Annotated in this window: 53 protein-coding genes, 2 pseudogenes and 1 riboswitch (2 of these 56 running past the window's edge); of the genes and pseudogenes, 29 read left to right on the top strand and 26 right to left on the bottom strand. The window is 31.6% G+C overall.

Annotated elements, in window-relative coordinates; translation table 11 throughout:
• The 10 genes from HMPREF3241_RS07925 to HMPREF3241_RS07880 form a co-directional block, all read left to right on the top strand.
• A protein-coding gene (locus HMPREF3241_RS07925) for an extracellular solute-binding protein (RefSeq protein ID WP_002446432.1) crosses the window boundary here: on the top strand, nucleotides 1–145 show its final stretch. The gene continues 1,544 nt to the left of window position 1, outside the view; only the last 145 of its 1,689 coding nucleotides appear in the window; its start codon lies off the left edge, out of view; it ends in the stop codon at nucleotides 143–145.
• 15 nt (nucleotides 146–160) lie between these two features.
• Complete coding sequence (locus tag HMPREF3241_RS07920; RefSeq protein WP_002495746.1) at nucleotides 161–1,057, top strand: carbohydrate ABC transporter permease; 897 nt, start codon at nucleotides 161–163, stop codon at nucleotides 1,055–1,057.
• A 13-nt stretch (nucleotides 1,058–1,070) separates the two neighbouring features.
• Entirely contained in the window at nucleotides 1,071–1,925 is an 855-nt protein-coding gene (locus tag HMPREF3241_RS07915) for a metallophosphoesterase family protein (RefSeq protein ID WP_002446430.1), read from the top strand.
• A complete protein-coding gene (locus HMPREF3241_RS07910) occupies nucleotides 1,912–3,237 on the top strand; it encodes an MATE family efflux transporter (protein WP_002446429.1) in 1,326 nt (441 codons plus the stop codon). The genes HMPREF3241_RS07915 and HMPREF3241_RS07910 overlap by 14 nt, the downstream gene beginning before the upstream one ends.
• Nucleotides 3,238–3,243: 6 nt before the next feature.
• Nucleotides 3,244–4,011: a DeoR/GlpR family DNA-binding transcription regulator gene (locus HMPREF3241_RS07905; protein ID WP_002446428.1), complete on the top strand. Its 768-nt coding sequence runs from the start codon at nucleotides 3,244–3,246 to the stop codon at nucleotides 4,009–4,011.
• A gap of 559 nt (nucleotides 4,012–4,570) precedes the next feature.
• The gene (locus tag HMPREF3241_RS07900) at nucleotides 4,571–5,230 is read left to right on the top strand and encodes a response regulator transcription factor (RefSeq protein ID WP_002446427.1); all 660 of its coding nucleotides are present in this window, start codon (nucleotides 4,571–4,573) and stop codon (nucleotides 5,228–5,230) included.
• On the top strand, nucleotides 5,227–6,597 hold the full coding sequence (locus HMPREF3241_RS07895; protein ID WP_002446426.1) for a HAMP domain-containing sensor histidine kinase: 1,371 nt from the start codon (nucleotides 5,227–5,229) through the stop codon (nucleotides 6,595–6,597). Before HMPREF3241_RS07900 ends, HMPREF3241_RS07895 begins: the two co-directional genes overlap by 4 nt.
• Before the next feature lie 411 nt (nucleotides 6,598–7,008).
• Entirely contained in the window at nucleotides 7,009–9,813 is a 2,805-nt protein-coding gene (locus HMPREF3241_RS07890) for a 2-oxoglutarate dehydrogenase E1 component (RefSeq protein WP_002446425.1), read from the top strand.
• 18 nt (nucleotides 9,814–9,831) lie between these two features.
• Nucleotides 9,832–11,094, top strand: coding sequence for a dihydrolipoyllysine-residue succinyltransferase (gene sucB / locus HMPREF3241_RS07885; protein ID WP_002446424.1), 1,263 nt, complete (start codon nucleotides 9,832–9,834; stop codon nucleotides 11,092–11,094).
• 141 nt (nucleotides 11,095–11,235) lie between these two features.
• Nucleotides 11,236–12,066: an ATP-binding cassette domain-containing protein gene (locus HMPREF3241_RS07880; protein WP_002446423.1), complete on the top strand. Its 831-nt coding sequence runs from the start codon at nucleotides 11,236–11,238 to the stop codon at nucleotides 12,064–12,066.
• Between the two features lie 829 nt (nucleotides 12,067–12,895).
• Here HMPREF3241_RS07880 and HMPREF3241_RS07870 read toward each other — a convergent pair.
• Complete coding sequence (locus HMPREF3241_RS07870) at nucleotides 12,896–13,069, bottom strand: hypothetical protein (RefSeq protein ID WP_001831077.1); 174 nt, start codon at nucleotides 13,067–13,069, stop codon at nucleotides 12,896–12,898.
• 199 nt (nucleotides 13,070–13,268) lie between these two features.
• Between HMPREF3241_RS07870 and HMPREF3241_RS07865 the strand changes: the two genes are divergently transcribed.
• From HMPREF3241_RS07865 to brnQ, 5 genes are all read left to right on the top strand, one after another.
• Nucleotides 13,269–14,078: a VOC family protein gene (locus HMPREF3241_RS07865; protein ID WP_002446421.1), complete on the top strand. Its 810-nt coding sequence runs from the start codon at nucleotides 13,269–13,271 to the stop codon at nucleotides 14,076–14,078.
• 24 nt (nucleotides 14,079–14,102) lie between these two features.
• Nucleotides 14,103–14,306 (top strand): DUF6501 family protein, encoded by a 204-nt coding sequence (locus HMPREF3241_RS07860; protein WP_001831030.1) that lies wholly within the window; start codon nucleotides 14,103–14,105, stop codon nucleotides 14,304–14,306.
• Between the two features lie 177 nt (nucleotides 14,307–14,483).
• On the top strand, nucleotides 14,484–15,275 hold the full coding sequence (locus HMPREF3241_RS07855; protein WP_002457650.1) for an ATP-binding protein: 792 nt from the start codon (nucleotides 14,484–14,486) through the stop codon (nucleotides 15,273–15,275).
• Nucleotides 15,276–15,287: 12 nt separating this feature from the next.
• Nucleotides 15,288–17,177 carry a vWA domain-containing protein gene (locus tag HMPREF3241_RS07850; RefSeq protein ID WP_002486102.1) on the top strand — a complete coding sequence of 630 codons (1,890 nt, stop codon included), beginning with the start codon at nucleotides 15,288–15,290 and terminating at the stop codon, nucleotides 17,175–17,177.
• Between the two features lie 186 nt (nucleotides 17,178–17,363).
• Entirely contained in the window at nucleotides 17,364–18,707 is a 1,344-nt protein-coding gene (brnQ, locus tag HMPREF3241_RS07845) for a branched-chain amino acid-like transporter carrier protein BrnQ3 (RefSeq protein ID WP_002446418.1), read from the top strand.
• A 75-nt stretch (nucleotides 18,708–18,782) separates the two neighbouring features.
• On the opposite strand, the gene HMPREF3241_RS07840 is transcribed toward brnQ, so the two are convergent.
• From HMPREF3241_RS07840 to HMPREF3241_RS07830, 3 genes are read right to left on the bottom strand one after another with little or no spacing between them, the layout of a single operon-like run.
• The gene (locus HMPREF3241_RS07840) at nucleotides 18,783–19,913 is read right to left on the bottom strand and encodes a toxic anion resistance protein (RefSeq protein WP_002486096.1); all 1,131 of its coding nucleotides are present in this window, start codon (nucleotides 19,911–19,913) and stop codon (nucleotides 18,783–18,785) included.
• Between the two features lie 22 nt (nucleotides 19,914–19,935).
• Entirely contained in the window at nucleotides 19,936–20,562 is a 627-nt protein-coding gene (locus tag HMPREF3241_RS07835) for a 5-bromo-4-chloroindolyl phosphate hydrolysis family protein (protein WP_002495747.1), read from the bottom strand.
• A gap of 39 nt (nucleotides 20,563–20,601) precedes the next feature.
• Nucleotides 20,602–20,871, bottom strand: coding sequence for an acylphosphatase (locus HMPREF3241_RS07830; protein WP_001831190.1), 270 nt, complete (start codon nucleotides 20,869–20,871; stop codon nucleotides 20,602–20,604).
• A 158-nt stretch (nucleotides 20,872–21,029) separates the two neighbouring features.
• Between HMPREF3241_RS07830 and msaA the strand changes: the two genes are divergently transcribed.
• From msaA to HMPREF3241_RS12310, 3 genes and pseudogenes are all read left to right on the top strand, one after another.
• Nucleotides 21,030–21,338, top strand: a complete 309-nt coding sequence (msaA, locus tag HMPREF3241_RS07825; RefSeq protein WP_002446415.1) for a regulatory protein MsaA — start codon at nucleotides 21,030–21,032, stop codon at nucleotides 21,336–21,338.
• 180 nt (nucleotides 21,339–21,518) lie between these two features.
• Nucleotides 21,519–21,719: a cold shock protein CspA gene (gene cspA / locus HMPREF3241_RS07820; protein ID WP_001831260.1), complete on the top strand. Its 201-nt coding sequence runs from the start codon at nucleotides 21,519–21,521 to the stop codon at nucleotides 21,717–21,719.
• Nucleotides 21,720–22,137: 418 nt separating this feature from the next.
• Nucleotides 22,138–22,338: pseudogene (locus HMPREF3241_RS12310) on the top strand (hypothetical protein); the annotation flags it as partial.
• Nucleotides 22,339–22,469: 131 nt separating this feature from the next.
• On the opposite strand, the gene lysA reads toward HMPREF3241_RS12310, so the two are convergent.
• The 9 genes from lysA to HMPREF3241_RS07775 form a co-directional block, all read right to left on the bottom strand.
• Nucleotides 22,470–23,735: a diaminopimelate decarboxylase gene (gene lysA / locus HMPREF3241_RS07815; protein ID WP_002446411.1), complete on the bottom strand. Its 1,266-nt coding sequence runs from the start codon at nucleotides 23,733–23,735 to the stop codon at nucleotides 22,470–22,472.
• Nucleotides 23,736–24,809, bottom strand: a complete 1,074-nt coding sequence (locus HMPREF3241_RS07810; RefSeq protein ID WP_002446410.1) for an alanine racemase — start codon at nucleotides 24,807–24,809, stop codon at nucleotides 23,736–23,738.
• A gap of 5 nt (nucleotides 24,810–24,814) precedes the next feature.
• Nucleotides 24,815–25,966: an amidohydrolase gene (locus HMPREF3241_RS07805; protein ID WP_002476112.1), complete on the bottom strand. Its 1,152-nt coding sequence runs from the start codon at nucleotides 25,964–25,966 to the stop codon at nucleotides 24,815–24,817.
• A gap of 156 nt (nucleotides 25,967–26,122) precedes the next feature.
• A complete protein-coding gene (gene dapD / locus HMPREF3241_RS07800) occupies nucleotides 26,123–26,845 on the bottom strand; it encodes a 2,3,4,5-tetrahydropyridine-2,6-dicarboxylate N-acetyltransferase (protein ID WP_002446408.1) in 723 nt (240 codons plus the stop codon).
• Nucleotides 26,846–26,866: 21 nt separating this feature from the next.
• Complete coding sequence (gene dapB, locus HMPREF3241_RS07795) at nucleotides 26,867–27,589, bottom strand: 4-hydroxy-tetrahydrodipicolinate reductase (protein WP_002446407.1); 723 nt, start codon at nucleotides 27,587–27,589, stop codon at nucleotides 26,867–26,869.
• Nucleotides 27,589–28,473 (bottom strand): 4-hydroxy-tetrahydrodipicolinate synthase, encoded by an 885-nt coding sequence (gene dapA, locus HMPREF3241_RS07790; RefSeq protein WP_002446406.1) that lies wholly within the window; start codon nucleotides 28,471–28,473, stop codon nucleotides 27,589–27,591. Before dapA ends, dapB begins: the two co-directional genes overlap by 1 nt.
• A 1-nt stretch (nucleotide 28,474) precedes the next feature.
• Nucleotides 28,475–29,464, bottom strand: coding sequence for an aspartate-semialdehyde dehydrogenase (locus tag HMPREF3241_RS07785; RefSeq protein WP_002446405.1), 990 nt, complete (start codon nucleotides 29,462–29,464; stop codon nucleotides 28,475–28,477).
• 70 nt (nucleotides 29,465–29,534) lie between these two features.
• Entirely contained in the window at nucleotides 29,535–30,767 is a 1,233-nt protein-coding gene (locus HMPREF3241_RS07780) for an aspartate kinase (RefSeq protein ID WP_002446404.1), read from the bottom strand.
• A gap of 53 nt (nucleotides 30,768–30,820) precedes the next feature.
• Nucleotides 30,821–31,000: riboswitch (Lysine riboswitch) on the bottom strand.
• Nucleotides 31,001–31,345: 345 nt separating this feature from the next.
• Nucleotides 31,346–32,953, bottom strand: a complete 1,608-nt coding sequence (locus tag HMPREF3241_RS07775) for an ABC-F family ATP-binding cassette domain-containing protein (RefSeq protein ID WP_002446403.1) — start codon at nucleotides 32,951–32,953, stop codon at nucleotides 31,346–31,348.
• Between the two features lie 210 nt (nucleotides 32,954–33,163).
• Here HMPREF3241_RS07775 and cvfB point away from each other — a divergent pair, with 210 nt between their 5' ends.
• From cvfB to phoU, 6 genes are all read left to right on the top strand, one after another.
• Nucleotides 33,164–34,060, top strand: coding sequence for an RNA-binding virulence regulatory protein CvfB (gene cvfB, locus HMPREF3241_RS07770; RefSeq protein ID WP_002446402.1), 897 nt, complete (start codon nucleotides 33,164–33,166; stop codon nucleotides 34,058–34,060).
• 617 nt (nucleotides 34,061–34,677) lie between these two features.
• Nucleotides 34,678–35,655, top strand: coding sequence for a PstS family phosphate ABC transporter substrate-binding protein (locus HMPREF3241_RS07765; RefSeq protein ID WP_002446401.1), 978 nt, complete (start codon nucleotides 34,678–34,680; stop codon nucleotides 35,653–35,655).
• A gap of 206 nt (nucleotides 35,656–35,861) precedes the next feature.
• Nucleotides 35,862–36,788 (top strand): phosphate ABC transporter permease subunit PstC, encoded by a 927-nt coding sequence (pstC, locus tag HMPREF3241_RS07760; RefSeq protein WP_001830936.1) that lies wholly within the window; start codon nucleotides 35,862–35,864, stop codon nucleotides 36,786–36,788.
• Nucleotide 36,789: 1 nt separating this feature from the next.
• Nucleotides 36,790–37,695: a phosphate ABC transporter permease PstA gene (gene pstA / locus HMPREF3241_RS07755; RefSeq protein WP_002446400.1), complete on the top strand. Its 906-nt coding sequence runs from the start codon at nucleotides 36,790–36,792 to the stop codon at nucleotides 37,693–37,695.
• Nucleotides 37,696–37,782: 87 nt separating this feature from the next.
• A complete protein-coding gene (gene pstB, locus HMPREF3241_RS07750; protein WP_002446399.1) occupies nucleotides 37,783–38,658 on the top strand; it encodes a phosphate ABC transporter ATP-binding protein PstB in 876 nt (291 codons plus the stop codon).
• A gap of 6 nt (nucleotides 38,659–38,664) precedes the next feature.
• A complete protein-coding gene (phoU, locus tag HMPREF3241_RS07745) occupies nucleotides 38,665–39,312 on the top strand; it encodes a phosphate signaling complex protein PhoU (RefSeq protein ID WP_002446398.1) in 648 nt (215 codons plus the stop codon).
• A gap of 92 nt (nucleotides 39,313–39,404) precedes the next feature.
• Here the strand turns inward: phoU and pepF are convergent, their stop codons facing one another.
• Nucleotides 39,405–41,216 (bottom strand): oligoendopeptidase F, encoded by a 1,812-nt coding sequence (gene pepF / locus HMPREF3241_RS07740; protein WP_002446397.1) that lies wholly within the window; start codon nucleotides 41,214–41,216, stop codon nucleotides 39,405–39,407.
• Nucleotides 41,217–41,463: 247 nt separating this feature from the next.
• Here pepF and HMPREF3241_RS07735 point away from each other — a divergent pair, with 247 nt between their 5' ends.
• From HMPREF3241_RS07735 to HMPREF3241_RS07715, 5 genes are all read left to right on the top strand, one after another.
• Nucleotides 41,464–41,802 (top strand): hypothetical protein, encoded by a 339-nt coding sequence (locus HMPREF3241_RS07735; RefSeq protein ID WP_002446396.1) that lies wholly within the window; start codon nucleotides 41,464–41,466, stop codon nucleotides 41,800–41,802.
• A gap of 178 nt (nucleotides 41,803–41,980) precedes the next feature.
• Entirely contained in the window at nucleotides 41,981–42,982 is a 1,002-nt protein-coding gene (gene nikB, locus HMPREF3241_RS07730; RefSeq protein ID WP_002446395.1) for a nickel ABC transporter permease, read from the top strand.
• Complete coding sequence (gene nikC, locus HMPREF3241_RS07725) at nucleotides 42,972–43,826, top strand: nickel transporter permease (RefSeq protein WP_002446394.1); 855 nt, start codon at nucleotides 42,972–42,974, stop codon at nucleotides 43,824–43,826. The genes nikB and nikC overlap by 11 nt, the downstream gene beginning before the upstream one ends.
• Nucleotides 43,789–44,565, top strand: coding sequence for an ATP-binding cassette domain-containing protein (locus HMPREF3241_RS07720; RefSeq protein WP_002446393.1), 777 nt, complete (start codon nucleotides 43,789–43,791; stop codon nucleotides 44,563–44,565). The genes nikC and HMPREF3241_RS07720 overlap by 38 nt, the downstream gene beginning before the upstream one ends.
• A 2-nt stretch (nucleotides 44,566–44,567) precedes the next feature.
• Nucleotides 44,568–45,263: an ABC transporter ATP-binding protein gene (locus HMPREF3241_RS07715; protein WP_002446392.1), complete on the top strand. Its 696-nt coding sequence runs from the start codon at nucleotides 44,568–44,570 to the stop codon at nucleotides 45,261–45,263.
• A gap of 129 nt (nucleotides 45,264–45,392) precedes the next feature.
• On the opposite strand, the gene HMPREF3241_RS07710 is transcribed toward HMPREF3241_RS07715, so the two are convergent.
• From HMPREF3241_RS07710 to HMPREF3241_RS07655, 12 genes and pseudogenes are all read right to left on the bottom strand, one after another.
• Nucleotides 45,393–46,403, bottom strand: coding sequence for a siderophore ABC transporter substrate-binding protein (locus tag HMPREF3241_RS07710; protein ID WP_002486103.1), 1,011 nt, complete (start codon nucleotides 46,401–46,403; stop codon nucleotides 45,393–45,395).
• Nucleotides 46,404–46,467: 64 nt separating this feature from the next.
• A complete protein-coding gene (locus HMPREF3241_RS07705; protein WP_002446390.1) occupies nucleotides 46,468–47,232 on the bottom strand; it encodes an HAD-IIB family hydrolase in 765 nt (254 codons plus the stop codon).
• A 1,022-nt stretch (nucleotides 47,233–48,254) separates the two neighbouring features.
• Complete coding sequence (locus tag HMPREF3241_RS07700; RefSeq protein WP_002446389.1) at nucleotides 48,255–49,508, bottom strand: aminoacyltransferase; 1,254 nt, start codon at nucleotides 49,506–49,508, stop codon at nucleotides 48,255–48,257.
• Between the two features lie 25 nt (nucleotides 49,509–49,533).
• Nucleotides 49,534–50,787 carry an aminoacyltransferase gene (locus HMPREF3241_RS07695; protein WP_002490500.1) on the bottom strand — a complete coding sequence of 418 codons (1,254 nt, stop codon included), beginning with the start codon at nucleotides 50,785–50,787 and terminating at the stop codon, nucleotides 49,534–49,536.
• Nucleotides 50,788–51,059: 272 nt separating this feature from the next.
• Complete coding sequence (locus HMPREF3241_RS07690; protein ID WP_002446387.1) at nucleotides 51,060–51,719, bottom strand: type 1 glutamine amidotransferase domain-containing protein; 660 nt, start codon at nucleotides 51,717–51,719, stop codon at nucleotides 51,060–51,062.
• A 190-nt stretch (nucleotides 51,720–51,909) separates the two neighbouring features.
• Entirely contained in the window at nucleotides 51,910–52,641 is a 732-nt protein-coding gene (trpA, locus tag HMPREF3241_RS07685; protein WP_002446386.1) for a tryptophan synthase subunit alpha, read from the bottom strand.
• Nucleotides 52,607–53,842 (bottom strand): tryptophan synthase subunit beta, encoded by a 1,236-nt coding sequence (gene trpB, locus HMPREF3241_RS07680; RefSeq protein WP_002446385.1) that lies wholly within the window; start codon nucleotides 53,840–53,842, stop codon nucleotides 52,607–52,609. The genes trpA and trpB overlap by 35 nt, the downstream gene beginning before the upstream one ends.
• Before the next feature lie 3 nt (nucleotides 53,843–53,845).
• A complete protein-coding gene (locus HMPREF3241_RS07675; protein ID WP_002446384.1) occupies nucleotides 53,846–54,469 on the bottom strand; it encodes a phosphoribosylanthranilate isomerase in 624 nt (207 codons plus the stop codon).
• Entirely contained in the window at nucleotides 54,459–55,247 is a 789-nt protein-coding gene (gene trpC, locus HMPREF3241_RS07670; RefSeq protein ID WP_002446383.1) for an indole-3-glycerol phosphate synthase TrpC, read from the bottom strand. Before trpC ends, HMPREF3241_RS07675 begins: the two co-directional genes overlap by 11 nt.
• Nucleotides 55,248–55,250: 3 nt before the next feature.
• The gene (gene trpD, locus HMPREF3241_RS07665; protein ID WP_002446382.1) at nucleotides 55,251–56,246 is read right to left on the bottom strand and encodes an anthranilate phosphoribosyltransferase; all 996 of its coding nucleotides are present in this window, start codon (nucleotides 56,244–56,246) and stop codon (nucleotides 55,251–55,253) included.
• A gap of 2 nt (nucleotides 56,247–56,248) precedes the next feature.
• Nucleotides 56,249–56,815, bottom strand: coding sequence for an anthranilate synthase component II (locus HMPREF3241_RS07660; RefSeq protein WP_002446381.1), 567 nt, complete (start codon nucleotides 56,813–56,815; stop codon nucleotides 56,249–56,251).
• Nucleotides 56,812–57,671 (bottom strand): annotated as a pseudogene (locus HMPREF3241_RS07655) (anthranilate synthase component I); it runs 547 nt beyond the window's last position. Before HMPREF3241_RS07655 ends, HMPREF3241_RS07660 begins: the two are co-directional and overlap by 4 nt.

Here is a 57,671-nt window from a genome sequence, read left to right as displayed (position 1 = left end):
ACGTGCTTATTATTCTCAATCAGACAAGGAAGCGAAACAAATTATTGATAGTGCTAAGCAACGTTTAGAAGAGGCAGGCTTAAATCAATTTGAAAGATACGTTGAAAATCAAAGAGATAAAAAAGGAACTCAAATTATTTATTAAGAGGTGGCAGAGACAATGAAAGTTTCACAAGATAAAAGTGCACTTGTCATTCGTATTATCTCATTAATCATTATTATTGGCTTAGTAATCACGATTATCCTCCCGATGATTAATATCTTTGCCTTAGCATTTAACTCTGGGGTAGATGCTCAAAAAGGTGGCATCACTTTCTACCCGCGTAAATTTTCACTAGATAATTTTAAGGAGATATTTAAACAAGGCACGTTATTAAATGCATTATTTATTAGTATCGCAAAGACAGTCATAGGAACGATACTAAGCGTCATATTAACAGCTATGGCTGCATACGTTCTAACAATCAAAAGTTTACCGTTTCGAAGAATCATCTCATTCTTCCTAGTCTTTACGATGTTATTCAGTGTCGGTGTTGTACCACTTTATATCCTATTAAATCAACTTCATTTAACTGATACATTCTGGGTATACATTTTACCGTCACTTTATAGCGTTTATAACATTTTAATTATGCGTACATTCTTCAATCAATTACCTAGTAGTGTGATTGAAACCGCTAGAGTAGATGGTTGTAATGACTTTCAAATCTTTTGGAAAATTGTCTTACCCATGAGTAAACCCGTGGTGGCATCAATTACATTATTTAACGCCGTGAGTCAGTGGAATGATTGGTTTACAGGTGCATTCTTCGTACGTAATCCAAACCTCAAACCGTTAGCTACTGTTTTACAAGATATGTTAACGAAACAAGCTGCCATTGCAGATGCTTTAAAACAAAAGTCAGGTTCATATGCGATGTTAGACAAGTTGACAATTACAGGGGACTCAATGCAGATGGCAATGATTGTACTATTAACAATTCCAGTATTATTCCTCTTCCCATTTGTTCAGAAGCATTTTGTAAAAGGTATAACTATCGGTTCGACAAAAGAGTAAAGGAGACGAAACAATGACTACAATTCTACAATTAAGCGATTTACATATTGGGCCACACAATGATGAAAAAGATCAAAAAACTTACGATTTAATTCATCATATGATGACACACTATCAACCTGACATCACAGTATTAACAGGTGACCAAATTTGGTCTGAAGGCGTCATTGATTCAGGTCGCGTTTATAAGAAATTAATGGAGTATTTAAATCGATATGATACGCAAATTGCAACGACATTTGGTAATCACGATACAGAGGGGCATCTCAAACGTTCAGACTTACGCGCTATTGAGGACCAATATTCTACCAACTATGTACAGAAAAATCATAGCCTCATTGTTGATGATAAAGAAGCTTATACAATAGAAGTTGTAAACAACGATACAGTCACACATGTGCTTTATGTTATTGATGGAGGAGATTATAATCCATTTGGCATAGGTGATTATGATTTTATAAGACCTGAACATGTGAATTGGCTTAGGGAAACACATCAAGCATATCAAACTCAATTTCAACACAACTTTCAACATAACTTATTATTTACACATATTCCATTACAAGAATATAGAGAAGTTGAGAATATTGGTGAATATCATGGCATTTTCAATGAACCTATTGCGTGCTCAAAAATTAATTCCGGATTATTTAGTCAGATGTTACTAAACGGTGATATTGAAGGTATGTTCTGCGGTCATGACCATGACAATGATTTTACGATTAATTTATATGGGATTCGCCTTAGCTTTGGTCGTGTTGGTGGTTACAATACTTATGGTGATTTACAACGTGGGGCTAGATTAATTGAGTTGCAACCTGACGCTATATATAAATCGAAAGTGTTAGAATTTGATGATCGTTTCTAAAAGAACGTTTCGGTCATTATACATTCCTATTTTAATAGAACAACTTTTCATACTCATCATGGGTCAAGCTGATACATTGATGTTAAACAGCTATAGCACTGATGCCGTTGCTGCTTCGGGAATGATAAGCCAAATACTCATGCTCATCACGTTTCTGATTACAATCATTCATGTGGGTACAAATATACGTATTGTTCACTTGAAGGAACATCAACCTTCAAGTATTTCACAAGAGATTTATCATAATTTGTTATTCAATAGCATAGTATCTATCGTATTTACGATTGTGATTGGGATCGCATTCGAACTTATCTTACGACTTTTTCAGGTACCTCAAGATATATTCAAACTGACCTATCAATTTGGAATGATTATATTGAGTGTACTCACTTTAACGACCTGTCACATGTATATTGGTACTGTATTACGTGTCATGAATCATGCATCATCAGCTACACGCATTACTATCATTAGTAATGTGACTAATATCATTTTGAACGGTATCGTACTCTTTATTATTCCAGAATATGTAGGTAACCCTGTATTAGGTGTCGCGGTGGTAACAGCGTTCAGTCGTTTATTGGGATGTACTTTAGCTTTAATTGCGCTGATACAAATTTTCCGTCCATTCAAGCATTACTTCAAGCTGAGCTGGAAGAAAATATATCAGGTTTCGACATTAGGTATCCCAACAGCAGGTGAACAAATTTCTTATAATTTTGCACAGACATTTACAACTGCATTTATTGCGATGTTAGGCACTCAAGTCATCGCTGCGAAATCTGTTTCTACTGTTTTAAGCGGCCTGTCTTTTAGTTGTGCTATGGCATTTAGTGCTGCTAGCCAAATTTATTTAGGAAAATTTATATCCCGTCGACGTTACCGTACTTTAAAGAAAGTTGTTATAAAAAGTATTTGGTTTAATATCACACAATCTTTCATGATTATGACGTGTGTATTTATAGGATTTATAGTGTGTGGACGTTGGATAACACACGACTTACAAACCTATCATTTAATCATTTACTATCTTGTTATACTTTTTGGATTAGAACCGATACGTGCAATTAATAATCTAATTGTAGATTTATTAAACGTGACAGGGGATGTACGTTATCCAGTCACCGTGAGTGTTGTGACCACATGGTTGTTATTATTACCTGGAAGTTATCTATTAGGTATTCATTGGAGATTAGGTTATACAGGAATTATTTTAGTGAGTATTGCTGATGAAGCGCTGAGATTTATCATTATGTATCTTAGATGGCGAAATAATCGTTGGCAAGCACGAATGAAGCAGATTGGAGTATAGATAATTATGTATAAAAGAAATGAACGTTTGAATCTTATTCGTAAACGTGTTGATCAGTACGGACAGGTGGCAGTAAAAGATTTAGCTATATTCTTACAAGTTACGCCTGAAACCGTGAGAAAGGATTTAGAAACCTTAGAAAACGATAAACTGATTACACGTACACATGGAGGTGCGATACAATACAATCATATTAATAAAGAGAAATCATATGCGAATAAGTGGCAGAAACAATCACAAGTAAAAGAGCGTATTGCTAAGAAAGCTGCTTTGCAAATACAGTCTGGAGAAATTATTGTCATCGATGGTGGAACCACAACAGGGCGAATTCCTCAATATCTCAATGATATTACTCAGACCACGATTGTGACGAATTCTCTGAAGATTGCGGATGAATTGAATCGTGCTATAGAGGAGCAACGAATTCAAGCAGAAGTGATTATGCTTGCTGGAAAGACGAATACTGAACAAGATGTTGTGCGCGGGCATATGACGAATGAGTTATTACAACGTTTTAAATTTGATAAAGCTTTTATTTCATGTGGTTCGTTTGATACGAGTGATTGTTATGAATTTGATCTGGAAGAAGCGCATGCAAGTCACATTATGATTCAAAAAAGTCAACTGAGTTATCTCTTAGCGGATAGTAGTAAGCGAGATGCGCATGCGTCGTATCGTATTGATGGGTTTAGCGAAATTGATTATATGATTTCTGATTATGCTAAACCTCAGAATATAGAATATTTTAATCAGAAGCATTGGTTACAGATTTAACTTATAGAAAATGAAGCCTGAGACTTCGTCTTTTTTAAATAAAAGAAGACGCCTCAGGCTTTATTTAATTTTACGAATGGTAACACCTGAGGCTTTGCCCAAGTATAAGTGCCACTAGCAATGAATATTTTTTCGTTGCAGTGGCACTAAAAAACAGCAGACCTCAAGTGTCAAAGGTCTACTGCTTTTATTGAAACGTCCTATCTTAACGTTAGTCTTTTACGGGCATATAAAAGGGGATAGTTGAAAATGACCAATCCAAAAGAACAACTTGTATGTGGGGGGAATGTTTTTCAATTGGTATTGATAATCATTTTCAATTAACATTATACATGATTGATAATGATTGTCAATTAGAAATATAGATATTTTTTCCATTTAATTTAAATATATTGATAATGCTAGAGTGACTTTTTCTAAAGACAGTCTACTTATTCGACCATCTATTAAGGTGGTTCATGGTAAAATGATACTAGTTTCATAACAAATCATTTACAATTTTGAATTACATCTTTAGAAATACGAGTTAATTGTTTAAGATGTAGCGTGAGGTGCAAATATGACAAATATTTTAATCGTAGAAGATGAGCAAAATCTTGCTAGATTTATAGAGCTTGAGTTAACTCATGAAAATTATACTGTTGATATAGAGAATGATGGAAAGGCAGGTTTGGACAAAGCATTATCTAAGCCCTATGATTTATATATTTTAGACTTAATGCTTCCAAACATAAATGGTCTAGAAATTTGTAGACAAATTCGTCAAAAAACAACTACTCCAATTATCATCATTACTGCGAAAAGCGAGACATATGATAAAGTAGCTGGGTTGGACTATGGGGCAGATGACTACATTGTAAAACCCTTTGATATAGAAGAATTGCTGGCAAGAATAAGAGCGGTATTGCGCAGACAGCCAGATAAAGATGTTTTAGATATCAATGGTATTATCATTGATAAAGATGCCTTTAAAGTTACTGTTAATGGCCATCAATTAGAATTAACTAAAACAGAATACGATTTACTATATGTTTTAGCTGAAAATCGTAACCACGTCATGCAACGTGAACAAATTCTCGATCACGTATGGGGGTATAATAGTGAAGTAGAAACGAATGTCGTTGATGTTTATATTCGTTATTTACGTAATAAACTCAAACCTTTTAATAAAGAAAAATCCATAGAAACTGTACGTGGCGTAGGGTATGTGATTCGATGATTAAGCGTCAAAAATTAAAATATAAATGGATGCTTATTACGACGCTCATTACCTTCACGACAATATTACTTTTCTGCTTAATTATTATTTTCTTTTTAAAAGATACTTTACGAAGTAGTGAAATTGACGAAGCTGAAAGAAGTTCAAATGATATCGCCAATCTGTTCCATTCAAAATCTTTAAGTGATATATCTGCATTGGATTTAAATGCATCCTTAGAAAATTTTCAAGAAATATTGATTTATGATGATAAGGGTAGAAAGTTAATTCAAACATCAAATGATAATACACTTGCTTATGATAACAAAATTGATTTCAAACATCCTGAACGTATACATATTCATAGAAGCCACGGTATTAATTACTTAGTAATAACTGAACCTATACGTTCGAAGGAATTTTCTGGATACAGTGTATTAGTCCATTCTCTTCAAAATTATGATAATCTCGTTAAATCACTTTATATCGTTGCACTTGCTTTTGGATTAATTGCAACCATTATAACCGCCGGCGTGAGTTATATCTTTTCTTCGCAAATTACTAAACCAATAGTTACAATGTCCAATAAAATGAATCAAATTAGAAGAGATGGTTTTCAAAATAAACTTGAATTAACTACAAATTATGAAGAAACAGACAATTTAATTGATACCTTTAATGAAATGATGTATCAAATAGAAGAATCTTTTAATCAGCAACGTCAATTTGTCGAGGATGCTTCACATGAATTAAGAACGCCACTACAGATTATTCAAGGTCATCTCAATTTAATTCAACGTTGGGGAAAAAAAGATCCAGCAGTTTTGGAGGAATCTTTGAATATTTCAATTGAGGAAGTGAATCGAATAACAAAACTTGTCGAAGAACTACTTTTACTTACCAAAGATAGAGTCAATCATAATGTTTTGGAATGTGAAAATGTAGACATAAATAGCGAGATTCAGTCACGTGTGAAGTCACTGCAACACCTACATCCAGATTATACCTTTGAAACACATCTTGCTACTAAACCTATCCAATTAAAAATTAACCGTCATCAGTTTGAACAACTTTTACTCATATTTATTGATAATGCAATGAAATACGATACTGAACATAAGCACATTAAAATTGTTACTCAACTAAAAAATAAAATGATTATGATTGATATTACTGATCATGGTATGGGTATACCAAAAGCTGACTTAGAATTTATCTTTGATAGATTTTATCGTGTAGATAAATCACGTGCACGTAGTCAGGGAGGCAATGGATTAGGACTATCAATAGCTGAAAAAATTGTACAACTTAACGGTGGTATGATTCAGGTTGAAAGTGAACTACAAAATTACACGACTTTCAAAATCAGTTTTCCAGTACTAAATTAAATAAATAGTATTATTTAAGTAACGAATGATTACGATCAAACAAGGGACAAATAAATTATTACAGGCTTAGATATTAACAATCCTTAAACTAGTACTATAAATGATTAAATCCATTGACACCTATCATTATAAATAAAGATTACGGACATTATACTAAGATGCTGATTAGAATAGCTATATCATGTCATACTAATGAAAGGAACTTCTTCACAAAAGTTCTCTTACTATAGACTTGACAATCTAAACTTGATAGATGGAGATAGCGATCATACGGGAGCGAGACTATGAATTTGGAGTAAATTCTGTCTTGCTCCTATTTTGTATAATAATAGGTAAATGTACTTTAACAATATATGAAATAATGCTATGATAACCATGTAAGCGTTTCATCATTTTTGTGGAGGGTGTTAAATGACTAAGAACAAGAAAGAATTTACAGAGGCTCCTGTAAACTTCGGTGCAAATCTTGGCCTTATGCTAGATTTGTATGATGATTATCTACAAGATCCATCATCCGTACCTGAAGATTTACAAGTCTTGTTCAGTACAATTAAAACAGGTGAAGCTCATATCGAAGCTAAACCTACCACTGATGGGGGTGGTTCACAAGCGGGAGATAGCACAATTAAACGTGTTATGCGCTTAATCGATAATATTCGTCAATACGGACATTTAAAAGCAGATATTTATCCAGTAAATCCTCCAGAGCGTCAAAATGTTCCTAAATTAGAAATCGAAGATTTTGATTTAGATAAAGAAACTTTGGAAAAAATATCATCTGGAATTGTCTCTGAACATTTTAAAGACATTTATGACAATGCCTATGATGCAATTGTTCGTATGGAAAGACGTTACAAAGGACCGATAGCTTTTGAATACACTCACATTAATAATAATAAAGAACGTGTGTGGTTAAAAAGAAGAATTGAAACGCCTTATAAAGCAAGTTTAAACGATAATCAAAAAAAAGAACTTTTCAAAAAACTCGCACACGTAGAAGGTTTTGAAAAATATTTGCACAAAAATTTTGTTGGGGCTAAACGTTTTTCAATTGAAGGTGTCGATACGTTAGTTCCAATGCTTCAACACACAATCACATTAGCAGGTAACGAGGGGATTAAAAACATTCAAATCGGTATGGCTCACCGTGGACGTTTAAATGTATTAACGCATGTCTTGGAAAAACCTTATGAGATGATGATTTCAGAATTTATGCATACAGATCCAATGAAGTTTTTACCAGAAGATGGTAGTTTAGAATTAACTTCAGGTTGGACATCAGATGTGAAGTATCACCTAGGTGGCGTTAAAACGACTAACTCATATGGAATAGAACAACGTATTTCTTTAGCGAATAATCCAAGTCATTTGGAAATCGTTGCACCCGTTGTTGCTGGTAAAACAAGAGCAGCACAAGATAATACACATCAAGTAGGAGGTCCATCTACCGACTTCCATAAAGCAATGCCGATTATTATACATGGTGATGCGGCATATCCAGGTCAAGGTATTAATTTTGAAACGATGAACTTAGGTAGTTTAAAAGGATATTCTACAGGTGGTTCACTTCATATTATTACAAATAATAGAATCGGTTTTACAACTGAACCTTTTGATGGACGTTCAACAACGTACTCTTCCGACGTAGCTAAAGGTTACGATGTTCCAATACTACACGTAAATGCCGATGATGTAGAAGCAACAATTGAAGCTATTGAAATTGCAATGGAGTTCCGTAAAGAATTTCATAAAGATGTAGTTATTGATTTAGTAGGTTATCGTCGTTATGGGCATAATGAAATGGATGAGCCTTCTATTACTAATCCAGTTCCATACCAAAATATTAGAAAACATGATTCAGTTGAAATTTTATATGGTAAAAAGTTAGTTGATGAAGGTATTATTTCTGAAGACGAAATGAATGAAGTCATTGACAGTGTTCAAAAAGAAATGCGAACAGCACATGATAAAATTGATAAAAATGACAAAATGAATAACCCAGATATGGAAAAACCAGAATCACTCCAACTACCTTTACAAAGTGATACGAAAGATTTCTCATTTGATCATTTAAAAGAAATCAATGATGCAATGCTTGATTATCCAAAAGATTTTCATGTACTGAAAAAGCTCAATAAAGTACTTGAAAAACGTAGAGAACCTTTTGAAAAAGAAGGGGGGCTCGTCGATTGGGCTCAAGCAGAGCAACTTGCTTTTGCAACCATATTACAAGATGGAACTTCAATTCGTTTAACAGGTCAAGATAGTGAACGGGGAACATTTAGTCATAGACATGCTGTGCTTCATGATGAAGAAAATGGTAATACATTCACGCCATTGCATCATGTACCTCAACAACAGGCTACTTTTGATATTCATAATTCGCCGCTATCTGAAGCAGCTGTAGTTGGATTTGAGTATGGTTATAACGTCGAAAATAAAGGTAACTTTAACATATGGGAAGCTCAATATGGCGACTTTTCTAATATGTCTCAAATGATGTTTGACAATTTCCTCTCAAGTTCTCGCGCAAAATGGGGTGAGCGTTCAGGTTTAACACTTTTCTTACCACATGCTTTTGAAGGGCAAGGACCAGAGCATTCATCGGCACGCTTAGAAAGATTTCTACAATTAGCCGCTGAAAATAATTCAACTGTAGTTAATCTATCTAGTGCAAGTAATTACTTCCATTTACTACGTGCGCAAGCCGCTAGTTTAGATACATTAGAAATGAGACCATTAATTGTCATGTCACCTAAGAGTCTTTTAAGAAATAAAACAGTAGCTAAACCTATTGATGAGTTTACATCTGGCGGTTTTAAACCTATCATCACAGAAGATATCGATGAACAAAAAGTCAAAAAAGTGATTTTAGCATCAGGAAAGATGTATATTGACCTAAAAGAATATTTAGCTAAAAATCCTAACGATTCTATTCTTCTCATAGCAGTAGAAAGATTATATCCGTTCCCAGAAGAAGAAATTAAAGAAGTATTAAAATCGTTACCTCATCTTGAAAATGTTTCATGGGTTCAAGAAGAACCTAAAAATCAAGGTGCATGGTTATTTGTGTATCCTTATCTAAAAGCACTTGTTGCTAATAAATATGATTTAACTTATCACGGTAGAATACAAAGAGCTGCACCTGCTGAAGGCGATGGAGAAATTCATAAACTTGTACAAACTAAAATTATTGAAAGTAGCATTAACAATTAACTAGGGGGAAAAATAAGTATGGCAGAGGTAAAAGTTCCAGAATTAGCAGAATCAATCACAGAGGGTACCATTGCAGAATGGTTAAAAAATGTAGGCGATAATGTAGATAAAGGTGAAGCTATCTTAGAACTAGAAACAGATAAAGTTAACGTCGAAGTAGTTTCTGAAGAAGCTGGGGTATTATCAGAACAATTAGCCGAGGAAGGCGATACAGTTGAAGTAGGTCAAGCTGTAGCTGTAGTAGGAGAAGGACAAGTAAACACATCTAACGATAGTTCTAACGAATCTTCACAAAAAGATGAAGCTAAAGAGAAAGAAACGCCAAAACAATCTAACCCGAATTCTAGTGAAAGTGAAAATACACAAGATAATAGCCAGCAACGTATCAATGCAACACCATCTGCACGTCGACATGCGCGTAAAAATGGCGTTGATTTAAGCGAAGTATCCGGAAAAGGCAATGATGTTCTAAGAAAAGATGATGTTGAAAATAGTCAAAAATCTTCAAGTCAAACAGCTAAAAGTGAAAGCAAATCACAAAACAGTGGTTCTAAACAAACCAATAACAATCCATCAAAACCTGTTATTCGTGAAAAAATGTCTCGACGCAAAAAAACTGCTGCAAAAAAATTATTAGAAGTATCAAATCAAACAGCTATGCTTACTACATTTAATGAAGTTGATATGACAAACGTTATGGATTTACGTAAACGTAAAAAAGAACAATTTATCAAAGATCATGATGGTACTAAATTAGGATTTATGTCCTTCTTTACTAAAGCTGCCGTTGCAGCTCTCAAAAAATATCCTGAAGTAAATGCTGAGATAGATGGCGATGATATGATTACTAAACAATTTTACGATATCGGCATTGCAGTATCCACTGACGATGGATTACTCGTACCATTTGTTAGAGATTGTGATAAGAAAAATTTTGCAGAAATTGAACAAGAAATCGCTAATTTAGCCGTAAAAGCTCGTGATAAAAAATTAGGCCTTGATGACATGGTTAACGGTTCGTTTACCATCACTAATGGCGGTATCTTTGGCTCAATGATGAGTACACCGATTATAAATGGTAATCAAGCAGCTATCTTAGGTATGCATTCAATTATTACACGCCCAATTGCAGTTGATAAAGATACAATTGAAAATCGTCCAATGATGTATATCGCATTAAGCTATGATCATAGAATCATCGATGGGAAAGAGGCTGTAGGATTCTTAAAAACCATTAAAGAACTCATTGAAAATCCTGAAGATTTATTACTTGAATCATAATTTGGAACCTAACATACTTAAAAAACAACGACGTAAATCGTCGTTGTTTTTTTGTTTAATATGCACTAGGTATTAGGAAAATTGAACTATTTATTGATAGAATATATATTAAACGTATACTATATTTATTAGGAGTAAAAAATGTCACTTAGTGCTATTGAAGGAGTTCACATTACAAAACAATTTAATAAGCAAAACATACTTAATGATTTAAATTTTAGAGTACCGAAACATTCAATAACGTTAGTAAATGGTAAAAATGGTTCAGGTAAAAGTATAACTTTAAAAATTATTGCTGGTTTAATTACTCAATTTGATGGATCATTATTAATAAATGGCAAAATTAGTTATGCTGTAGATATCTTTCCTAATAATTTAAGTTTAACGATTAACGAATATTTTGAATTTCTATTAAAAGTTCATTCTAATAATCAAACTAAAGTCAAACTTAATTACCTTATAAATCATCTTAAATTATCGTCATTTTTGAACCAAAAATTAAAAGACTGTTCAAAAGGTACAAAGCAGAAAGTCAATGTTATTCAATGTTTAATTAAAAACGCTGACATATATATTTTAGATGAACCATTTTCTGGATTAGATCAGAATGCTACAAAATTTCTGATAAATTATCTAGAGTGGTTAAAATTATCATCAACAATTATTTTAACATCTCATGAATTGAATCAACTTATAAATATTACTACGCATATCTTAAATATTGAAACAGGTATTTTTTATATTAACGATATAAATAAAAATCATTTAGTAGTTACTTCAAAACTAATTGTAGTTAAAAATGATTCTGTTACAATTAACTTACTAAAAGAAATACAAAATCAAAAAATTACATATACTGACAATAACAAAATATCCATCCAAACTAATCAAAACGATTTGAATTTAGTACTGAAACAATTAATCGTGCATAACTGTGAAATTCTTGAGATTAAGGATGTGAAAAACTTTTGATTGCATTTACACAATATCAGTTTAGAAATTATTTTAAATCTTATCAATTTATACCACCTATACTCTTCTTTGTGATATGGATCATCATTCAATATTTATACAAAGGTCAACCTATTCTTTCTAGTTATGCATCTAGCAGTATAGGCTTATTGATTATCTCGTGTTGGTTAACTATTAGCATTTGGAATTTAGAATCTTTGAACGAAAAATATTTGCTCTTTACCCAATTAGAATCTAAATTACTTTTTCTCATTAGTAAGTGGTTTTTCATATCTTTAATTCATTTAATGTTAATTTTACTATCTTTATTCTACCCATTAATACTAAATAGGTTTTCCGAAGATATTACTCTCAATCAATATATAATCGCACTAACGTTACATATTGTTGTAAGCATTATTGGGATGCTCATTTCTACTTTAATTCATAATATTAATTTCTTATCTTATAAGTACACTTTCCTATTTATAGCGCTTATAATAATTGTTAGTCTCAGTCGTCCTTCTTTAGTACAATCATATTCATTACTGAATTATATATTATGGGCTGTTCCTCCAATTGGAGATTTAATTACACTTTTTAAATCTGATACCCCTGATAATGCTATGTTGCTAATAAAAACTTTTACTATCTTTATTTATATTATAATCTTAATTGGTTTAAATATTATGATTTTCACTAAATCAGATCAAAAGTAATTTTAAATATAAGAATCGTTCATTCTAATAAAAAACTAAAAATAGTATCGAATGCAAATAAAAATACCTGTGAAGAAATTAAATAGCACCGATTTCTTTACAGGTAAACTATAACTTTTTAAATTCATCCATCATTGAGCAAGAAATATAACTTCTATAATCGCTAAGATAATAAACACAACAAATGCGATAGTAAAATATTTAAATCTTGGTTGTTGTTTATGATTTAAATTTGTAAATACCTCAATTGCGGAATAAACTGCTATTAGTACAGTAACTGCAAATATAATCCATAAATTAGACATACTCATGCCTCCTTGATTACTTCTTTAATTACATTTTAATACATACAAAATATTTAGCCAATCTGTATGTTTATTTTTCTAATAAATAATAAATCAACAACAAATAAATATCTATCTTTATATGAGTGTTCATCATATTCAAGTGTTACAAAATACGTTATAATGTTATCTGTAAAGATAAATAGAGGAGTGTCAGTTAATGAGTGGACTTAGAAGTGTCACTTTAGGAACAAACGATTTATCTAAAACGAAAGAATTATTTAACCACATCATTGGTTTACAACATTCAACTAAAAATGAACATGCCATAAGATTTGGTGACGCTAATTTAAGTCCTGGAACGCGTGTTCACTTTGTTGAGGTTCCAGAGGAAGATTATAAAAATCCACACATAGATAGTGTTGGACTTAGAACACCTTCTGATTCTGGATTAGTAGAATATCAAACTATTTTTGACAAGTTTAATATATCCTATAGTTCAATCACTGAACTTAATGGACTTAAACATTTCACTTTTAAAGATCATAATCAACAAAAATTTGATATTTATTCTAACGAGTTAAATACGGGTATAGGCTTAGGTATGCCTACTTTCGATAGTCCTGTTAACCCTTTACATCAAGTCCAAGGCTTAGGTCCAGTCATTATTAAGGTGAACGAGTTATCTGTCACCACTTCAATTCTCACACAAGTATTTCAATTAGATTTATTTGCTGAATATCTTACACATGAAGATGCACAACAACCTATTCAAGTGTTTCGTATAGGTGAAGGTGGTCTTGGTGGTGAAATCCATTTATTTGAAAGCGATGAAGATATTCAAATGAATACACACGGGCCTATTGAGCAAGTGGAATTCTCTACAAGTGATACTCAATTGTATCTGCAAGCAAAAAACCGTTTGGATGAGATAGGTGTTCCATATCAAACCCTTGAACAGGATACTTCAGAATCTCTTAGAATCACTGAAAATAGTGGCATTTCATTTATTTATACACTTGAAAAGTAAATATGATTTAAGGATGGTTATTACATGTTACATGAAACTTGGAAAGAACGTACACCAATTAAAAAAGTAGAAGTGACAAATACTGATGCCAAAAAATTTACAGTTGCAGATATGCTAACTATCGGCAAACAGTATGATGTTATTAACGAAACTGAAGAATATTATCAAATTATAGATAATTCAGGTTTAGTAGGTGGCTATTACAAAGACTACTTCAAAGAGATATAATTTAATCTCTTTCAACTAAATACGTTATCATTGCAATGGATATATTTTTCAATCATCAGTTTACATTAACTCAATAATGACTAAATAAGTCATTTATTTTAATCATTTTAAATAAGACTAAGACTATGCACCAAAAACTAATGTCTTAGTCTTTTTTAACATTAAAGGATGGGAATTATGGTACAAACAGTTTACAAAAATTCAGATCAAACAGTTTTTGAGGATGCTAAAGCTTTATTTCAATTAAATAAGAACATACTACTAAAAGGGCCAACAGGATCAGGAAAAACCAAGCTTGCCGAAACGTTAAGTCATGTTATGAATTTACCTATGCATCAAGTTAATTGTTCAGTAGATCTAGATACTGAAAGCTTATTAGGTTTTAAAACAATTCAAACTAATGAAGAAGGTCACCAAGAAATTGTCTTCATTGATGGTCCTGTAATAAAAGCAATGAAAGAAGGTCACATTTTATATATAGATGAAATTAATATGGCAAAACCGGAAACATTACCTATACTTAACGGTGTATTAGATTATCGACGTCAATTGACAAACCCTTATACTGGTGAAGTGATTAAAGCAGCTCCTGGATTTAATGTAATTGCTGCTATTAATGAAGGTTATGTAGGAACATTACCAATGAATGAGGCTTTAAAAAATAGATTTATCGTCATAGAAGTAGATTATATAGATGGTGACATTCTTAAAACAGTCATTAAAGAGCAAAGTAAATTACAAGATGAACAATTGATTCAACATATCATTAAATTTAACGAAGATTTACGTACTATGACCAAGCAAGGTCAAATTTCTGAAGAGGCTGCAAGTATTCGAGCTTTAATCGACCTTAGTGATTTAGCAACTGTCATGCCTATTGAACGTGCGGTACAACGTACAATTATTGATAAATTAGAGGATGAGCGAGAACAACAAGCGATACTTAACGCTATCGAGCTTAATTTTTAAAGAGGGATAAAAATGAGTGATCGTTTTATAAAATTCAACGATGAACAATTAGATGCAAAACAAGTAATGATGTTACAAGACTTAGCACGTTTACTTTTAAAAAATGAACAAACACAAGTTAAAATACAAAAATTCCCTTACTATAATCCTTATAGTAATACACTCATTGCGAGTTGGTTTTGGTCTCATAGACCGAAACATATTGAACAAGCTGGACTGAAAACAGATGTCTTACTCGCAACGTATGGATATCTGAATATGGATCTTTCAATCATCAATCAAGTTTTACACAACAATGATTTCGAACACCCTAAGTTCTTTCATCAATTATTTAAACTTTTAGAGGATGTACGTATATTTGAACATATTAGACAACAAAGACCTAGCACTACAAAAATGATTGATTTACGCATAGAAACACGATTATCTTTCACAGAATCTCAAATTAATTTTTACAAAACTAAAACTGTATATACTGATTTACTTTTTCTTTATTTAGAGCATGCATTTTTAAGTCAAAACTTTTTTAATATTCCATCCATACATCCAGCATTTGATGACATTTTAGTTCATATGTATCAGTACTTACCAAATATTTTTCAGAATCATACATCAGAAGATAATATGTATTTAGCAGAACGTATCATGTATCAAGTGGATGATTTATTAAAGGAAGATATGCTAAATGAATATTACTACTTACCTCAAAAATTATATGAAGATATTTATGCAGATAGTTTTGAAGACTTAAAACGTACAGATGCGAGCAATACTGATGGTAAAGATAATCATCAGACAGAGGAAGATGTAGAAACAGCTGAAGCTGAAACAAAAGCCGCAGACAGTGAGTCTAAAGGCGGGGCATATTTAGAAATGGAGCTACATGAGGGTGAAAACAGTGAAGTTATGGCTGATAATGATACGGCTCGAGAAGGTGACAGCACTGATGATATGACTGATATGATGACCAAAAAAGGTAAAGGGTCAGAAAATACACTTGATCACGATGAAGGTGGATTTACAGGACAAAACCAGACTTTTGCTTTAAAAGGCATTAATAAAGACGTAAGTATTGAATGGAATATCCCTGATATTACACCGCAAAATGTGATAGATTATCAATATTCAAAAAATGATGTACAGTTTGAAATTAAAGATTTAATACAAATTATCGAAAAGACCATCGACAGAGAACATGAAGATGAAAGACACAATTTAACAAAGGGACGCTTACAAAAAGACCTTATTAATTGGTTTATTGATGATCAATTTAAGTTATTTTACAAAAAACAGGATTTAAGCAAGACTTTCGATGCAACATTTACATTACTCATCGATGCATCAGCGAGTATGCACGATAAAATGGATGAAACGATCAAGGGTGTCGTTTTGTTCCATGAAACTTTAAAATCTTTGAATATTAAACATGAAATACTAGCATTTAATGAAGATGCTTTTGAAGCTGACGAACGTCAACAACCAAATATCATTGATGAAATCATTAATTATAATTACTCTATCTTTGAAAAAGAAGGCCCACGTATCATGACATTAGAACCTCAAGATGATAATCGTGATGGCGTAGCTATCAGAATTGCGAGCGAGCGTTTATTACAAAGAAGTCATGAACAACGCTTTTTAATCGTATTCTCAGATGGAGAACCGTCTGCATTTAATTACAGTCAAGATGGTATTTTAGATACGTATGAAGCTGTTGAACGTGCGCGCAAATTTGGTATAGAAGTATTTAATGTCTTTCTTAGCCAAGAGCCAATTACTGAAGACATCGAACAAACCATTCATAACATATATGGCCAATTTGCTATATTTGTCGAAGGCGTGGAACATTTACCGAGTCACTTATCACCATTACTAAAAAAATTGTTACTTAAATCTTTATAAAAGTTAGTTTATCAATTCAAAATTTCTAACTTGTAACTTCATTAATATAAATCATTACGTATTTTTGACGAAGTAATTACATCAATTGTATAATGTTTTAATTTTCTGAAATTTTATATAGACTAATATTTCTTTATTATGATAGAATATTGAATGTTGCATTATTAGATAAAAAGGAGCAGCATTATGAATAAAAATACGTGGATTATAGGCTTTACTTTATTCGCTATGTTTTTTGGCGCAGGTAACCTTATATTTCCAACACAACTTGGACTCGAAAGTGGTCATTTCTTTTGGCCAGCCATACTAGCCTTTGCACTTACGGGTATTGGATTACCGCTTCTTGGCGTTGTGGTAGGCGCGCTTGATAAACATGGTTATATTGGGTCTTTTAATAAAATATCACCACGATTTTCATTAATATTTTTGATTATCATCTATCTCACTATAGGACCATTATTTGCGATACCACGTACAGCTTCAACTTCATTTGAAATGACTGTTACTCCTATTGCACATAATAGTGGGAATTTAGCATTATTTATTTTTACAGTAATCTATTTTTTAATCGTTCTTTATTTATGCTTGAATCCTAATAAGATGATAGATCGTATTGGTTCATTACTTACACCTTTATTACTTATTACCATTGTCGCTATGATCATTAAAGGTTTTGTAGATTTTGGTGGACATTCTTCAAATTACGGCATGACAAATGCTTATCATTCCAATTTAAGTGGATTTTCACAAGGATTTACACAAGGTTACCTTACAATGGATGCTATTGCTTCTATTGCATTTTCGATGATAGTTGTTAATGCGATTAAAACAACAGGAATACAGCATGCTGATAAAATCTTTAAACAAACCATTATTGCGGGTCTCATAGCTGCAATCGCATTAGTATTTATATATATTTCGCTAGGGTACATAGGCAATCATATCAATATTCCGTCAGATACTCTAAAGGAATTGAAAGCTAAAGATCAAAATATAGGTACGTATTTACTCACAACAATGGCAACGAAGGGCTTTGGTACTTTCGGAAAATACTTACTTGGTATTATCGTATCATTAGCATGTTTAACTACTGCTTGTGGATTAATCGTATCAGTAAGTGAATATTTCCACAGAATAATACCTAAGATACCTTATAAAGTATTTGTGGTGTTTTTCATTTTAGTTAGTTTCATTTTAGCTAATCAAGGACTTAATTCCGTAATTAAAATGTCAGTCCCTGTACTTAGTGTAATCTATCCTGTGGCTATTACAGTTATTTTGTTAATACTCATTGCTCGCTTCATACCTACAAAACGTATTGCACAACAAATACCGTTAATTATTGTAGCAATTGAATCAATCTTAAGCTTAATAACGACACAAGGGTGGATACGTATTTCATTAATAGATAGTTTACCTTTAAAAGAATATTCACTTGAATGGTTCCCAATTGCTGTTGTAGCAACTCTTGTTGGTTACATGATTAGTTATTTTGTTAAACAATCTAACATTGTATATCAAAAAGAATAAGTAAATTTAAAATAAAAAACACTCGTCAAATAAGTGATAGACTAAATCTAAATCACATGTGACGAGTGTTTTTTATTATTTGCGCATAGATAATAGATGCTGCTTCAAATCTTGTTCTAATTCATTAAGTTCCTTCTCTGCAACTTGACGTTTCTGCCTACCATCTTCTTGAATTTGAAGTGTTTGTTCAATTGTTTCAATAATGTCATTTTGTGTTGTCTTTAACGTTTCGATGTCAACGATGCCACGCTCATTCTCAGCTGCCGTTTCAATAGCGTTTTTCTTTAACATTGACGCATTTTGAGTAAGTAACTCATTCGTAGTATCGGTAACCGAACGTTGTGCTGAAACAGCATTTCTTTGTCTCATCAAAGTAAGGGCAATAGCCATTTGATTTTTCCATAAAGGAATACTTGTTAAAATTGAACTTTGAATTTTTTCGGCTAAAGCTTGGTTGACATTTTGTATCATACGGATTTGAGGTGCAGTTTGAATAGCAATTTGCCTAGATAATTGTAAATCATAAATGCGCTTATCTAAACGATCAACAAACTGTTCCATATCAGCAGTTGCCTGAATATCCATTTGATTACCAGTTTGATGCGCCTTTTCTCGTAACTGGGGTATGGTTTCTGTCAATATTTCTTTTTTCTTTTTCTGAGCCGCTAAGATATATAAAGAAACGTTATCAAAATAAGTTTTATTTTCCTGATATAATTGATCAAGAAATTCAACATCTTTAGTTAACTGATCTTTATGTTTTTCTAATTGAATAGTAATACGATCAATTTGAGAACTTACAGATTGCATTCTAGAAAACACTTCATTAATAGAAGCTTTAGTACGTTTAAATAAACGCTTTAATCTAGATTGTTTTTCTGGATTTATGTCATTTGGATTTACAGATTTTAATTTTCCCATTAATTGACTTAAAGTTTCCCCAACTGGTCCCATATCTTTTGATTGAACGTCATCTAAAATTTGATGAGAAAAATGAGACATCTTTTGTTGAAGATTAGCACCATATTTTAATAATCCTTCATGGTTAAGTGGCTCAATTTGCTCACTTATTGATTTAATTCTTTGTTTATCATTTTCAGTTAATTGCATTTCAAGATCTTCAGCGATTGTATGATGATCAGTTGATTGATTATCCATATAGTAATCAAGTGGATGTGACCGATTACTACTTTGTTCACTTACCATCTCACTCATCTCTCCATTTCTATTAATTATTATGTCGACGTTGCTGTTCTAATCTATTTAATTCTATTTCAACATCTAGTCGCTCATAATCTTCCTCATTAAGCCTTTTAAGATCAGCAATGAGCGTTCTTTTTATTTCATCCAGAGTAATACGTGTTTGTTCTAATTTTAGCTTTTCATCTTGCGACTTACGTGGCATTCTTGCAAGACGTGTATACGAGTCTACTAAGTTAAGGGCATTATCTAAATGAGAATAGAAAAAGCTTTCAACTTTAAAAAACATCGCGGGTCTTTGCTTAATGCTTGTATGAATAGAACGAGAAATTCGATATATATCATTTACTTGTCTAAAATCTTTGATTGAACGAATATTAATAAATGACTTTAAGATAGTTCTAATTTTAGTATGTGCATGATGAAGCTGTGATTGAACATATCTGTAATCTCTTCTTGATAAACCAATTTCATTAAGATACTTTCGTGAAGTGAGCCTTTGCGTAGGGAAGTATGATGCAATGAAACTACCAAAACTGATAAGCATGTCTATAATGAATGATAAATCCAACGCAAAAACAGTAATAAGCCAAACAATAAAGGCCACTGGTATACCCACTAACACTCCAAATATACGTGAAATGTTATATCTCAAGTGTCATCTTCCTTTATATTAAAGTCTTATATTATAAACCTAAATTGTCTTAAACTCTGATAAAGATTCATCAAGGTCTAATTCTTCAATATTGTAATTAGACACTTGTGAAGCCGGTGAAGCACCTTGGATCACAGAATCAATAAACTGTTCTAATTCTGTATCGTCGCCCTGAGCATATATATCTACATAGTCCTCAACATTTTGGACTGTACCTTTAATATTAAATTGATGAGCAATACGTTGCGTGTAAAATCTAAATCCTACACCTTGTACTGTACCAAAAACTTGAATATGTTTACGTTGCATAAAATCACCTCTTGTCTTTATTATACGTATTTTAATTGTAAAAAACTAATATTTGCTATTCAAAAAATTGTTTATATCACAAGGCTTGAAACTTGATTTTAAAACATGAAAAGTTAAAATTATTGTTGTAGCTTTATAGTAGGGAAGGGGAAATTATTATGTGGACAGTAGTCAAGATCAGGGCTGACTACGAAGGTTGGTGGCTATTTGATGATTGGCCACAAAAAATTGTGGAGCAATCAGAATTTACTACATACGAACAAATGATGGAGTATTACATAAATGTACTAAACCATAGTAAGAAATGTTACGACAATTATGTAGTAGGGAAGTATAATATACATGCTTTTTACAACAATTGTGATTTAAACTTTTGTGAAGACTGTGAGGAAGATTTACAAATATTTTATAGTTTTATTATTTTAAAAAATAATGAGGTTTATTTTAATCTTCCAAAAATAGATTGAATGATAATTTTCTATAATTGTATTGCAATTTAGCTATGACTAAACTATAATGATTATTAAGCAATTGTTTTATTCCATATTGCAAAGAATATTTGATTTATATTAGATTTTAGACATGTATTTTTTGTAATATGCGAATAATGCATATTGAAAGAATTTAGTCTTGGAGGTTTCAGAGTTATGAAACAAGGTACAGTTAAATGGTTTAATGCCGAAAAAGGTTTTGGTTTCATCGAAGTTGAAGGAGAAAACGACGTATTCGTACACTTCTCAGCAATTAACCAAGAAGGATACAAATCATTAGAAGAAGGTCAATCAGTTGAATTTGAAGTAGTTGAAGGCGATCGCGGTCCTCAAGCTGCAAACGTTGTTAAACTATAATAAATAGATTGTAATCATTGACTTTAACTAACACCTTACCAAGCAGTAAGGTGTTTTTTATATCAATACATACCGTATCACAGAAAGAAATTAATTTTAATTTCTTTCTGTTTTTTATGCCCAAAATAAGAATTATGACTATCTCATTATTTTTTTGCATGTCTGTGTTTAAAGAAAAGCATAACTTCTCCAAAACTTTCATTAAATAATATAGTCTACAATATAATTATTTAATTATTTATTATTTTAAGCTCTTTATAATATAAGTAATAAGTAGGGGAAAAGAGATATTGTTATGCCAAATCCTTTTAAATTATTGCAGGTTTCAATTGGTCGTTTTTATTTTGGTTACCGTGGTCGTTTCATTAAATGGTAAATTTTAAAATTGAAAAATTAAGACCAAATAATTTATTCATATATCAGTATGATTTTATGTTATGTGGTCATAAAGATTACAGACAATATTAATAAAATCAAGTTTTTCCCTTCAAATTTCACAAATTTAGATACCGATAAAAGTTTTATTTTAAACTTATCAATAATGAGCTCTATTACTATTGTTTATATAATCATTATTTACCTCTTGGCAATTAGGATTTTCAGAAAAATTCAATTTTAAATTTCATTTAATTTAAAGTAAGTAAAAACGCCTCGGATAGATATACTGAACCTATCCAAGGCGTTTTTAAATAGTTTTTAAGCGAAATCATATTGATAGTAGATGCGCTTTTACTCGCTCACTTTTTAGAATTATTTTGTATCATTAATAATTAATTGTCTCAATGATTGACGTTTAATCACTTCACGTGCTTTTCCATCTTTCAAGAAAAATACTGAAGGTTTTTGCATTTGATTATAATTTGAAGCCATTGAATAATGATACGCACCAGTAGAAAGTACTGCTAGATAATCACCTCTATGAACAGAAGAGGGTAATTGAGCATCTCGTACGATAATATCACCAGATTCACAGAGTTTACCTGCAATTGTTACAGATTCATTAGCTTTTTCATTTCTGTTAACTAACAACGCCTCATACTGTGCACCATAAAGTGCAGTTCGTATGTGATCACTCATTCCGCCATCAACTGATACATATTTATTAACTCCAGGAATATCTTTAATTGTACCAACCTCATATAAAGTGATACCTGCTTCTCCAACAATTGAACGGCCAGGTTCTATCCCAATTTCAGGAATATTGTACTGCAATGCTTGTGCAGTTTCTTTAATAGCTTCAGTAATTTCAGATATTCCTTGCTCAATAGGGAAGCTTTCATCTCCTTCGACATATTTAATTCCGAAACCACCACCTATGTTAAGCAAACTCACTTCAATTCGTTCACTTGCTAACCAATTAAGCACAATTTTAGCTGTCTTAATCATCGCCTCAGTGCCTTCGATTTGAGAGCCAATATGGAAATGTATTCCTTTAAGTTGCAAATGTTTCGTTGCTTTTACTTTATTAACTGCATTTAATGCTAGACCGTGTTTGATTGATAATCCAAATTTACTATCTTCCTGTCCAGTTTGAATAAATTCATGTGTATGTGCTTCAACACCAGGGTTCACACGTAATACAACATCCACATTACTATCAGCATATTTATCAATAAGATCTATTTCTTCGAGCGTATCCACTACAAAATAACCAATCTGATTATCTAATGCATATTGAATCTCGCGTTTCGTCTTGTTGTTCCCATGGAAGTGAATACGTTTCGAATCAAATCCTGCTTCAAGAGCAGTATAAAGTTCACCTTCAGAAACAACATCTAATTGTAAATTTTCTTCATCAATTAATTTGACCATCTGAATACATGTGAAAGCTTTTGAGGCATAAGATATATTGTAGCTTAAACCACTTGCTTCAAATGCTTTATGATATCGTCTTATCTGATTACGAATTTGGTCTTCATCGTAAACAATCGAGGGTGTACCAAAACTTTGTGCAATAGTTTTTAAGCTTGTACCTCCCATTGTCAGTTCGCCGTTATCGTTATAATTAACTACCATTTATAAATACTCCTTTATAAGAGAATCGTGATTCATTGCGCTTAATTGTTCTGAATTTGCGCCAACACCTTTAAATGTAAATTCATCTATGCGTATATCCTTATTATATAATATGACTTCGTCTTGTGCATGAACTTCGTCATCAACTTCAATAAACATATGACTCATCATTAATGCTCTAATTGGATATCGCTTACCATTAATTATAGCTTCGTGTTTTGCTCTTGATTTTAGAATACCATCGCCATAACCTATATCAACAACAGCTAATTGAGTGTGGTCATTCTTTACTTCGAAGGCGAAACTATATCCACAATAATCACCTTTATTTACATCACGAACTTGTATAACATTACCTTTAACAGTCAAAGATTGAGTAATGCGTTCTTCATTTATAAGACTATATGGTCTTGAACCATAAAGGGCAATTCCAACTCTAGCATGAGTGTGATGAGGAAGTAACATTTGATTCTCACGAAAATAACTTGCACTATTTTGTGAATGTATCATATCAAAATGATAATTTTCATTTAAAAGTGTATTTATCAAGTTTAACCAAGCATCACGTTCCATTTTATATTCATCTACGTCAAATTCGTCTGCATAGCCAAAATGCGTCCATATTCCTGAAATAATCATTTTATCTTGATTATTTTGATCATGATCTTTTAAAACTTCACGTATTTCTTCGATATTTCTAAAACCAGAACGATGTAATAAATTTTCATATTCTAAATGTACATGAATGCCTTTTAAATCTTGTTTATATTTATAATAATAGTTTAAAGAGGGGAGTGTCATATGAATATCATAACGTTTTACTAAATCAAAATCATAAACAGGATTCATTAAAAATATAGTTGCTTCAGGTGCTATTTTTCTAACTCGTATAGCTTCATTTAATGAAGTTGTGCTAAATGTATTAATGTCCGCTTTTAAAAATGTTTTCACTGCAAACTCAAGTCCATAATGATATGCATTGTTTTTTACAACTGCCATTATTGGTTCGTTATTTTTTACTTTTACTGCATTCTGATAAAATGCTTCTGTATCTAATGACCAAATTGCTGTCAATTGCTTTACACCTCTTTATAATTTCTTAACAAATGCTCGTAATAATTTACAACGTCAATTAATATTTTCTCATCAAAATTAAGATGTGCAGTATGAAGACCAGTCACAAAACCTTTTTCCTTGTTTTGAGTACCAACAAATACAAAATATGAAGGGGCAAGTTGTTGACCATAAAAACTAAAATCTTCACCGAACAGGAAGGGGAGCTTTTTTTCAACAACTTCTAAATTTGCACCTTCTATAGCATTCTCAACGGCTTGACGTAATTGTGGATGATTCATTGTTGGTGGATATCCTTCTTCAAATTTAACCTCACATTCAACATTAAATAATAATTGAACACTTTCCGCTATTTTATGCATTTGGTGTTTTACAATAGCCAAATCTTCAGTGTCATATGTACGAATAGTACCTTCAAGATAACCATGACTCGGTACTGTATTAATAGCTTCACCAGCTTCAAAATGACCCATATGAATAATGTTACGTTTCAATCCATTCAAATGAAACTGTTGGATTTGACCGATTTGACTTAAGACATGTTGTAACCCCTCACCACATGAATGACCTTGCTCCTTATCAGCAACATGACTAGATAATCCTTTTAAAAAGAAGCGATATTCAGTGGCACTTGCAGTGATTTCTTCATCCCGAATTACAATTTTACCTTCTTTTTCAAACGGATTAACGTGAAAACCAAATACCGCTTCAATAGGGTACTTGTCAAAAGCGCCAGCTTTGATTAAGCGATTAGCTCCTCCACCAGTTTCTTCGGCAGGTTGAAATATAAACACTACATTATGAGGTAATTCAGATTTGTCATACAATGCTTTACACCTTTTAACAAAAAGCATAAGTGCTGTCGTATGTCCATCATGACCACACGCGTGCATGACGTGATCATTTTTACTTTTAAAATCAATATCATTTTCTTCATAAATTGGTAACGCGTCTATATCTGCTCTGAATGCAATAGTGTGGTGACTATTACCTTCCAAATAAGCAATAACACCAGTTTTAAGTGGTCGGTCGTAAGGTACGCCTAAATCCTCTAAAAATGATGTTATATACGATGTCGTCTCAAATTCATGTAAACTTAATTCTGGATATTGATGTAAATGTCTTCTGTGCAATGTAACGAATTCTAACTCGTTCATAAAATCATCCATCCCTTGTATAACTATTTCATTAATATTTCAATGTGTATCATTCTATAATAAAAAGGCGAAATGAATGATTAATGCATCCTATATAAATTAATCATTGGATTCCACCTTGAACATATTTTTTATCTACACAATTATTCTATGTCGTTATTCATTATTTAATTTACGCAGTGCAGACACAATCTCACGTTTTGAGTCTTGAACTTCTGAAGTTTGTTTAATTACTTTAGCAGGCGTACCAGCAACTACAGCACCAGCAGGCACATCTTGAGTAACAATAGCTCCTGCTGCTACAATAGCTCCTGCACCAACGCGTACACCTTCAAGAATAACAGCATTTGCTCCAATTAAAACATTGTCTTCAATGACAACTGGGGAAGCACTTGGAGGTTCAATGACACCAGCTAAAACAGCTCCTGCACCAACATGAACATTTTTTCCTGTTGTAGCTCGGCCACCAAGTGTTGCGTTCATGTCTATCATTGTTCCTTCACCTACAATAGCTCCAATATTAATCGTAGCACCCATCATAACCACAGCACCATCTTCAATGATAGCTTGCTCACGAATAAACGCACCTGGCTCAATACGAGCATTTGTGTTTGTTAAATCTTTAAGCGGTATAGCTGAATTACGACGATCCATCTCAATTTCTAATTCAGTGATTAATGAATGATTTTTTTGATAAAATTGTTTCCATTCATCTGCTTCACAGAAAATTACTTTTGAATGTTCAGAGCCAAAAACTTTAAAAGATTCTGGGAATGTCACATTTTCAAAATGACCATTTACATAAACTTTGAGTGGTGTTGATTTCTTAGCATCGCTAATATATTGAATGATTTCTTGAGCTGATAAATGTTGTACCATAATTTGAATAACTCCTTTGATTTATAGATTATTAAAAGTATAAAAACCTGGGTTTTTGTGAATTAATTTTTCTGCAGCGCCAATGGCACCATTTGCAAAGATATCTTTTGATTGTGCTCTATGTGAGATAGTAATTGTTTCATCAGTACCTGCAAATAAAATGTCATGTTCCCCGACAATCGTACCGCCACGAACAGCATGTATACCTATCTCATCATGTGTACGCTTCTCAGTTTTTTCGTGTCTATCATAAACAGGTGAGATATTGTCACGTAATTCTTTAATGACATCATACAATTTAACTAATGTGCCACTAGGAGCATCGACTTTTTTATTATGATGCGCTTCTGTCAGTTCGATATCGAAATCTTCGAGTAAGGGAACTGCAGTTTCTAATATTTTAGTTAATGCATGGACACCATAACTCATATTTGCACTAAAAAATACAGGTGTTCTTTGACTTAGCGTTTCCAATTTTTGTATTAACGTTTCTTTTTCACCTGTAGTTGCGATGACAAGAGGCAGATTGAATTGTTCTTCTAATAGAGGAAAGAGCAATTCAGGATTTGAAAAGTCAATAGCAACATCAGCTTCTTTACATTCACTAATGTGTTTATATTGGGAATAAGGTGTCGATGATTTTGGAGTTCTGTCTATGACTCCAACAATTTCATGACCTTTATCTTCAGCTAATCGTGCAACTTTTTGATTCATTGCACCATATCCAATTAGTAGTATGTTCATTATTGTTCACCTGCTTTAAATTGTTCAAATGCTCTTTCAACTTGTTTACATTGTGCTTCTTCTAAAGGCACTAATGGTAATCTCACTTCGTAATGACCATAACCCAAATATGCAGTTAGAACTTTAATAGGTATTGGGTTAACGTCAAGTGACAACGCTTCTAACAATTTTTCAATAGGTTTAAAGTAATTAGTAATATCGGTTTCATTTTGTCTATTATCATATAAATATTGAAATTCTTGTGGAATTACATTCGCAATGACAGAGATGACACCATTACCTCCACGTTGATAGAACTTCACAACATTGTCGTCATTCCCACTATATAATGCAAATTCATTTGCATTAATACGTTGTTTTACTTCATCAAAATACTCAAAATCATTTGTCGCATCTTTTAAAGCAACAATATATGGATTATGACTGAGAATTTCAACTGTTTCTGGCTCTATCGTCATGTTTGTTCGTGAGGGCACATTGTAAAGAATTACTGGTAATTTCACTTCATTTGCGATTGTCTCAAAATGTTGAATTAAACCACGTTGATTCGTTTTGTTGTAATAGGGCGTAATTAACATGACTGCATCTGCACCAATTTCTTTCGCACGTATTGAAGCTTGAATTGATTTATACGTATTATTAGTGCCAGTACCCGCAATAACAGGAACGTTATGATTTACGAGTTTAACTACTGTTGCCAATACTTTCTCTTTTTCTTCGTCAGTTAATGTAGGACTTTCTGCTGTAGTGCCATTCACTATAATTGCTTGGATATTGTTATCTAAAAGAAATTGAACATGTCTTTCTAATGCGTCGAAATCAACCTCATTATTGGTAAAAGGAGTCGCTAATGCTACACCAACGCCTTCAAACATGTGTGTCATATTATCTTGCCCCTTTCAAAGTTAAAATTTGTTCTAATACTTGAACTGCATTTAATGCTGCGCCTTTGAGTAAATTATCAGAGGTACACCATACGTGAAATGTATTTTCAAGAGAGTCATCTCGGCGAATACGTCCTATAAATACTTCATCTTTGCCAGTAGAATGAATGGCTAATGGATATTCATTTTTACTTGGATTATCTACAAGAACAACACGTTGATCTTGTGCAAATAATTCTTGTATCTCTTTAACTGTAGTATCTTGATTTAAAGTCACATCGATTTCAATACTGTGACTATCTTGTACTGGTACACGTACACATGTGGCAGTTACTTTTAAGTTTTGGTCGTTAAGAATTTTTTTCGTTTCATCAATCATTTTTTGTTCTTCTTTTGTATACCCATTTTCAAGAAAAACATCTATATGTGGTAATACATTATTGTAAATTGGATAGGGATATGCTTCAGGTTTTTTTCCATTAGCGCCTTCAGTTAAATCTCTTTTACCTTTAACACCAGAACCTGATACAGCTTGATAAGTCGTATAAGCGACACGTTTTAATCCATATGCATCTTGTAAAATTTTAAGAGGTACAACTGATTGAATTGTAGAGCAATTTGGATTGGCAATAATACCACGTGTAAATTGAGGCTCATTCACTTCTGGAACAATTAAATCGACATCTTCAGCCATTCTCCATTGACTTGAATTATCAATAACAATGGCTCCAGCCGCCTCAAATAGTGGGGCAAAGTGCTCACTTGTGCTACCTCCCGCACTCATTAAAACATAATCAAAATGTTCACTTGCTGCTTCATCAGTTAATTCTTGAACAGTATACGATTGTCCTTGAAATTCAACTTTTTTTCCTGCTGAGCGAGCAGAAGAAAATAATACTAATTCATCAAAAGGTATTTGTTTTCGATCTAGTGTCTCTAACATTTTTGTTCCAACTAATCCTGTTGCTCCAGCTACTGCTAATCTTGTCATAATAAATAGTCACTCCATTCTTAATATTAGTAATTTTTAGAAAATTTATAATAAATATATCACATGAATGCTAAATTTCGAAGGCATGATACAATTCTTCTACTGCTTTTTCACCATTTTCTTCGTCTATTACATAAGATATGCTAATTTCCGATGTCGTCGTTTGATAAAATGGAATATCTGAATTGATAAGCGTCATAAAAGCTTTTGATGCTACTCCTGACATATCTCTCATACCTGATCCAATTAAAGATATTTTGACATATGCTTCATTAATTTTATAATCAAGTGCTGAGAAGTGTATTGATAAATTTTCCAGAATTGAAGAAATTTGATGTGCATCACTATCTTTAATTGAAAAAGATAATTGTAAACCTTCTAAATTTACAATTTGAGAAATCATATCAACATTTACAGATTCTTCTTCCAATGCGGTAAACAATTGTGTTAGTAACTGATTATCCGGTAGGGGATAACTTATCGTGACGTGCATCATGTGTGTATCCAATGCAACACCAGTTACTGCTTTTTTTTCTAATAAATCACTTTTAGACATAATCCATGTTCCTTTCATATTTGATAAAGTTCTTCCTAAGTAAAGAGGAATATCATAATTCTTGGCTAATTCAACACTTCTCGTTTCAAGTACACCTGCACCAAGCGCACTCATTTCCATCATTTCCTCATAAGAGACATATTCTAAACGCTTCGCTTCATTTAGTATTCTAGGATCTGTTGCATACACACCATCAACGTCAGTATAAATTTCACAAGGTATCTGATTGCTTGCTGCTAAAGCTACAGCTGTAGTATCAGAACCACCTCGTCCAAGTGTAGTAAGTTCGAAATCATCGTTTATACCTTGAAATCCAGCTACAACTAAAATGTCATGATCTTTAAAAGCCTCATCAAAAATATTGGGATTAATTTCTGCTATTTTACTTTTTAAGTGATGTCCTACAGTCTTAATGCCAGCTTGATAACCTGTCATTGCTTTAGCATTTACACCTATGTCATTAAGTACCATAGAAAGGTAAGAAACCGTTTGTTGTTCACCAGTTGTTAATAGCAATGCGAGTTCTTGATCTTTAGGGGTAGAAGTAAGACTTGATACATTATTCATCAATTGATCAGTTGTCTTACCCATAGCACTAACAACAACGATTAATTCCTCACCATCTTCAATGCGTGTTTTAAGCATTTCAGCGATATTTTTTATTTTTTTAAAATCACTGACGGAAGAACCGCCAAATTTTAAAACGCTTCTATTCAATTTCAGTCCTCCTATAATTAGAGGAGACATACACAGTATAAAAAAGAACAAGTTCGGAATGCCGAACTTGTTCTACATTTATGTACAAGTGATGCACTCCATTATTTAATAATAATGACAAACTTATAGCTCTTAACCATTAAGTCCAACGATTCATAACTGCTATTATGAATCATTTCGGCATCTCACCCTTTTAACTCTATAATTGTTAGCAGACAAATTATCTAAAGTTTACTCATGATTGATGCGCCTCATCAAAATCTTATTCAATTGATATGTTTTCATTATACATAGACAATATATCTATGTAAACCAATATTTTAGATTTTTAAAAATATACTGAAAATTTACGTGTGAATTCACATGATAAGTCATTTTTATAAATTTAATACGCTTATTACAAATTAAACACCTTATCTAGATTTTTAAGTATTAGTATTTAAAAGTATATATTTTTAATTTTTGATCAATATTAAAAGTTTATAACTGAAACGATAACAATATTAATCTAATACCCATAACAACCGAATAAAGATTAAATGATATAAACAAAGAGTCTGAGACTTTGATAAATGTCCCGGACTCTTGTATAAATGTTAAAACAATTATTAATTATTTTGTAATACGCCAATTTCTTGTAAGTATTCCTCATAAGGTACTTCTTTAGAAAGGGCACCAGCTTGATTCAAGTCAATCACTCGATTTGCGATTGTATTAATAAATTCAAAATCATAAGAAGTGAAGATGATAGAACCTTTAAATGATTTTAATCCATCATTTACAGCAGTGATACTTTCCAAATCTAAATGGTTTGTTGGCTCGTCAAGTAAAAGTACATTAGCACTTGATAGCATCATTTTACTTAACATGCAACGTACTTTTTCTCCACCTGAAAGCACGCTTGCTTTTTTCTTAACTTCCTCACCACTAAATAACATGCGTCCTAAGAAACCACGTAAAAATGTTTCAGTTTGTTCGTCTTCTGGGGCGTATTGACGTAACCATTCAACTAGATTCATATCGACATCATCAAAGAATTCAGAGTTATCTTTAGGGAAGTAACTTAAAGATGTCGTTACGCCCCATTTAAATGTACCTTCATCTGGTTCCATTTCTCCAGCTAAAATTTTTAACAATGTTGTTTTAGCAATTTCGCTATCACCAACTAAAATAGCTTTATCATTAGGATTCATAGTGAATGAAACATTGTCTAGTACCTTTTCGCCGTCAATTGTTTTAGAAAGATTTTCTACTGTAAGTAAATCATTTCCAATTTCACGTTCAGGGGTAAATTTCACATAAGGGTATCTACGAGATGATGGCTGGATATCGTCTAATTCAATTTTTTCTAATTGTTTCTTACGACTTGTTGCCTGTTTAGATTTAGAAGCATTTGCTGAGAAGCGTGCGATGAAATCTTGTAACTCTTTCATTTTTTCTTCTTTTTTCTTATTTTGTTCTTGTGCCATTTTTTGTGCTAATTGACTTGATTGATACCAGAAATCATAGTTACCAACATAAAGTTTAATTTTGCCAAAGTCTAAATCAGCTATATGAGTACAAACATTATTTAAGAAGTGACGGTCATGCGAAACGACAATGACAGTATTTTCAAAATTAATTAAAAAGTCTTCTAACCAACTTATTGCTGGTATATCTAAACCATTGGTAGGCTCATCTAGTAAAAGAACGTCAGGATCACCAAATAAACTTTGAGCTAACAATACCTTAACTTTTTGATTATTTTCAAGTTCAGACATATTTTTATCATGTAAGTCAGGTTCTATGCCTAATCCTGATAATAAATTAGCGGCATCAGCTTCAGCATTCCAACCGTTCATTTCTGCAAATTCTCCTTCAAGTTCTGCAGCACGAATACCGTCTTCATCGTTGAAATCAGGTTTCATATAAATTTCATCTTTCTCTTTCATCACTTGATACAAACGTTCGTGTCCTTTAATCACAACATCTAAAACACGTTCATCTTCATAAGCAAAATGATCTTGTTTTAATACAGCCAAACGCTCATCTTTACCTAGAGATACATGACCAGTCTGTGAATCAATTTCGCCTGATAAAATCTTTAAGAATGTAGATTTTCCAGCACCATTTGCACCAATTAATCCATAACAATTACCCTCTGTAAATTTTATATTTACATCTTCAAATAGTTTACGATCACCAAAACGTAAACTTACATCAGTTACTTGTAACATTCATCTGCTCCTTTTTGGTTATTCTAACGGAGAAATTATATCATATAATAATTAGAGTTTCGACCTGACAATTAAGCTAATGATAGAATAAGTAACTCATGTTATAATTAATAAGAATTTTATAGATACGAATATAGTTTATTAAGTTAAATCTAACTATTTAAATAGAAAAAAGTAAATGAAAGTGAATAATAGATTAAGGAGAATAGAATGGCATTAGATAAAGATATAGTAGGTTCAATAGAATTTTTAGAAGTTGTAGGATTACAAGGGTCAACATATTTACTTAAAGGGCCAAATGACGAAAGTGTCAAACTCAATCAGTCAGAAGTTGCTGATGAAGATGATTTTGAAATAGGTGAGGAATATAGTTTTTTCGTTTATCCAAACCGATCAGGCGATTTATTTGCGACTCAAAACATGCCTGATATTACAAAAGATAAATATGATTTTGCTAAAGTTATAAAAACCGATAGAGACGGTGTACATATCGACGTAGGACTTCCTCGTGAAGTCTTAGTTCCATGGGAAGATTTACCGAAACTTAAAGAACTTTGGCCTCAAGCAGGTGACTACTTGCTAGTTACTTTAAGAATAGACAGTACGAATCAAATGTTTGGACGATTAGCTAGTGAAACGATTGTTGAGTCGATGTTCACGCCAGTAAATGACGATAGTAAACAAAACGAATATATTTCTGCACGTGCTTATAGATTACTCAGAGTAGGTAGCTTCTTATTAAGTAATGAGGGTTATAAAATTTTTGTTCACGAATCAGAACGCAAACATGAGCCAAGGTTAGGCGAAGAAGTAGAGGTCCGAATTATAGGTCATAATGAAAAAGGTGAATTAAATGGGTCATTTTTACCATTAGCTCATGAACGTCTTGATGATGATGGACAGGTCATATTTGATTTACTTGTTGAGTATGATGGTGAATTACCTTTTTGGGATAAATCTAGTCCTGATGCAATCAAAGAAGTCTTTAATATGAGTAAAGGCTCGTTTAAACGTGCAATTGGACATTTATATAAGAAAAAGATAATCAATATAGAAACAGGAAAAATCACTCTTACTAAAAAAGGGTGGAGCCGTGTCGATGATTAAAGAGGATGAAATCCATTAATACACTTAATTAATGTAGAGATAGAAAGTAATTCTTATTGAATTCGTTATCTCATCATGAAAATAAGCTCTAAATTACAGTATTTATAGCATTCTATATTTTGGAAAACTTGACTGACAATAAAAAATTTAATAATAGCGTACTTTTAATTAATTTAATCATAATATTACCTATACGTTATACACACTTGAGATATCAACTGATAACTCAAGTGTTTTTTTACGTTTAACACTTATTTTAAAATCCTAAATGATATATATTTTAAAGTGCTTCATTTAAAGAACTAAATCATTTCGTTAACGTAATTAATTAAAGAAATAATATGACCTTAAAGGACCAGATTAGATACAATTTATTAAAATTCTCTCTCCACTATAATAATCCCCAATGTCTCATCTATTCATTCAATCAAGTATTTTTATTCTTTTTAAAACTATGTTAGCAAATTAAATTTTAATACACGTTACATTAATTCAAATCTCATTCTTAACAAAAAATTTACAATGACTCTATTTTGATTTAATAAAAGATATGTAACATGAGAACTGTAAGAAATACATATACCATTATAGGTTATTTACATTAGGAGGATGTTTCAATGAAAAAGTGGCAATTAGTCGGTACTACTGTATTAGGAGCTTCGGTTTTACTTGGCGCTTGTGGCGGAAATGATGGAGGTTCAGGAGACGGCAAAGATCTTAAAGGTTCTGCTAAAGGTGAAGGATCGTCTACAGTAGCTCCTATCGTTGAAAAATTAAACGAAAAATGGGCTAAAGATCATAAAGACGCTAAAATTTCTTCAGGTCAAGCTGGTACAGGTGCTGGTTTCCAAAAATTTATTGCTGGCGAAACTGATTTCTCAGACGCTTCAAGACCTATTAAAGACGAAGAAAAGAAAAAATTAGAAGATAAAGGGATTAAATATCACGAATTCAAAATTGCACAAGATGGTGTAACAATTGCAGTTAATAAAGATAACGACTTTGTTAAAGAATTAACTAAATCACAATTAAAAGATATTTACTCTGGAAAAGCTAAAACATGGAAAGACGTTAACTCTAGTTGGCCAGATAAAAAAATCAATGCTGTTTCACCTAACTCAAGTCATGGTACTTACGACTTCTTTGAAGAAGAAGTTATGGATAAACAAGATATCAAAGCTGAGAAGAATGCTGATACTAACGCGATTGTATCTTCAGTAACTAAAAACAAAGAAGGTATCGGTTACTTCGGTTATAATTTCTACGAACAAAATAAAGATAAATTAAAAGAAGTAAAAATCAAAGATGACAATGGCAAAGTTACAGAACCAACTAAGAAAACAATTCAAAACGGTTCATACGCACTAAGCAGACCATTATTTATCTATGCTAAAGACAAATCATTAAAAGACAATAAAGTAATGTCAGAATTCATGAAATTTGTACTTGAAGATGAAGGTCAAGCAGCTGAAGACGCTGGTTATGTAGCTTCACCTAAGAAAACTTATAAATCTCAATTAGATGACTTAAAAGATTTTTTAGATAAACATCAAAAGTCTGATAAGAAAGACGACAAAAAATCAGAAGATAAATAATGAATACTAAGGTAATAAACACCTAGGGTTGGGAATTTTTGAAAGGGTATCAGGCAAAGTGGTCAATGTGCCACTTTGTCGAACCCTTTTCAGCTTTGCAGATAATGAGTAAATATTCTAATAAATATGAATAAACTCATTTTCTCATAAAAGCAATTCCCACTCTTTTTTTAAATTATTTTGGGAGATAAGAGAGAGGGTTTTACATGGCTTCACAAACAAAGGTGAGAGAAATGATAGCTAAGAATAATGCTAAAAAGGGCGGACTAAGTGATAAAATTGTCCCAATTATTTTAGCTATTATTTCAGCTATATCTATATTAACTACAATTGCTATTTTATTTACACTTTTAACTGAGACGATTACGTTCTTCACACGAGTACCATTATCTAAATTCTTTTTATCTGGTACCTGGAACCCAACTGGTTCATCGCCAGAATTTGGAATTTGGGCACTCATCATTGGCACATTGAAAATTACTGTTATTGCTACAATCGTGGCAGTTCCAATTGGTTTAGGTGCAGCTATTTACCTTAATGAATATGCATCTGATCGTTCACGTAGAATCATTAAACCAATATTAGAAATTTTGGCTGGGATTCCTACAATTGTATTTGGTTTCTTTGCTTTAACATTTGTTACACCTATATTAAGGAATCTAATTCCTAACTTAGGAGAGTTTAATTCAATCAGTCCTGGTATTGTTGTGGGTATAATGATCGTCCCTATGATTACAAGTATGAGTGAAGATGCGATGTCATCTGTACCTGATAAAATTCGTGAAGGTGCTTTTGGATTAGGCGCAACTAAATTTGAAGTCGCTACAAAAGTTGTATTACCAGCTGCGACATCAGGCGTTGTTGCTTCAATTGTATTAGGTATATCAAGAGCAATAGGGGAAACAATGATCGTTTCTTTAGCTGCTGGTAGTTCACCAACATCATCTCTAAGTTTAACAAGTTCAATTCAAACGATGACAGGATATATTGTTGAAATTGCTACAGGTGATGCAGCATTTGGTTCTGATATTTACTACAGTATTTACGCTGTAGGATTTACACTTTTCATTTTCACTTTAATTATGAATTTATTATCACAATGGATCTCTAAACGATTCAGAGAGGAGTATTAATATGTCTACAAATTCAAATACTGCTAACAAAACATTGATTGATAAAGATGCCGTAGAAAAAAATATTTCTTCTCGTGATAAGAAAAACTCGGTAAACAAATGGTTATTTTTATTATGTACATTAATAGGGCTCATTGTTTTAGTAGCACTATTAATTCAAACCTTCGTTAAAGGGGCGGGACATCTAACTCCCGAATTTTTCACTAATTTTTCATCTTCAACACCCGCAGATGCTGGTATTAAAGGGGCATTAGTAGGTTCCATTTGGTTAATCTTAAGTATTATTCCAATTAGCATCATTTTAGGAATAGGTACAGCCATTTATTTAGAAGAATACGCAAGAGACAATATTTTCACACAAATCGTAAAAGTGAGTATATCTAATTTAGCTGGTGTTCCTTCAATTGTGTTCGGTTTACTAGGTTATACATTGTTTGTGGGCGCGGCAGGTTTAGGTAATAGCGTGTTAGCAGCTGCTCTTACAATGTCACTACTAATCTTGCCTGTTATTATCGTTGCTAGTCAAGAAGCTATCAGAGCAGTTCCTAGTTCAGTCAGAGAAGCATCATATGGTCTTGGTGCTAATAAATGGCAAACAATTAGAAGAGTTGTTTTACCGGCAGCATTACCTGGTATTTTAACAGGTTTCATTTTATCTTTATCACGCGCATTAGGAGAAACAGCACCACTTGTAATGATAGGTATACCAACGATACTTTTAGCAACACCAAGCGGATTACTCGACCAATTCTCTGCGTTACCAACTCAAATTTATACATGGGCAAAAATGCCTCAAGCAGAATTCCAAAACGTTGCATCAGCAGGCATTATCGTTCTACTCGTTATCTTATTATTGATGAACGCTATAGCGATACTTCTACGTAATAAATTTAGTAAAAAATTCTAATCGAACTTATAAGGGAAATGCATTTTTATAAATAAACGTTATTGACCTATATCATCTAGGTCTCAAGATATAAAGGAGTTTTTAATTATGGTTAATTCACAAGTAGCAGACAAAGAGAAATTAGATGCACAAACAAATAATCAAGACTCAGTTGCCACAATAGTTACTACTGAAAACAATAAGAAATATACAATTCCAGACAGTGAAAAGAAGATTGTTTATTCAACTCAAAATCTAGATTTATGGTATGGAGAAAATCATGCTTTACAAAACATTAATTTAGATATATTGGAAAATAATGTGACTGCAATAATCGGACCATCTGGATGTGGTAAATCTACATACATCAAAGCTTTAAATAGAATGGTCGAATTAGTTCCATCTGTGAAAACTGCAGGCAAAATTTTGTATCGTGACCAAAATATATTTGATGCAAAGTATTCTAAAGAGAAGCTACGTACTAACGTTGGAATGGTTTTTCAACAACCTAACCCATTCCCTAAATCAATTTACGATAATATTACTTATGGTCCTAAGACTCACGGTATTAAAAACAAAAAAATTCTAGATGAAATCGTAGAAAAATCATTACGTGGCGCTGCAATATGGGATGAATTAAAAGATAGATTGCATACAAATGCTTATGGATTATCAGGTGGACAACAACAACGTGTTTGTATAGCTAGATGTTTAGCAATTGAACCAGATGTCATTTTAATGGATGAACCTACGTCAGCATTAGATCCTATTTCTACATTAAGAGTTGAAGAACTTGTACAAGAATTAAAAGAAAATTACTCAATTATTATGGTTACACACAACATGCAACAAGCTGCGCGTGTTTCAGATAAAACTGCTTTCTTCTTAAATGGATATGTCAATGAATATGATGATACTGATAAAATCTTTTCAAATCCTGCAGACAAACAAACTGAAGATTATATATCTGGTCGTTTTGGATAAGATGCAATGGCAATTATTAGACAAAAATATGAAGGTCAGCTAGATGGATTAATTAAAGATTTACGGCGTCTTGGTCTTCGTGTATATTTTAATATTAACAATGCACTAGTGTCTTTAGGGGAAGAAAAGAAATCATTCGCAAGACAAACCATTGAGAAAGACAAGGAAATTAACCATTTAGATCATGAAATTAACGAGAAGGTAATCATGCTAATTACTAGACAACAACCTATTGCCACAGATTTACGTATGATGATGGCAGCACTCAAAATCTCTACAGATTTTGAACGAATGGGAGATAATGCAGCTAGTATTGCTCATATACGTTTAAGAGTTAAAATAAATGATAACTATGTGTTTACACGTTTAAAAACCATGGGTAAATTAGCGATGCTCATGTTAGAAGATTTGAATAACGCTATTAGAAACAAAGATTTACCACTGATAAAAGAAGTCATTGAAAGAGATGAAGATATTGATGATTTATACGTTAACATCGTCAACACCAGTTACTTAATCGATAATGACCCATTCGTAGCTGGTCAAGCACACTTAGCGGCTAGACACTTAGAACGAATAGGTGATCATATAAGCAATATTGCTGAAAGTGTTTATTATTATTTAACAGGTCAACATTTTGAAACTTTTGATTAAATTATCAAATCCTATTGTATTTCTATAATGAGCAACCCCACCTGAATTCTATGCCACAGTTTCAGGTGGGGTTTGATATTTTGCTTTAACCTTTATGAATTTTCTTCTATTTGATATGTTAATACTTCTAATTCATCTACTAAATTTGAAATATAGTTAATTGTCTCTTTTAAAGGGGCGTCAGTCGTAATATCGACGCCAGCTATTTGCGCCAATTCAATTGGAGATTGACTACCACCAGCTTGTAGTGTTTTTAACCAACGATCAACAGCCGGTTGACCTTCATTCTTGATACATTGTGATACAACTGTACCTATTGTCAATCCAGCAGAGTAAGTATATGAGTACAATCCCATATAGTAATGTGGTTGTCTCATCCATGTTAATTCAACCCCATCAGTCATTTCAACAGTGTCACCGAAAAATGCTTTATATGTGTTCAACATTATTTCATTTAGAAGTGGGGCAGTTAATGATTCTCCATTGTCGACGCGGCGGTACACTTCACGTTGATACGCTGCTTCTAAAAGGTGAGTAACCATATTGTGATAATAAGTTCGAGATAAAATCGAACCAATAACCCAACGTTTAAATCGAGGATCATTACTACTATTAAATAAATAATTTGCCATCAACATTTCATTCATTGTGGAAGGTGCTTCTACAAAGTACATAGACGCTTCAGATTCCAGCAAATTTTGATGTTTCTGCGCTAATGTAAAATGACCTGCATGTCCTAATTCATGTGCAAGAACGAATGTTTCAGCCATTTTCCCAGTCCATGAAATAAATACATATGAATGTGTAGCGTATGGACTTGCACAATATGCTCCGGTATCTTTTCCTTTATTCTGAGCAAAATCAATCCAACGGTAATCATAGGCAGACTCTAACATTTTGACATAATCATCACCAAGTACATTGAGCGCTCCATAAATGTATTTTTTCGATTTTTCAATTGATATTTCTGGTTCAAAGTTAGGGTCTATTGAAATTTTTAAATCCTCAAACCGCATTTTATCCAGGTTATGTACACGTTGAATAATCTTTGCATACTTTTGCATAACTGGGGCTAAATCACTCATAATGACATCAATTTGTCTATCGAACATATCTTTTGTTACTTCTTGATCTTGTAGAAGATAATCAATAACAGAATCATATCCTCGTAAATCCGCTTCAATCTTTTCTTGTTGGACTTGCATATTATATGTTGCGGCCGTCGTATGTTGATATTGTCGTAATGCATCACTAAAAGCTCTAAAACTTTTACGTCTAAATTCAGGAGATGGATGATCTTCGTATTCATTTTCAAAAGTTGCATAATCCAATGGATAGGTAACACCCTCATAATCAAACGATTCAAAATTAATATCCAAACTTTTTGTCGTACCGTATAATTCAAACGGACTTCTCAATGTTGGTGTTAATGTAGCTAATACTTTTTCAACATCAGCAGATAATTGATATGGCTTACGATCTTGAAGTTGTTTAATAAAATGAGGGTATTTTGTTCGAGACCTCAATTCGCTTATTTTATCATCGGATAACTCCAAAATCTCGGAATCAACAAAAGATAATAAACCAGCAAGTTTTCCAGAAGTCGTATTAAGTTTTGCGTTAACTTTTTGTGCTTCTTCATTAGCCGTATCAACGCTTAATCTAAGTTCTGGATAATTATATAAACGATCTATTTCTATAAGTATCCTTTCATATTCATCTAATGCCTTTTCTATTGTTTCTATGTTATTAAGTTTTTGATAATATGTATGATTAAAATCTAAAGACATTTGTACTACTTGTTCCAATGTTTGATAGAATGCTTGATCACTTGTAAATAAATCTTTCAAATCCCAAGTTTCTCTTACCGGAACCTCTTCTCTCAAAGGTAAACCTTCACTCATTTATAACACTCCTTTATAAATCATTTAATGACATTATACTAAAATTCAATAACAATCTCACAAAGGACGCCTAAACAGATGTTATGTAACATTTAGTAATGTTATAATTAGTATAATTATGTTATAAGTATTAACATAATCTTGTTAAATAATTAATGTTAAAAAATGATTACTTCTTAAGTCTGAATGATATTATATTAATAAGTTGTATAATAGTAAGTAAACTTTACTTATAGGAGCACGTGCAATGACAATATTTGATATGCCAAACTATTTGTGGATTACCATTCTTGGTATGATTTTATTAACTGTATTTTACACACTTGTATTAAATAAATGGTTTCAATCTGCAATCATTACTTTTGTAGTTTTAGCAGTACTTGCCTTTTTTATACCAAATTTTCAAAGCATTTCGTATCAACCACTGCTTGGATATGCAGGATTCTTAGGCATAATGAGCTTAATTATAAGCTTTCTTATTTGGTATTTCTCTAGAAACTGGAGAAAAAATCGTAGAAAAATAAAATTGGAAAAAGAGATTCGCAAATATGATGATGAAGAGTCACTTCGTCGTCATCATAAATAACAACTTTTCAACTTTGCTATCATCTTATCTTAAGCAAAGTTGTTTTTTATTTCTTTTTTTATCTCTTTTATTATTAATTAAAAAAAGTCATACTATAATAGATGTTGATGAAAACAATTTAATGAAATTTATTATTTAATATTTTTCCCATTCGTTGAAAGTGAAAGGATGCTAACATATGTTTAAAATGATAATTTATAAACTTTCACAAATGATTGTCGTACTATTTATATTAACTACAATCACATTTATATTAATGAAACTCTCTCCAGGTAATCCTGTAGACAAAATATTACATCTTGATATTTCACATGTATCTCATGAGCAAATAGAAACAACAAAGAATAAGCTTGGCTTAAATGATTCTATTTTTATTCAATGGTTGCACTGGTTAAATCAATTGTTTCATTTTGATTTAGGAACAAGTTATCAAACAAATGAGCCTGTCATCAGAGAAATAGCAAATTACCTTGGTCCTACACTTATAATTACTTTTGGTACGCTTATAATGTCGTTAGTTATTTCTATACCATTAGGGATTATAGCAGCGATTTACTATCATAAAATTTGGGATAGGATAATCCGTGTTATGACATCATTATCCGTAAGCCTACCATCATTTTTTATCGGTCTTATTTTATTATATATATTTAGTTTGAAGTTGAATGTTTTACCAACGTCAGATGAGGGGCGTTTCGCTTCATATATTTTACCAATAATTACCATGAGTATTGGAATGTGTGCTTATTATATTCGATTTATTCGTTCTACTTTATTAGAACAATATCAAACACCTATAGTTGAATCGTCTCGTCTCAGAGGTATGCCCGAAAGATATATACTTTTTCAAGATATCCTTAAACCTACGATACTACCAATCATACCTCTATTAGGATTATCCATTGGGAGTTTGATAGGTGGAACAGTAGTCATTGAAAATTTATTTGATATTCCTGGGTTAGGCTATTTTTTAGTTGATAGTATAAAGTCGAGAGATTATCCAGTCATTCAAGGTTGTGTATTATTTATTGGTTTCTTTGTTGTGATTATAAACACAATTGCAGATTTACTTTCATTACTCATCGATCCTAAACAACGTTATACTATTACTCAAAAAGAAACATTAAAGTTTAAATGGTTAAATTCACATAAAAAAGAAGGTCGTAACGATGAAGTTTAAATTGTCAAAGAAAAACACTATATTTTTCATTTTTACGGTCTATATTATATGTCTTATTGTATTGCAATTTATAGTCAATGATAAAGCTGCGTATCAGGTACATTTGTCAAACTCATTTGAACCTATAAGTATGAATCATTTACTTGGCACAGATGATTACGGACGTGATTTATTCAGTCGTTTAGTCGTGGGCTCTCGTGCAACATTGTTTGTTACACTACTTACTTTACTGTTCACTGTTGTGGTTGGAGTACCTTTAGGGTTACTTGCAGGCTATAAAAAAGGTTGGGTTGATACGATTATCATGCGAATTATTGATATAGGATTAAGCATACCAGAATTCGTTATTATGATTGCCTTAGCAAGTTTTTTTCATCCTAGTCTTTGGAATTTGGTAATAGCTATTACAATCATAAAATGGATGAATTATACTCGTGTGACAAGAGGGATTGTCAATACCGAAATGAATCAATCGTATATACAGATGGCACAATATTTTAATGTCTCAACTTTGAATATCTTATTTAAACACTTATTACCAAAAGTTTTACCATCAATATTTGTTATTATGATAGTTGATTTTGGAAAAATCATTTTATACATTAGTTCATTATCATTTTTAGGTTTAGGTGCACAACCACCATCTCCAGAGTGGGGGGCAATGTTACAAGCAGGGCGTGAATTTATTACTTCACATCCTATCATGATTATCGCTCCAGCATCTTTGATATCATGTACAATATTGATATTTAATTTAACTGGTGATGCAGTAAGAGATCGTTTATTAGAACAAAGAGGTGTAAAAGTTGAAACTTTTAACAATAAAAAATCTAAACATCAGTGATAAAGAAGAGCAAGCAATTATTAAAAATGTCGACTTAAATATATATCATCAATCTCTAAATGTCATTATAGGTGAAAGTGGTGCTGGAAAAAGTTTGACTGTTAAAGCAATATTAAATCATTTACCTACTCAGTTACATATGAGTTTCGATGAATTTAAAATGCAAGGTCAAAATACTTCTGGTATCAAGCAACTTTTAGGTAAACATATCGGCTATATCTCTCAAAATTATGCTCAAAGTTTTAATGAATATACTCGGTTAGATAAACAACTTATAGCTATTTATCGTTATCATTTTAATGTTTCCAAGGATAATGCATTGAAAAAGATAAAAAAAGCTTTAACTTGGGTTAACTTAAATGATGAATCAATCATTAATAAATATAGTTTCCAACTTTCAGGGGGACAATTAGAGCGAGTTAATATTGCTAGCGTTTTAATGTTAGATCCAGAATTAATTATTGCAGATGAACCTGTTGCATCTTTAGATGTAGTGAACGGTCATCAAATAATGCAACTCCTTCAACATATTGTCAAAGATCATCATAATACTGTATTACTCATCACTCATAACATGAATCATGTCCTCAAATATGCTGATTATTTTAATGTAATGAAAAATGGCATGATGATTGAATCTGGAGAAATAGGCAAATTATTTAATCACCAACATCTTCATCGGTATACAGAACAATTATTAAGCTATAGAAGCAAGCTGCAAAAGGAGGATAATATCTAATTATGATTCAATTTGATCATGTAGATTATTCATATCATAGAAAACAGCCTGTTTTAAAAGATATTAATATAAGTATTCAACGTGGAGAAAAAATAGGGATTTTAGGAGAAAGCGGTGCTGGAAAAAGTACCATTGGTTCTTTAATATTAGGTCAATTAAAGCCAACAAAAGGTAAAATAATTATCAATTCTTCTAAGGTTCTTCCTATTTTTCAGCATGCGACAGAAAGTTTTGATCGTCAATTCACGATTGAACAGTCATTGAGAGAGCCACTTTTATTTTATCGACAATTAAAACCACAAAATATCAAAAATATCATTCTTAACTATTTAATTGAATTTAATTTGTCTACAGATCTAATAACAAAGTTTCCTCAAGAGGTAAGTGGTGGGCAACTACAAAGATTAAATATTATTCGTTCTCTCTTAGCACAACCAGATATATTAGTTTGTGATGAAATAACTTCGAACTTAGACGTCATGGCCGAACAAAATGTAATCAATATTTTACTTAATGAAAAAAACATTGAAAATAAAACATTAATTGTCATCTCGCATGATTTATCTGTTTTACAAAGGTTAACGAATAGGATAATAGTTATCAAAGACGGTCAAATAGTAGATGAATTTAAAAGTAAAGATTTATTTAACCATCAAAGACATCCATATACAAAACTATTAATTCAAACGTATGAATAATGAATATAGTCATTTAAATGATTAAGATATTTTTATTCACATAATAACCCCCAAAAGTTGGAATTAAAATCTAACTTTTGGGGGTTATTAGTTAATCATTTGAGTAAATTTTACCGCTATATAATCATTTTACTTTTGGAATGCATCTTTAATTCTCTTGAGTTGTTCAATCGTTAATTGATTGCCACCTTCACCAAAGTACCATGCATTGGATTCAAATTGATAAACTTGATGATTTTTTATAGCTTTTACATTTTCAATAACTTTATTTTGTAAGATGCTTGGTTCCTTATTATCAGTGCCATTCTTCGTTCGATCTATTACAAATATTTTATCAGGGTTAACTTTGTTAAGATATTCATAATTAATATTATTTCCAGCTGAATTATCTTTCATGTTTTTATCAACATGTTTAATGCCCAAATCTTTGTTTAAAAATCCTCCAAAGCGACCATTTGAACTAAATGCTTTTATCCCTTTATCATCAACAACTAGGAATAATACTGAGTCATGATTAATACTTTTCTTAGTTTCAGTTACTTGTTGTTCTAATTTTTTATTTAAATCATTGGCTTCATTCTCTTTATTGAATATTTTACCAATTGTTGATGTATGAGATTTTATTGAACTTAAATAATGATCATTGTCTGGACTTACGAATAGAATTTTAGCATTAGGTGCTGCTTTTTTCATTTCGTCAATTGTCTTAGTATGGGCTTGTCTAAAAGATGCTAGAATGAGCTCTGGTTTAGATTTAGCTAATTGATCAAAATTTGGTCGACCTGGGTTACCTAAATTAGAATATTTATCATCTTTAAACTCAGCTAAAGAGGAAGGTAAGAATGCATTTCCTTGACCTTTTGCAATTGAAACAATCTTATTTTGTAATCCTAATTGTTTCATTACATCTAGTGCACCATAATCAAGAACCGCTACACGATGGGGATTATAAGGCACCTTAACAGTGTCAGTTTTCGTTTCACCACGATGATGTGTATTATTCTTGTCCTTAAATTCATATGTATTTTTAATAGTCACTGTTTTTTTTGAATCATAACTATTACCTGATTTATCATTTCCGCATGCTGTTAATACTATTGCATAAAGAATAATAGATATTAATGTTAATAATTTTTTCATAGTAATCCTCCTATCAATGATTATAATCGATATTGATAATCATTTTCAATAAGAAGATTGTTAGTTATAAATATTTATCTAAAACTTCACATATTGCATGTATTGTATCATCAATAACTGTAATATTTTGATTTTTAAAAAATAATGTGTGTTCTATAAATTGATTAGTCACAAAATAACCTTGGCTCGCATGTTCAAGCATATGAACATCATTGTGATCATTACCAAAAGCGATATAATCACTATTAGTTCCTAAAACATATTGAATAGTAGTATACTTATCAACGCCACGTGCCGTTACATCAATATAGGACTCACTGTAATGACGAATTAATTCAATACCGTGAGACTGACTTACTAATTGATGAGCAATCATGTCAAAATTTTTTTTATCTATATTTAATAGAATTGCTTTTATAGGATTTCGAATCTCATCCATATCTAGAGATTGTGCTTTACCATCAGGATCAATACGTTGATACAGTTCATTATTAGTATCCAAATTTGAAGCATAATTAAATTTATCATCAATGATGTATGATAATTGATATTTCTTTATAAGCTTTTTAATTAGACTAATATCATGCTCATTGATTACCGAAACAATTTCGATTTGTCCATTTTTAGATATAATTGAGCCATTACCACCAATCAAGGTATCATCCGCAAATTCAGGAATGACTGGAAGCAAGTCTCTAATGGGACGTGCTGATGCAAACATTACATTGTGATTAGCTTGACGTAGCTTGAAAAGTCTTTGCTTAATAGATGGATCAATAGAACATCCATCAAAACAAATCGTACCATCAATATCAAAAATAAAATTCATTATTAGTCACTCCAAAAATTAGAATGATTTAATTATAGCATATGAGTATGAACTCAAATTTAAATATTTTGATTTAAATTGTATAAACTTGAAACTTGGCATTCCAACTTGTTAGTCTCTATAGATTAACATGTATAGATTGCTATAATAATCTCAACTAAAAAGCAAATAAGTGGAAACTTTATAGATAATAAATATAGATGCCATTTAGATATACCAATAAATTGAGTGAGGGGCTTTTATGGTGGTACACACAACTTCCTATAATATATATTATGTAAACTAAAATAAAAAATTAAGATTCTTAGCCATATAGATGAACATATGCTTCATTTATGTTGTTATATATACTATATATTTTTTTATTTGGCAGTTTTTACATGTGTTAAAAGTTATTGTATTGATCAAGAGTTATTTATTCATTAAAGACTTAAATATTTATTTCTTTGCATTTACAAGAAATGTTTCTTTAAATAACATCATTAATAATTAACAACGTAATACACAATAGCATTACGTTGTTAATTTATCACGTTTGAATGCAATTAAGTAGTATGATAATAAATTATATACGTTACAACTACTTAGCAATATAATTGCTATAATCATGAATATTCATTTTTATATTTAGATAAATCACCAAAAATCTTTTGTTACAACACCCAAATTCACAACTACAAATAATAATATAAGGGAATTATAAATATTATTATTAAATAGTAGTATAATTATACCTTTAGTTTACATAACATTTTTATATTCTTCTCATTCTACTAATAGAACTACATTTAAAATAATTTAGTATTACAAACTTATAATTTGAATATAAAAAATATATTGGTGAGTATTATTGTATAGTTCGAATAATATGCTATGATTAAATATGTAGGGAACAACACGAATTTACATCCTAGACTTAAACATCCTACGCCGAGTGCTTTAGAGTACATAACCCTTCTCTAAAGCTAAACGAGCAGATTGGATATCTCAATCTGCTCGTCATCTTCTTGTATCATTTATTTTTACTTTTTCAGTTTATTACGTATGCGGTCTAATGTATTGAATAACCAATATTTCACTTTATTGATTGGTTTATAGAAATCACCGATTAATTCCTCAATCTTAACATTAAAACCTCTCTTAAAGCGATAAACACCATAGTCTTCACTGTTTTCAGTAAAATCACCTGATAAGCCATAGAAATTGTATCTATCATAGCCGTTATCAAAACAATAATTAATCATGTGCCAATGCATTGCATATGGTCCCATATATTGATTATATTTTTCTGAAGACCCTCCAGAGAAATAGTTCACTTCATATGCATTAGCAAAGTATACTCCTGACGCTAAATTTAAAATTTCGCCATCTGTTTGACGTAATTCACTAGCTTGAAGTAATTCTTTTTTATCGTGATCAATTTGTTTATCTAACTCAGCGATTTTCTTTAACTGTTTATCTGTTTTATTTTCTTTCGCCATCATATCATCACGTCGATTTTCTTTATCATTTAGTGATTCTTGCAAATGTTGTATATATTCACTTAAATCTATGTAAGCTAAAGGAACTAATACTTTATCGCCATAATGCTCTATAAAGTTATAGAAATAATCGTCAGTTTTAGAAGCAAATCCAGTTCTAGCTTCAGTCTCTCGGTATAAGTCTAAGAATAAATCAAATTCATCCTTACTAAGAAATCTAACTTTCACACCGTAGTTTATCGCTTTATTAATATTTCGTTTTCTTTGACTATCAAACTCTTTCCTTAGAGATGTAGGGGTTTTGCCCTCTAAATCTAATACCCCCATCCATCTAACTTGGCTGGAAGAATCATATTGGGTTGTAAATCCATGATGATCATAACCATGTGATTTAAATAGATTTACTAAAGCATCATTTTTTTCTGTTAAAGGATTAATATCCTTATCATAAACTTGATACAACCAGTAAGGATCTAATTTTACATATAAGCATTGATGTTGATGTAAATATTTATCAAGCTCTTTTAAATAAAAATCCACTAAACCTAAATCTGAATAGTCCATTACAGGGCCTCTATTGGAATAATACACATAACTGCCCATTGTAGGGATTTTAGAAAACAGGCTAGCTGCTATCACTCTATTGTCGTCGTCTTTTACACCTAATAACACTACTTGAAACCCATCTGATTCACGTGTAGCAATATTTTCCTTCACTTGGAAATAATGACTTTCTAATGATGGATTTTGTACAAAGTTTTCAAATTCTTTAACTGTTAACTCTGTAAATTTCATAATTAGATAATTCCCTTCTTAAAATCTATTTCTTTAGTTTTTTAAGTGTTCTATAAATGTTATACATTGGTTTATTAATAGGTTTAATAAAGTCACCAACGTATTCTATAACATCGGCATCATAGCCCTTTTTAAACTTAACTACGCCAGCATCTTCGGCATCTTCACTAAAGTCACCACTAATACCATAGAAATTATACCGATCAATACCATGTTCAATTGCATAGTTAATCATCTTCCATTGAACCGCATAGCTCCCTGCAAAATGGCGGTAACGATTTGAAGTTCCACCAGCGTAGTAAACTACTTCAAACGGATTGATTATAAAGAAGCCAGCAGAGATGGGTAATTCATTGCCATGTTCTTGTTTTAAGTTTTCGGCTTCATTAATTTTTTGCTGGTTTGCATCAAGTTGTTGTTCTAAATTTTCTTTTTTGTTATGTGCTTTTTTATTCTCTGGACGCTTCTCAATGTCTTTTAAAGCTTTATTATAATCTTTATTAAGCACATTTCTTTCATTATTTAGTTCCTCTATGTACTCATCAAAGTTAATATAGGCTAGTGGTACTAAAACACGGTCTTTATAGTGTTTGAATCTGTTGTAATAAAAACTATCATCTCTATCTGCAAAATCTTTAGTTTCAGAGGTATCCTCCATAAATGACCTAAATATAGGTAATTCTTCTTCAGATAAAAAGCGGACTTTAACTCCATTTTTCTTAACTTTTTTAGTATTACGTTTTCTTAAACCATCCATGTTTTTTAAAACATCATTAGCACTTTTGTTTGCTAAATTTAGAACAGAATGATATCGGATTTGTAATACAGGATCAAATCCTTTATGGAATCCTTCGTGTTTATATCCTAAACTCTCTAATTCATCAAAAATCCAATCATGACCTGCATTTCCAGTTATTTCTCCCTCATGATTTAAATATTGATATGGAAGGTATGGGTCAACTCTTAAATATAAACAATTATATTTTTTTACATATTTACTCAATTCATTAAAGAAAAAATGTACAAGCTCTTTATTATTATAATCTATTACTGGACCGCGATTGGAATAGAAATATTTAAATATTTTCATTACAGGAACAGCTGTTAATAAACAAGCTGCAATCACTTCGTTATCATTATTTTTAATTCCAACTAAATGTGACTCGGTACCTTCAGCAACCTTTAATTCGTAATTACCTTCCATTTGTGTAAAATGGCTATATGTCATACGATCAGTAAAGTCACTAAATTCTTTAGCTGTCAAATTCGTAAACTTCATCTTCATAACTCCCATTTATATCTTTATATCTATTTCTTTTTATTTTTAGAAAAATAGGTCGTTTTACTTCACCTTTTATATTTAACATTCGGTTCATTTAATACTATTTATATTTCTAATCTAAACAAGTATACAATAGTTGTAGTGAAAACTAAAATATTATCCTGCAAAACTTATATGTAAAATTAAAAGTTAAATCTCGTTTATTCTGTTTATGTATAAAATAATATGGGCTAAACAGTAATGTCGCCCATATCACTAATTATTTACTATTATTTTAATTCATTTGCAAGTGCTTTACCAATTTCTTCACTTGATTGGGGATTTTGTCCAGTGATAAATTGCCCATCTTTTTCTACGTGAGATGTAAAGTCATCTTTCACTACAAAATTTGCACCTTGCTCTTCTAATTTAGATTGAGTTAAAAATGGCACTTTATTTTCAAATCCCATTGCTTTTTCTTCACTATCAGTAAATGAAGTTATTTTGACACCATCTACTAGATAGTCATTATTTGCATCTTTTACACCTACAAACGCACTAGGTCCATGACATACTGAAGAGATGACTTTATTACTATTTTTAAATTGAAGTAAAATATCAGCTAATTTCTCATTATTGGCAAAATCGTATACAGTACCATGTCCACCTGGTAGATAAATAGCGTCATACTCATCTGCATTTACATTTTCGATACTAGGTGTATCGTTTAAGTGTGACACGAATTTAGCATACTGATTAAGTGATTCATTAGAAACAGAATTTGGATCAAGATTTACTTTTCCACCTTTAATAGATATAACATCTACATTGATACCTTCTTCAGTCAATATATTATATGGTGCTCCTGCTTCTTCTAACCATAATCCAGTTTCTGTACCATCTGTAAATTGACTTGTACTTGTTAAAACAAATAAAACTTTTTTACTCATGAATATATACACCTCTTCAAATTAATTGTAATTAATATTTACCCACATTAGTAGTAGATTATTCAATTAGGATCATTTAATTTTTTGAAGTTACTATTAGCATAATAGTTAATTCATAGAGTAATCATTGTTTTTGCTATGTATATTTTTCATCTGTTTTCTTAACTTTGATTTAACTTTATATATATTCTTAAAAAGAATTCAACGCAGTTCTGATTGATTTGATATAAGTGATAAATTCTTTTCTTGAATCTATTTCAATACGTTTTACAATTTCACTACCAATTACAATACCATCTGCAACGGACGCTATATCTTTAACATGTTCAGGATTTTTGATACCAAATCCAGCAACCACAGGAATTTTTGAAACTTTTTTTATATATTCAATTTTTCTCTTTAAATCTGGATGGAACTCCCCACTATTACCTGTTGTGGCATTCATTGTTACCGTGTAAATAAATCCTTCTGAATTCTTTGCAATTTGCATAATCCTAGCATCACTTGCGGTCATAGCAATTAACGATATTATTTTAACAGAATGATGATAAAATTCTTTTTTAAACTTTTTTGTAAGTTCGTAAGGTAAATCTGGGATAATTAAACCATAAACACCAGCTTCATCACACTTATCCAAAAATAATTTTTCTCCATAAGCACTTAGAATATTATAATAAGTCATCAGTACATACTTAGATGAAATAGTATTTTTATTTTTTATTAATTCATCAAAAATGAAATTAATGTTTGAACCCTCATCAATAGCCTTGCGTCCTGCCTTCATAATTATAGGTCCATCTGCAACTGGATCAGAAAATGGCACACCAATTTCAACAATGTCTGCTCCATTCTCAGTTAATGTTTTTAAATGATGAATAAAATTTAAATCACCCATAATATACGGAATGAATAATTTGCTCATTTTGTTCACCACCGTTTTCTTTGTATTGTTTAATTGTTTCCATATCTTTATCTCCACGTCCTGAAATAGTCACAACAATAATTTCATTTTCATCCATATTTGGCGCTAACTTTTCAACGTAACTCAATGCATGTGCACTTTCAATTGCTGGAATGATACCTTCAACTTTTGAGAACGTTATAAGTGCTTCCATAGCTTCATTATCTGTAGCACTTACATATGATACACGACCAATATCATTATAATACGAATGTTCAGGTCCAATACCTGGATAATCAAGTCCTGCTGATATAGAGTGTGCCAATTCAATTTGTCCATCATCATTTTGAATAAGGTACATTCTAGAACCATGTAATACACCTGGTTTACCTTTCCCTATGGCTAAGGCATGATTATGCGTATGACTTCCTTTTCCTGCAGCTTCTACCCCATATAATTTAACGTCATCTTGTATAAATGGATAGAACGTACCTATTGAATTGGATCCTCCACCCACACACGCGACTAACGCATCTGGAAGTCGTCCTTCTTTACTTAAAATTTGGCTTTTAATTTCATTACCAATCACACTCTGAAAATCTCTGACCATTGTTGGAAACGGATCAGGTCCCAACGCTGAGCCTAACAAATAATGTGTATCTTCAACATGATTCACCCAATATTGTAAAGCTTTATTTACTGCATCTGATAATGTTCCTTGCCCATCTGACACAGACACTACTTTAGCCCCTAGCAATTCCATTCTAAATACGTTAAGTTGTTGACGCTTGATATCTTCACTTCCCATGAAAACAATAAGGTCCATATCGAATAAAGCAGCGATGGTGGCACTTGCTACACCATGTTGACCAGCACCTGTTTCGGCTACTAATTTAGTTTTCCCCATCCTTTTAGCTAATAGTGCCTGTCCTATCGCGTTATTAATTTTATGAGCACCAGTGTGATTTAAGTCTTCTCTTTTAAGATATATCTTGGCACCTCCTAACAATTTTGTGTATGATTCAGCAAATGTTAAAGGCGTTTCTCTACCAACATATTCACTTAAATAATAATTAAATTCTTCCTTAAAGTGAGTATCTAACTTCGCGTCTTCATATGCTTTTTTTAGTTCAATAATAGCTGGCATCAATGTTTCAGGTACATATTGGCCACCATATTCACCGAAAAAGCCTAATTCATCTACTTCTGTTTGAATTTTCATTAATTATACGTCTCCTTTCAAAAATTTTAATATTTGAGTCATCTTATTAAAATCTTTTTCATTATGTGATTCAATTCCCGTTGAGATGTCATAACCACGTTGTCCAAATGAATATTTTTCTAATCGTTTTATCTTTTCAAAATCCAAACCACCCGCAATGAGAAAATCAACATCTTTTACTTTTTTTAATAATTTCCAGTCAAAACTTTGACCTGTACCACCGTATGTGATTGATGGTGTATCTATAATAAACATGTCTATCTCATCTTTATACTTTTGTATGTTATTATTTAAATTTCTTGTTGCTGGAATTGCTTTTATGATTCTTATTTTTGAATTAAGTTTCCTAATATTTCTAATTAATTCAATGCTCTCATTTCCATGTAATTGGATTGTGTTAATATCAGTTTGATTAATTATTCTTTTTATGGTGGATATTTGAGGATTTACGACAACAACTACTTTCTCTATATGATCTGGCACTATTTTAGCCAAATATTTTAATTGATTCAGTGAGACATGTCTCTTACTATTGGGATAATGTATAAACCCTACTGCATCAACTTCTATTTTTCTAATTTTCTTAATATCACTTTCGGTTTTAAAACCACAAAATTTAATTATCATAGAGATCCTTCTTTAACTTTAAACTAGGCAAAAACTGACTTAAGTCATTTGTTTTCATTAATGCCTCCCCTACAAGTAAACCGTCAATACTTGAATCTACTATTTTCTCAACATCTTCTTTTGTATGAAAGCCACTCTCTGAAATGTAGCGGCAATTAGACTTTTTAAACTTTAGTAATTTATTTGTATGTAGAACATCGGTTTCAAATCGCTTTAAATCACGATTATTAACACCAATAATTTTAGGATTAATTTGGTGTGCACGTTCAAGTTCACTAATTGTATGAACTTCTACTAGAACTTCTAAATTGTGGTTTGTCGCATATGAATAAAATTCCTTTAATTGATCATCACTTAAAATATTTACTATTAATAAAATAATAGATGCACCAGCTCGTTTTGCAACATCTATTTGAATTTTGTCAATAATAAAATCTTTACATAAAACTGGTAATGATGTTACCTTTGATAACTGATTTAATCGTTCAAAACTACCGCCAAAGTATTTTTCATCAGTTAATATTGAAATAGCATTAGCACCATATTTTTGATAATCTTTAACTTGTTGAACAAGATCACGTTGCGGTAATTGAGGTACAGATGGGCTTTTCGATTTTATTTCAGCAATAACTGATAATCTTTTATCATTGTTAAGTGATTCAATCAGCTTTCTCCTCTTAACATTTCCGTTATCTTGTAAAATTTCAAGTTGTTTATCATAGTATTTACGCTCAAGCAAGGTTTTTTTATACTCTATAATTTCATTTAAAATAGTCATTACTTAACCCCCCATTTTCAAATATTGTTTCATTGCCATACCTGTATCAATAAGATATTTCGCTCGCTCTACGCCATGTTTGATACTTTCCACTTGCTCAGCAACATATAAAGCAATTCCAGCATTTAACAAAACTACATCTCGTTTACTTGATTGATCATTGCCACTTAGAATATTCAATGCAATTTGTTTATTTTTTTGAGGTGAACCACCTATCAATGTGTCATTCTTTGCATAAGCTAAACCAACTTCTTCTGCTTTTAAACTATATTTTTTTAATGCGCTTTCGCTGTTGATTTCATAAATGATATTTTCACCAGAGAGCGTGGCTTCATCCATACCATTTGCACCATGAATTAAAATTGCTCGTTTTCTACCTAAATCTTTTAATGTTTGTGCTATATTTTCGAGTTGTGAAGCTTCATATACCCCCATCACTTGATAAGTTAATTTGAAAGGATTAATTAATGGTCCAATCAAGTTAAAAATTGTAGGTGTTGCAATCGATTTTCTAATTGATTGAAGTTTTTTCATCATTGGATAAGAATCCGTTGCACTTATGAATGCTAATCCTTTCGAATTTAATTGTTGCTCTACTTCATACATTTTGTTTGTTTTTATATTCATTTCATGTAGTACATCTGTACTTCCTGAATGTGAAGTAATACTTTTGTTTCCGTGTTTAATTACTGGCACTCCTGCACTTGCTACAACAAAAGCTACAGTTGTAGAAATATTAAAGCTATTTGATTGATCTCCACCTGTGCCACATACACACATAGCTTTATTATAAAATGGTTGGTCTGGATAGTTTGTCTGAATAAAGTATTCAACTAAATACGTTAGCTCATATTGACCCATGTCTTTGTTTGTATAAGCTTTCAATAATTCTACCTTTACATTGGTTTCAATATTTGAATCAAATAGTGTAATAATAAATGATTGCATATCTTTTTTAGATAAGGATTTATTTTGTTTAATTTTCTCAAGAAGGGGCATTTTCAACTTCCTCTCGTTGCTATATTGATAAAATTAATAATGATTTGTTTCCCATTTTCTGTAGCGAAGGACTCTGGATGAAACTGTATGCCATAATGCTTTCTATTTTTGTGTTGGAAAGATTGTATACAATCATATGTTTGGCCAGTGATTAATAAACTTTCTGGAAATGAGCATGGATCACTAATTAATGAATGATAACGCATAACTTTGAAACTTGACTTAATTCCTTTGTATAGAGGTGACCGATTAACAATAGTTAAAGTATCTACTTTTCCATGTTTGACACAACTACCTTGTATGACATCGCCACCGTAATAACAAGTGAGCGCTTGTGCACCTAAGCAAACACCTAAAATGGGTAAATTTTCGAAATTTTCAATTAATTTAATTAATAATTGATTGTCTAATGGATGTCCAGGTCCTGGTGAGATAATGACTGCTGTAATACCTTTCAGATTACATATATTTGGGTCGTCGGGATATTTAACAATCGTTTCACATTGTTTTTCTACAATATCTACAAGATTATAGGTAAAAGAATCATAGTTATCTATTATTAATATCATGGAGTTACCTCCAATAAACTTTTAGCTTTAAGTTTTGTTTCTTCAAGTTCTTTCTCTGGAATAGAATCATATACTATTCCACATCCTGCCTCGACACTGACGGTTTCCTCATCGATAATCATGGTGCGTATAGCCAATGCAAAATCTAAATGATGATTACAGTTGATATACCCAACACCACCGCTATAGATACCTCTTTTATATGGATAAGATTCGTATATTCTCTGTATAGCTCTAAGTTTAGGTGCACCTGAGACAGTACCTGTTGGTAGTAAACTTGCGATGACGCTCATAGGAGATAGATTTGGTTTTAATTCTCCAGTGACTTCACTAACGATATGCATGACATGTTCATAACGTTCTATTGTCATTAGTTTTGTAATTTGTGAAGTGCCTGTTTTACTTATTCGATGAATGTCATTCCTTCCTAAATCTACGAGCATACGATGTTCACTCAATTCCTTTTCATCTTTCATTAATGTCTTTTCATTATTTTCATCTTCTATTTTATTTTGACCTCTTTTAATTGTTCCAGCTATAGGATTCGTATAAACTTTTCCATTTTTCACCTTTACAAAACTTTCAGGAGAACTTCCTATTACAATCGGCATATCTTTATTAATGTAATACATATATGGACTAGGATTTTGTCTCTTTAAATTTTGATATAACTGAAAAGTTAATTGATGTAAATTATGTTGAAAATGGTGTTTATAACTATAAATTCTTGAAGGAACTACTTGAAACATATCTCCTTCAGTAATTTTCTTTTTTAGTCTTCTTATAGTCTGAACAAACTTTTGCTCTGATATATTGGTGGTTATATGTCGAGGGATGGATTTATATTTTATATCCT

Source organism: Staphylococcus sp. HMSC34G04 (assembly GCF_001838765.1).
GTDB classification, from domain to species: Bacteria; Bacillota; Bacilli; order Staphylococcales; family Staphylococcaceae; genus Staphylococcus; species Staphylococcus epidermidis.
Note: the sequence above shows the minus strand (reverse complement) of the source record. Positions and strands in the feature narration are given on the sequence as shown.

Bases quoted from the DNA above. Each gene is read 5' to 3' on its own strand.
- HMPREF3241_RS07805 (WP_002476112.1), bottom strand. From the start codon at position 25,966: ATGAACGAGTTAGAATTCGTTACATTGCACAGAAGACATTTACATCAA.
- HMPREF3241_RS07905 (WP_002446428.1), top strand. From the start codon at position 3,244: ATGTATAAAAGAAATGAACGTTTGAATCTTATTCGTAAACGTGTTGAT.
- pstA (WP_002446400.1), top strand. From the start codon at position 36,790: ATGTCTACAAATTCAAATACTGCTAACAAAACATTGATTGATAAAGAT.
- HMPREF3241_RS07840 (WP_002486096.1), bottom strand. From the start codon at position 19,913: ATGGTAAGTGAACAAAGTAGTAATCGGTCACATCCACTTGATTACTAT.
- trpD (WP_002446382.1), bottom strand. From the start codon at position 56,246: ATGCCCCTTCTTGAGAAAATTAAACAAAATAAATCCTTATCTAAAAAA.
- nikC (WP_002446394.1), top strand. From the start codon at position 42,972: ATGAAGTTTAAATTGTCAAAGAAAAACACTATATTTTTCATTTTTACG.
- phoU (WP_002446398.1), top strand. From the start codon at position 38,665: ATGGCAATTATTAGACAAAAATATGAAGGTCAGCTAGATGGATTAATT.
- HMPREF3241_RS07660 (WP_002446381.1), bottom strand. From the start codon at position 56,815: ATGATATTAATAATAGATAACTATGATTCTTTTACCTATAATCTTGTA.
- HMPREF3241_RS07700 (WP_002446389.1), bottom strand. From the start codon at position 49,508: ATGAAATTTACAGAGTTAACAGTTAAAGAATTTGAAAACTTTGTACAA.
- pepF (WP_002446397.1), bottom strand. From the start codon at position 41,216: ATGAGTGAAGGTTTACCTTTGAGAGAAGAGGTTCCGGTAAGAGAAACT.
- HMPREF3241_RS07890 (WP_002446425.1), top strand. From the start codon at position 7,009: ATGACTAAGAACAAGAAAGAATTTACAGAGGCTCCTGTAAACTTCGGT.
- HMPREF3241_RS07855 (WP_002457650.1), top strand. From the start codon at position 14,484: ATGGTACAAACAGTTTACAAAAATTCAGATCAAACAGTTTTTGAGGAT.
- trpC (WP_002446383.1), bottom strand. From the start codon at position 55,247: ATGACTATTTTAAATGAAATTATAGAGTATAAAAAAACCTTGCTTGAG.
- HMPREF3241_RS07710 (WP_002486103.1), bottom strand. From the start codon at position 46,403: ATGAAAAAATTATTAACATTAATATCTATTATTCTTTATGCAATAGTA.
- HMPREF3241_RS07715 (WP_002446392.1), top strand. From the start codon at position 44,568: ATGATTCAATTTGATCATGTAGATTATTCATATCATAGAAAACAGCCT.
- sucB (WP_002446424.1), top strand. From the start codon at position 9,832: ATGGCAGAGGTAAAAGTTCCAGAATTAGCAGAATCAATCACAGAGGGT.
- HMPREF3241_RS07870 (WP_001831077.1), bottom strand. From the start codon at position 13,069: ATGTCTAATTTATGGATTATATTTGCAGTTACTGTACTAATAGCAGTT.
- HMPREF3241_RS07865 (WP_002446421.1), top strand. From the start codon at position 13,269: ATGAGTGGACTTAGAAGTGTCACTTTAGGAACAAACGATTTATCTAAA.
- HMPREF3241_RS07695 (WP_002490500.1), bottom strand. From the start codon at position 50,787: ATGAAGTTTACGAATTTGACAGCTAAAGAATTTAGTGACTTTACTGAT.
- HMPREF3241_RS07895 (WP_002446426.1), top strand. From the start codon at position 5,227: ATGATTAAGCGTCAAAAATTAAAATATAAATGGATGCTTATTACGACG.
- lysA (WP_002446411.1), bottom strand. From the start codon at position 23,735: ATGGTAGTTAATTATAACGATAACGGCGAACTGACAATGGGAGGTACA.
- pstB (WP_002446399.1), top strand. From the start codon at position 37,783: ATGGTTAATTCACAAGTAGCAGACAAAGAGAAATTAGATGCACAAACA.
- dapD (WP_002446408.1), bottom strand. From the start codon at position 26,845: ATGGTACAACATTTATCAGCTCAAGAAATCATTCAATATATTAGCGAT.
- dapA (WP_002446406.1), bottom strand. From the start codon at position 28,473: ATGACACACATGTTTGAAGGCGTTGGTGTAGCATTAGCGACTCCTTTT.
- HMPREF3241_RS07765 (WP_002446401.1), top strand. From the start codon at position 34,678: ATGAAAAAGTGGCAATTAGTCGGTACTACTGTATTAGGAGCTTCGGTT.
- nikB (WP_002446395.1), top strand. From the start codon at position 41,981: ATGTTTAAAATGATAATTTATAAACTTTCACAAATGATTGTCGTACTA.
- HMPREF3241_RS07860 (WP_001831030.1), top strand. From the start codon at position 14,103: ATGTTACATGAAACTTGGAAAGAACGTACACCAATTAAAAAAGTAGAA.
- cvfB (WP_002446402.1), top strand. From the start codon at position 33,164: ATGGCATTAGATAAAGATATAGTAGGTTCAATAGAATTTTTAGAAGTT.
- HMPREF3241_RS07735 (WP_002446396.1), top strand. From the start codon at position 41,464: ATGACAATATTTGATATGCCAAACTATTTGTGGATTACCATTCTTGGT.
- HMPREF3241_RS07675 (WP_002446384.1), bottom strand. From the start codon at position 54,469: ATGATAATTAAATTTTGTGGTTTTAAAACCGAAAGTGATATTAAGAAA.
- HMPREF3241_RS07880 (WP_002446423.1), top strand. From the start codon at position 11,236: ATGTCACTTAGTGCTATTGAAGGAGTTCACATTACAAAACAATTTAAT.
- HMPREF3241_RS07920 (WP_002495746.1), top strand. From the start codon at position 161: ATGAAAGTTTCACAAGATAAAAGTGCACTTGTCATTCGTATTATCTCA.
- HMPREF3241_RS07705 (WP_002446390.1), bottom strand. From the start codon at position 47,232: ATGAATTTTATTTTTGATATTGATGGTACGATTTGTTTTGATGGATGT.
- msaA (WP_002446415.1), top strand. From the start codon at position 21,030: ATGTGGACAGTAGTCAAGATCAGGGCTGACTACGAAGGTTGGTGGCTA.
- HMPREF3241_RS07850 (WP_002486102.1), top strand. From the start codon at position 15,288: ATGAGTGATCGTTTTATAAAATTCAACGATGAACAATTAGATGCAAAA.
- brnQ (WP_002446418.1), top strand. From the start codon at position 17,364: ATGAATAAAAATACGTGGATTATAGGCTTTACTTTATTCGCTATGTTT.
- trpA (WP_002446386.1), bottom strand. From the start codon at position 52,641: ATGAGCAAATTATTCATTCCGTATATTATGGGTGATTTAAATTTTATT.
- HMPREF3241_RS07910 (WP_002446429.1), top strand. From the start codon at position 1,912: ATGATCGTTTCTAAAAGAACGTTTCGGTCATTATACATTCCTATTTTA.
- pstC (WP_001830936.1), top strand. From the start codon at position 35,862: ATGGCTTCACAAACAAAGGTGAGAGAAATGATAGCTAAGAATAATGCT.
- HMPREF3241_RS07900 (WP_002446427.1), top strand. From the start codon at position 4,571: ATGACAAATATTTTAATCGTAGAAGATGAGCAAAATCTTGCTAGATTT.
- dapB (WP_002446407.1), bottom strand. From the start codon at position 27,589: ATGAACATACTACTAATTGGATATGGTGCAATGAATCAAAAAGTTGCA.
- HMPREF3241_RS07690 (WP_002446387.1), bottom strand. From the start codon at position 51,719: ATGAGTAAAAAAGTTTTATTTGTTTTAACAAGTACAAGTCAATTTACA.
- HMPREF3241_RS07830 (WP_001831190.1), bottom strand. From the start codon at position 20,871: ATGCAACGTAAACATATTCAAGTTTTTGGTACAGTACAAGGTGTAGGA.
- cspA (WP_001831260.1), top strand. From the start codon at position 21,519: ATGAAACAAGGTACAGTTAAATGGTTTAATGCCGAAAAAGGTTTTGGT.
- HMPREF3241_RS07785 (WP_002446405.1), bottom strand. From the start codon at position 29,464: ATGACAAGATTAGCAGTAGCTGGAGCAACAGGATTAGTTGGAACAAAA.
- trpB (WP_002446385.1), bottom strand. From the start codon at position 53,842: ATGAAAATTCAAACAGAAGTAGATGAATTAGGCTTTTTCGGTGAATAT.
- HMPREF3241_RS07775 (WP_002446403.1), bottom strand. From the start codon at position 32,953: ATGTTACAAGTAACTGATGTAAGTTTACGTTTTGGTGATCGTAAACTA.
- HMPREF3241_RS07780 (WP_002446404.1), bottom strand. From the start codon at position 30,767: ATGTCTCCTCTAATTATAGGAGGACTGAAATTGAATAGAAGCGTTTTA.
- HMPREF3241_RS07915 (WP_002446430.1), top strand. From the start codon at position 1,071: ATGACTACAATTCTACAATTAAGCGATTTACATATTGGGCCACACAAT.